General features: G+C 64.0%; 56 protein-coding genes (1 of these 56 running past the window's edge). 29 read left to right on the top strand and 27 right to left on the bottom strand.

The features are described 5' to 3' along the window. Positions 1-861, bottom strand: partial view of a sodium/glutamate symporter gene (gltS, locus tag ACK4OE_RS06205; RefSeq protein ID WP_409883778.1) — the 5' portion only. 363 nt of this gene lie to the left of the window's left edge; only the first 861 of its 1,224 coding nucleotides appear in the window; its start codon is at positions 859-861; its stop codon lies beyond the left edge, outside the window. Positions 862-988: 127 nt separating this feature from the next. Between gltS and ACK4OE_RS06200 the strand changes: the two genes are divergently transcribed. Further along, on the top strand, positions 989-1,651 hold the full coding sequence (locus tag ACK4OE_RS06200) for a pseudouridine synthase (RefSeq protein ID WP_409883776.1): 663 nt from the start codon (positions 989-991) through the stop codon (positions 1,649-1,651). A gap of 102 nt (positions 1,652-1,753) precedes the next feature. Here the strand turns inward: ACK4OE_RS06200 and ACK4OE_RS06195 are convergent, their stop codons facing one another. The 3 genes from ACK4OE_RS06195 to ACK4OE_RS06185 form a co-directional block, all read right to left on the bottom strand. Then, positions 1,754-2,107 carry a hypothetical protein gene (locus ACK4OE_RS06195; protein ID WP_409883774.1) on the bottom strand — a complete coding sequence of 118 codons (354 nt, stop codon included), beginning with the start codon at positions 2,105-2,107 and terminating at the stop codon, positions 1,754-1,756. Positions 2,108-2,173: 66 nt separating this feature from the next. Continuing rightward, complete coding sequence (locus ACK4OE_RS06190) at positions 2,174-2,557, bottom strand: hypothetical protein (RefSeq protein WP_409883772.1); 384 nt, start codon at positions 2,555-2,557, stop codon at positions 2,174-2,176. Positions 2,558-2,720: 163 nt separating this feature from the next. Then, the gene (locus tag ACK4OE_RS06185; RefSeq protein ID WP_409883805.1) at positions 2,721-3,245 is read right to left on the bottom strand and encodes a DUF2242 domain-containing protein; all 525 of its coding nucleotides are present in this window, start codon (positions 3,243-3,245) and stop codon (positions 2,721-2,723) included. 679 nt (positions 3,246-3,924) lie between these two features. On the opposite strand from ACK4OE_RS06185, the gene ACK4OE_RS06180 reads away from it, so the two are divergent. Together ACK4OE_RS06180 and ACK4OE_RS06175 are read left to right on the top strand one after the other, a co-directional pair. Continuing rightward, positions 3,925-4,362, top strand: a complete 438-nt coding sequence (locus ACK4OE_RS06180; RefSeq protein WP_409883770.1) for a thermonuclease family protein — start codon at positions 3,925-3,927, stop codon at positions 4,360-4,362. A 93-nt stretch (positions 4,363-4,455) separates the two neighbouring features. Beyond that, the gene (locus tag ACK4OE_RS06175) at positions 4,456-5,745 is read left to right on the top strand and encodes an MFS transporter (protein WP_409883768.1); all 1,290 of its coding nucleotides are present in this window, start codon (positions 4,456-4,458) and stop codon (positions 5,743-5,745) included. Positions 5,746-5,769: 24 nt separating this feature from the next. On the opposite strand, the gene ACK4OE_RS06170 is transcribed toward ACK4OE_RS06175, so the two are convergent. Next, positions 5,770-6,693, bottom strand: a complete 924-nt coding sequence (locus ACK4OE_RS06170) for a DHH family phosphoesterase (protein ID WP_409883766.1) — start codon at positions 6,691-6,693, stop codon at positions 5,770-5,772. 154 nt (positions 6,694-6,847) lie between these two features. Here ACK4OE_RS06170 and ACK4OE_RS06165 point away from each other — a divergent pair, with 154 nt between their 5' ends. Then, positions 6,848-7,312, top strand: a complete 465-nt coding sequence (locus ACK4OE_RS06165; RefSeq protein ID WP_409883764.1) for a TerB family tellurite resistance protein — start codon at positions 6,848-6,850, stop codon at positions 7,310-7,312. Positions 7,313-7,430: 118 nt separating this feature from the next. On the opposite strand, the gene ACK4OE_RS06160 is transcribed toward ACK4OE_RS06165, so the two are convergent. Beyond that, on the bottom strand, positions 7,431-7,742 hold the full coding sequence (locus ACK4OE_RS06160; protein ID WP_409883763.1) for an ankyrin repeat domain-containing protein: 312 nt from the start codon (positions 7,740-7,742) through the stop codon (positions 7,431-7,433). A gap of 114 nt (positions 7,743-7,856) precedes the next feature. Here ACK4OE_RS06160 and ACK4OE_RS06155 point away from each other — a divergent pair, with 114 nt between their 5' ends. Both ACK4OE_RS06155 and ACK4OE_RS06150 read left to right on the top strand, forming a co-directional pair. Then, positions 7,857-8,654 carry a pseudouridine synthase gene (locus tag ACK4OE_RS06155; protein ID WP_409883761.1) on the top strand — a complete coding sequence of 266 codons (798 nt, stop codon included), beginning with the start codon at positions 7,857-7,859 and terminating at the stop codon, positions 8,652-8,654. Positions 8,655-8,732: 78 nt separating this feature from the next. Next, positions 8,733-9,683, top strand: coding sequence for an NAD(P)H-dependent flavin oxidoreductase (locus tag ACK4OE_RS06150; protein WP_409883760.1), 951 nt, complete (start codon positions 8,733-8,735; stop codon positions 9,681-9,683). A gap of 60 nt (positions 9,684-9,743) precedes the next feature. On the opposite strand, the gene ACK4OE_RS06145 is transcribed toward ACK4OE_RS06150, so the two are convergent. Continuing rightward, on the bottom strand, positions 9,744-10,334 hold the full coding sequence (locus ACK4OE_RS06145; RefSeq protein ID WP_409883759.1) for an NAD(P)H-dependent oxidoreductase: 591 nt from the start codon (positions 10,332-10,334) through the stop codon (positions 9,744-9,746). A 418-nt stretch (positions 10,335-10,752) separates the two neighbouring features. Between ACK4OE_RS06145 and ACK4OE_RS06140 the strand changes: the two genes are divergently transcribed. Continuing rightward, positions 10,753-11,262 carry an MgtC/SapB family protein gene (locus tag ACK4OE_RS06140; protein ID WP_409883757.1) on the top strand — a complete coding sequence of 170 codons (510 nt, stop codon included), beginning with the start codon at positions 10,753-10,755 and terminating at the stop codon, positions 11,260-11,262. A gap of 45 nt (positions 11,263-11,307) precedes the next feature. Here ACK4OE_RS06140 and ACK4OE_RS06135 read toward each other — a convergent pair whose 3' ends face one another. The 4 genes from ACK4OE_RS06135 to ACK4OE_RS06120 all read right to left on the bottom strand — a co-directional run bounded on the left by ACK4OE_RS06135 (position 11,308) and on the right by ACK4OE_RS06120 (position 17,555). Next, positions 11,308-15,888 carry an IPTL-CTERM sorting domain-containing protein gene (locus tag ACK4OE_RS06135; protein ID WP_409883756.1) on the bottom strand — a complete coding sequence of 1,527 codons (4,581 nt, stop codon included), beginning with the start codon at positions 15,886-15,888 and terminating at the stop codon, positions 11,308-11,310. A gap of 116 nt (positions 15,889-16,004) precedes the next feature. Beyond that, a complete protein-coding gene (locus ACK4OE_RS06130) occupies positions 16,005-16,523 on the bottom strand; it encodes a phage tail protein (RefSeq protein ID WP_409883755.1) in 519 nt (172 codons plus the stop codon). 26 nt (positions 16,524-16,549) lie between these two features. Next, positions 16,550-17,044: a phage tail protein gene (locus ACK4OE_RS06125; RefSeq protein WP_409883754.1), complete on the bottom strand. Its 495-nt coding sequence runs from the start codon at positions 17,042-17,044 to the stop codon at positions 16,550-16,552. 4 nt (positions 17,045-17,048) lie between these two features. Then, on the bottom strand, positions 17,049-17,555 hold the full coding sequence (locus ACK4OE_RS06120; RefSeq protein ID WP_409883753.1) for a phage tail protein: 507 nt from the start codon (positions 17,553-17,555) through the stop codon (positions 17,049-17,051). 244 nt (positions 17,556-17,799) lie between these two features. On the opposite strand from ACK4OE_RS06120, the gene ACK4OE_RS06115 reads away from it, so the two are divergent. Beyond that, positions 17,800-18,192 carry a DUF6916 family protein gene (locus tag ACK4OE_RS06115; RefSeq protein ID WP_409883752.1) on the top strand — a complete coding sequence of 131 codons (393 nt, stop codon included), beginning with the start codon at positions 17,800-17,802 and terminating at the stop codon, positions 18,190-18,192. Here ACK4OE_RS06115 and ACK4OE_RS06110 read toward each other — a convergent pair. Further along, positions 18,176-18,712 carry a GNAT family N-acetyltransferase gene (locus ACK4OE_RS06110; protein WP_409883751.1) on the bottom strand — a complete coding sequence of 179 codons (537 nt, stop codon included), beginning with the start codon at positions 18,710-18,712 and terminating at the stop codon, positions 18,176-18,178. The two genes, ACK4OE_RS06115 and ACK4OE_RS06110, sit on opposite strands and share 17 nt — an antisense overlap. Next, complete coding sequence (locus ACK4OE_RS06105; RefSeq protein ID WP_409883750.1) at positions 18,684-19,007, bottom strand: DUF6916 family protein; 324 nt, start codon at positions 19,005-19,007, stop codon at positions 18,684-18,686. Before ACK4OE_RS06105 ends, ACK4OE_RS06110 begins: the two co-directional genes overlap by 29 nt. Positions 19,008-19,219: 212 nt before the next feature. Between ACK4OE_RS06105 and ACK4OE_RS06100 the strand changes: the two genes are divergently transcribed. The 3 genes from ACK4OE_RS06100 (at position 19,220) to ACK4OE_RS06090 (ending at position 21,137) form a co-directional block, all read left to right on the top strand. After that, positions 19,220-20,113, top strand: coding sequence for a DMT family transporter (locus ACK4OE_RS06100; protein WP_409883749.1), 894 nt, complete (start codon positions 19,220-19,222; stop codon positions 20,111-20,113). Positions 20,114-20,267: 154 nt separating this feature from the next. Continuing rightward, positions 20,268-20,510: a hypothetical protein gene (locus tag ACK4OE_RS06095; RefSeq protein ID WP_409883747.1), complete on the top strand. Its 243-nt coding sequence runs from the start codon at positions 20,268-20,270 to the stop codon at positions 20,508-20,510. Positions 20,511-20,597: 87 nt separating this feature from the next. Next, a complete protein-coding gene (locus ACK4OE_RS06090; RefSeq protein ID WP_409883745.1) occupies positions 20,598-21,137 on the top strand; it encodes a DUF924 family protein in 540 nt (179 codons plus the stop codon). 15 nt (positions 21,138-21,152) lie between these two features. Here ACK4OE_RS06090 and ACK4OE_RS06085 read toward each other — a convergent pair whose 3' ends face one another. Next, complete coding sequence (locus tag ACK4OE_RS06085; RefSeq protein WP_409883744.1) at positions 21,153-22,088, bottom strand: succinylglutamate desuccinylase/aspartoacylase family protein; 936 nt, start codon at positions 22,086-22,088, stop codon at positions 21,153-21,155. A 102-nt stretch (positions 22,089-22,190) separates the two neighbouring features. Here ACK4OE_RS06085 and ACK4OE_RS06080 point away from each other — a divergent pair, with 102 nt between their 5' ends. Both ACK4OE_RS06080 and ACK4OE_RS06075 read left to right on the top strand, forming a co-directional pair. Next, the gene (locus tag ACK4OE_RS06080; protein ID WP_409883743.1) at positions 22,191-25,397 is read left to right on the top strand and encodes a WD40 repeat domain-containing protein; all 3,207 of its coding nucleotides are present in this window, start codon (positions 22,191-22,193) and stop codon (positions 25,395-25,397) included. Positions 25,398-25,481: 84 nt separating this feature from the next. Next, positions 25,482-25,742: a helix-hairpin-helix domain-containing protein gene (locus tag ACK4OE_RS06075; RefSeq protein WP_409883742.1), complete on the top strand. Its 261-nt coding sequence runs from the start codon at positions 25,482-25,484 to the stop codon at positions 25,740-25,742. 143 nt (positions 25,743-25,885) lie between these two features. On the opposite strand, the gene ACK4OE_RS06070 is transcribed toward ACK4OE_RS06075, so the two are convergent. The 4 genes from ACK4OE_RS06070 to ACK4OE_RS06055 form a co-directional block, all read right to left on the bottom strand. Beyond that, on the bottom strand, positions 25,886-26,269 hold the full coding sequence (locus ACK4OE_RS06070) for a hypothetical protein (RefSeq protein WP_409883741.1): 384 nt from the start codon (positions 26,267-26,269) through the stop codon (positions 25,886-25,888). A 90-nt stretch (positions 26,270-26,359) separates the two neighbouring features. After that, a complete protein-coding gene (locus ACK4OE_RS06065; protein ID WP_409883740.1) occupies positions 26,360-26,863 on the bottom strand; it encodes a hypothetical protein in 504 nt (167 codons plus the stop codon). A gap of 287 nt (positions 26,864-27,150) precedes the next feature. Then, positions 27,151-27,612, bottom strand: a complete 462-nt coding sequence (locus tag ACK4OE_RS06060) for an OmpA family protein (RefSeq protein WP_409883739.1) — start codon at positions 27,610-27,612, stop codon at positions 27,151-27,153. Continuing rightward, on the bottom strand, positions 27,612-28,058 hold the full coding sequence (locus ACK4OE_RS06055) for a hypothetical protein (protein ID WP_409883737.1): 447 nt from the start codon (positions 28,056-28,058) through the stop codon (positions 27,612-27,614). Before ACK4OE_RS06055 ends, ACK4OE_RS06060 begins: the two co-directional genes overlap by 1 nt. Before the next feature lie 125 nt (positions 28,059-28,183). Between ACK4OE_RS06055 and ACK4OE_RS06050 the strand changes: the two genes are divergently transcribed. Then, positions 28,184-28,327, top strand: coding sequence for a hypothetical protein (locus tag ACK4OE_RS06050; protein ID WP_409883736.1), 144 nt, complete (start codon positions 28,184-28,186; stop codon positions 28,325-28,327). 140 nt (positions 28,328-28,467) lie between these two features. Here ACK4OE_RS06050 and ACK4OE_RS06045 read toward each other — a convergent pair whose 3' ends face one another. Then, positions 28,468-30,762 (bottom strand): putative bifunctional diguanylate cyclase/phosphodiesterase, encoded by a 2,295-nt coding sequence (locus tag ACK4OE_RS06045; protein ID WP_409883735.1) that lies wholly within the window; start codon positions 30,760-30,762, stop codon positions 28,468-28,470. Positions 30,763-30,934: 172 nt separating this feature from the next. Between ACK4OE_RS06045 and ACK4OE_RS06040 the strand changes: the two genes are divergently transcribed. Further along, the gene (locus tag ACK4OE_RS06040; protein ID WP_409883734.1) at positions 30,935-32,212 is read left to right on the top strand and encodes a hypothetical protein; all 1,278 of its coding nucleotides are present in this window, start codon (positions 30,935-30,937) and stop codon (positions 32,210-32,212) included. 56 nt (positions 32,213-32,268) lie between these two features. After that, positions 32,269-32,793 carry a Fur family transcriptional regulator gene (locus tag ACK4OE_RS06035; RefSeq protein ID WP_409883732.1) on the top strand — a complete coding sequence of 175 codons (525 nt, stop codon included), beginning with the start codon at positions 32,269-32,271 and terminating at the stop codon, positions 32,791-32,793. A 15-nt stretch (positions 32,794-32,808) separates the two neighbouring features. Here ACK4OE_RS06035 and ylqF read toward each other — a convergent pair whose 3' ends face one another. Next, positions 32,809-33,780, bottom strand: a complete 972-nt coding sequence (gene ylqF, locus ACK4OE_RS06030; RefSeq protein ID WP_409883731.1) for a ribosome biogenesis GTPase YlqF — start codon at positions 33,778-33,780, stop codon at positions 32,809-32,811. Positions 33,781-33,874: 94 nt separating this feature from the next. Between ylqF and ACK4OE_RS06025 the strand changes: the two genes are divergently transcribed. Both ACK4OE_RS06025 and ACK4OE_RS06020 read left to right on the top strand, forming a co-directional pair. Then, entirely contained in the window at positions 33,875-34,126 is a 252-nt protein-coding gene (locus tag ACK4OE_RS06025) for a hypothetical protein (protein ID WP_409883730.1), read from the top strand. Between the two features lie 56 nt (positions 34,127-34,182). Further along, positions 34,183-34,353 carry an oxidoreductase-like domain-containing protein gene (locus ACK4OE_RS06020; protein ID WP_409883804.1) on the top strand — a complete coding sequence of 57 codons (171 nt, stop codon included), beginning with the start codon at positions 34,183-34,185 and terminating at the stop codon, positions 34,351-34,353. A gap of 294 nt (positions 34,354-34,647) precedes the next feature. On the opposite strand, the gene gshA is transcribed toward ACK4OE_RS06020, so the two are convergent. Both gshA and ACK4OE_RS06010 read right to left on the bottom strand, forming a co-directional pair. Continuing rightward, on the bottom strand, positions 34,648-36,171 hold the full coding sequence (gene gshA, locus ACK4OE_RS06015) for a glutamate--cysteine ligase (protein WP_409883729.1): 1,524 nt from the start codon (positions 36,169-36,171) through the stop codon (positions 34,648-34,650). Between the two features lie 73 nt (positions 36,172-36,244). Then, on the bottom strand, positions 36,245-37,153 hold the full coding sequence (locus ACK4OE_RS06010) for an SDR family oxidoreductase (RefSeq protein ID WP_409883728.1): 909 nt from the start codon (positions 37,151-37,153) through the stop codon (positions 36,245-36,247). Between the two features lie 330 nt (positions 37,154-37,483). Here ACK4OE_RS06010 and ACK4OE_RS06005 point away from each other — a divergent pair, with 330 nt between their 5' ends. The 11 genes from ACK4OE_RS06005 (at position 37,484) to tolA (ending at position 45,584) form a co-directional block, all read left to right on the top strand. Next, a complete protein-coding gene (locus tag ACK4OE_RS06005) occupies positions 37,484-37,765 on the top strand; it encodes a DUF427 domain-containing protein (RefSeq protein WP_409883727.1) in 282 nt (93 codons plus the stop codon). 554 nt (positions 37,766-38,319) lie between these two features. Next, on the top strand, positions 38,320-38,958 hold the full coding sequence (locus ACK4OE_RS06000) for a DUF938 domain-containing protein (RefSeq protein ID WP_409883726.1): 639 nt from the start codon (positions 38,320-38,322) through the stop codon (positions 38,956-38,958). A gap of 13 nt (positions 38,959-38,971) precedes the next feature. Then, positions 38,972-39,268, top strand: a complete 297-nt coding sequence (locus ACK4OE_RS05995) for a 2Fe-2S iron-sulfur cluster-binding protein (protein WP_409883725.1) — start codon at positions 38,972-38,974, stop codon at positions 39,266-39,268. Positions 39,269-39,535: 267 nt separating this feature from the next. Then, positions 39,536-40,657, top strand: coding sequence for a bifunctional 3,4-dihydroxy-2-butanone-4-phosphate synthase/GTP cyclohydrolase II (gene ribBA / locus ACK4OE_RS05990; protein WP_409883724.1), 1,122 nt, complete (start codon positions 39,536-39,538; stop codon positions 40,655-40,657). A gap of 19 nt (positions 40,658-40,676) precedes the next feature. Next, positions 40,677-41,141 (top strand): 6,7-dimethyl-8-ribityllumazine synthase, encoded by a 465-nt coding sequence (gene ribH, locus ACK4OE_RS05985; RefSeq protein WP_409883723.1) that lies wholly within the window; start codon positions 40,677-40,679, stop codon positions 41,139-41,141. Continuing rightward, a complete protein-coding gene (gene nusB / locus ACK4OE_RS05980) occupies positions 41,138-41,701 on the top strand; it encodes a transcription antitermination factor NusB (RefSeq protein ID WP_409883722.1) in 564 nt (187 codons plus the stop codon). The genes ribH and nusB overlap by 4 nt, the downstream gene beginning before the upstream one ends. Before the next feature lie 106 nt (positions 41,702-41,807). Next, positions 41,808-42,992, top strand: coding sequence for a pyridoxal phosphate-dependent aminotransferase (locus ACK4OE_RS05975; RefSeq protein WP_409883721.1), 1,185 nt, complete (start codon positions 41,808-41,810; stop codon positions 42,990-42,992). Positions 42,993-42,998: 6 nt separating this feature from the next. Continuing rightward, positions 42,999-43,418, top strand: coding sequence for a tol-pal system-associated acyl-CoA thioesterase (gene ybgC, locus ACK4OE_RS05970; protein WP_409883720.1), 420 nt, complete (start codon positions 42,999-43,001; stop codon positions 43,416-43,418). After that, positions 43,415-44,128 carry a protein TolQ gene (gene tolQ, locus ACK4OE_RS05965; RefSeq protein WP_409883718.1) on the top strand — a complete coding sequence of 238 codons (714 nt, stop codon included), beginning with the start codon at positions 43,415-43,417 and terminating at the stop codon, positions 44,126-44,128. Before ybgC ends, tolQ begins: the two co-directional genes overlap by 4 nt. Positions 44,129-44,143: 15 nt before the next feature. Continuing rightward, complete coding sequence (locus ACK4OE_RS05960) at positions 44,144-44,569, top strand: ExbD/TolR family protein (RefSeq protein WP_409883715.1); 426 nt, start codon at positions 44,144-44,146, stop codon at positions 44,567-44,569. A 34-nt stretch (positions 44,570-44,603) separates the two neighbouring features. Then, complete coding sequence (gene tolA, locus ACK4OE_RS05955; protein ID WP_409883714.1) at positions 44,604-45,584, top strand: cell envelope integrity protein TolA; 981 nt, start codon at positions 44,604-44,606, stop codon at positions 45,582-45,584. Positions 45,585-45,845: 261 nt separating this feature from the next. Here tolA and ACK4OE_RS05950 read toward each other — a convergent pair whose 3' ends face one another. From ACK4OE_RS05950 to ACK4OE_RS05930, 5 genes are all read right to left on the bottom strand, one after another. Further along, positions 45,846-47,573, bottom strand: coding sequence for a diguanylate cyclase domain-containing protein (locus tag ACK4OE_RS05950; RefSeq protein WP_409883713.1), 1,728 nt, complete (start codon positions 47,571-47,573; stop codon positions 45,846-45,848). A gap of 267 nt (positions 47,574-47,840) precedes the next feature. Further along, positions 47,841-50,402, bottom strand: coding sequence for an ankyrin repeat domain-containing protein (locus tag ACK4OE_RS05945; protein ID WP_409883712.1), 2,562 nt, complete (start codon positions 50,400-50,402; stop codon positions 47,841-47,843). Positions 50,403-50,590: 188 nt separating this feature from the next. Beyond that, complete coding sequence (gene acnB, locus ACK4OE_RS05940; RefSeq protein WP_409883710.1) at positions 50,591-53,176, bottom strand: bifunctional aconitate hydratase 2/2-methylisocitrate dehydratase; 2,586 nt, start codon at positions 53,174-53,176, stop codon at positions 50,591-50,593. A 303-nt stretch (positions 53,177-53,479) separates the two neighbouring features. Next, the gene (locus tag ACK4OE_RS05935) at positions 53,480-54,109 is read right to left on the bottom strand and encodes a hypothetical protein (RefSeq protein WP_409883708.1); all 630 of its coding nucleotides are present in this window, start codon (positions 54,107-54,109) and stop codon (positions 53,480-53,482) included. A gap of 38 nt (positions 54,110-54,147) precedes the next feature. Further along, complete coding sequence (locus ACK4OE_RS05930) at positions 54,148-55,245, bottom strand: HpcH/HpaI aldolase/citrate lyase family protein (RefSeq protein WP_409883707.1); 1,098 nt, start codon at positions 55,243-55,245, stop codon at positions 54,148-54,150. Positions 55,246-55,316: the final 71 nt, after the last annotated feature.

Below are 55,316 nucleotides of genomic sequence, written 5' to 3'. Positions count from 1 at the left end.
TACCACCTCGAACTGGCCCAGGGGAAGCTCGCCATTGCGCCAGTCGATGATGTTGCGCACCAGCGCGGCCACCAGCATGGGGCCCAGGTACGACGGCAGCGTCACCCCCATGTCCTTGAGCCAGTTGACCAGCACGGTGCCCGCACCGATGGACACCGCGATCAGGATGCTGGCGTACATCACGGTGTCGTTGCTGCCCGAGCGTGCCAGGGGTGCAGTGCCGGGCATTTTGGCGGCCAGGGTGCCGGTGCCCACAGCGGTTTGCTTCGCGCCGTCCACACCGGACGCATGCAGGCCGTTGCGGCGCATCAGCAGCGTGCCCAGCGGGCCGCCGATCACGCAGCCAGCCACCAGCCCATACGTGGCCGCAGCAATGGCGGCGGGCAGTGCGCCCGCAGCGCCCGCCTGCTCCAGCAGCGGCCCGAATGCGGCCGATGTGCCGTGACCACCTGTTAGCGACACCGACCCCGCCGCCACCCCGATCAGCGGGTGCACGCCCAGCATGGTTGCCAGCCCGGCACCCAGCGCGTTTTGCAGCACCACCAGTCCCACGGCAGCCGCCAGAAACAGCGCCACGCCGACGCCGCCTTTTTTGAGCAGCTCAAAACTGGCCGAAAAACCGATGGTGGTAAAGAACACCAGCAGCAAAAACGCGCGCATGGTGTCGTAGAACTGAAAGGTGAACCAGTTGGCCTGGTGCCCCACCAAGGCGATGAGCGAGAACACCAGCCCGCCAATGATGGGCCCGGGGATGAAATAGCGCGACAGCACGCCCACGCGTTTTTTGATGAATTCGCCCACCACCAGCAAAACAGCGGCGATACCGATGGTCTGGGCAATGTCGAGCTGAATGGTGACCATGGCGGTGTCTCCTTGAGGCCTTGTTGAGAGGACCAGGCAACACTTGCCCAGATGAATTAGCTATTTATTAGATAGCTAATAGCGCTTGCTGGAGTAGCGCTGGGGGCCGATTTTATATCTAACGGCGATGCAGTTCCTTCGGCCAACGGCTGAACCGGGTGTCAGACACAGCCCCGCGCAGCGCGGCTATGCTCAGCAGCCGCCACCTGCCCCGTCAACCCCCGCCACCCGCCATGCAAAGCCCGTTTTCATGACCGTACGCCTGATCCGCTTCAACAAGCCCTTCGGCGTGCTCAGCCAGTTCACCGCCGAGGGCAAATGGCAGGGCCTGAAGGACTACATCGAACTGCCCGGCGTGTATGTGGCCGGGCGGCTGGATGCCGACAGCGAAGGCCTGCTGCTGCTGACCAGCGACGGCAAGCTGCAGGCGCAGATTGCCGACCCACGCTTCAAGATGGAGAAGACCTACTGGGTGCAGGTGGAGGGCATACCGGACGACGCTGCGTTGCAGGCGCTGCGCCACGGCGTGGTACTGAATGACGGCCCCACCCTGCCCGCCCGCGCGCGCCTGCTGGAACCGCCCCCTGCGGTATGGCCGCGCAACCCGCCCATCCGCGAGCGCAAGGCCATCCCCACGGCTTGGATCGAACTGGTCATCAAGGAAGGCCGCAACCGCCAGGTGCGGCGCATGACGGCCGCCGTGGGCCACCCCACGCTGCGGCTGGTGCGCGCGGCCGTGGGGCCGTATTCGCTGGAGGGGCTTGAACCGGGGACGTGGGAAGCCTGCTGAGGCATCGCGCTGCAGGTGTGCACTGCCGAGGTGCGCTGCAATGTTCTGGGGACCTACGGATGCGGTCGCAGCTAGCGCGTGGAGCGCCGCTGAACGCCGCCCTCACGCCACCGCGTTCAGCAACAGCCCCGTCGTCTGGCCCGAGGCATTCACAAACGGCACGCTGCGGACAGCAGGTGCGTTGTTGGAAATGGCATTGGCATTGGCATTGGTATCGGCGTTGCTGGCCGCCGACACCTTGCCGCGCGCCGTGGCAGAACGCTCGTTCGCATCTGACGCCTGGGCAGTGAGGTTGTCAGCCCGGGCTTGCTCCTGGTCGGCTACGCGCTGCGCTGACTGCGCCTGTGAGCCAAGCGCACGCGCTGTCTGCTCCGCCTGCTGGGCCTCGCGGCGGGCGGCCTGCAGCGCATACGATGCGCCGGATGCGCCAGACAGTACTGCGATGGAAGTGGCCATGGCAAAAATCGCTGGGGATGAAGATTAGGCGGCGTAGATGGCAAGACTGCGCACTACGCCCTACGCTCAGCGCGCTACCGAACCCTCTGAATCGGCATAGGCGCGGCGCAATTGCGAATCTGCCTGGGCGCGCACGCCGCTGGCGTCCGACTGCTGCGCCGTCTGCTCCGTCGCCTGTGCAGTCTGTGTACGCCGGGCTTCCTGCGCCGCATCGGCTGCGCTGGCGGACTGCTGGGTTGCGGTAGCGGAGCGGGCGTCGTCAGTAGACTGCCGTGCCGCCAGCTCCTGCGCGCGGCGGCTGAGCGTGACCGTGGTGGCCTGGGGCTGCTGCGCCGCATTGCCTGCAGCCGCAGCCGTGCGCTGGGTGTTTTCGTCGCCTGCCGCAGGGGTGCGGGTCACGCCCTGGTAGCGGTTGGTGGCGGACGATGCGAGCGAGGTGACTGAATCCATGGAAGGTCTCCTTCAAGGTGGTGCGCGGGCACCTGCGGCAAAACGGCGCGGTTCGATGGCATAACTGAATGGCGTGTCTCAGCCGCAGATGGTGTTCCAAGCCACTGCAAAAGTAAAGTGCATCGTCGGATACCCCCAGTGCGGAAGTCTCTCAGGCCCCAAATCAGTCCGCCTGCGCCTGGTCAATCACCAGATAGCGTTTGACCAGATCAAAGAAGCTTTCATAAAACCCGTCTTTGGAGATCGTCTCGCTGCCCACCTTGACCAGCGATTCGCTGCTGGACGAGAACGGCAGCGACACCGACCCGATGGCGCCCACGCCCAGGCTGGCGGAGTTGTTGGTCTTGCGCAGTGCGTAGGTGTCTTGCAGCGCGGTCACAAAACCCAGGCTGACCTTGCCGTCGTTGGCCTCGGGCACGCAGACCACGCGCACCACCATTTGCAGGTGCGACTCAGCTTCGGGCTGGAAGCTCTTTTTTCCCTCCACCAGGTCGGCCGTGGACGACGTGATGATATAGCCCTGGCTGAGCAGCGCCCGCCGTGACGCCTCGCAGGTCTGGCCCGGTGTGGCGTCAAACAGGCGCGAATAGGTGGCAACCGAACCGAAGCTTTCTTGCACCCCAAAGGTCTTGGTGCCCCCGGTGGCCGAGCAGCCCGCCAGCCACAGGGCCGCGGCGCTGGTTGCCATGACGGCGAGCGCCCGTGCAATGCTGCGGGGGGCGCTGGCTGTCAGCGATTGGGCGGGCTGGCGTGACGTTGTAAGAAGGCTCAAGACCGGGGACTCCTGGTGCTGTGTTGTCTGCATCGGTTATTGACGGTACGCCCGCCGACAGGTGTCGTGCGGGGCAAAAAAACTGTCTGAATGAGTTCGGCGGAACGAGGGCTGTGATGACGAGCGCCAGAACCGGGTTCCGGGGATTTTAAAAAAGCACCTGCGTCGGCGGCATGACTGCTCCAAGGTGCCCACGCGCCCACAAACACTCACTATGAGGCCAAGGCGGTGCAACTGAGACTGAGTCGCGCCGAGTCAACGTATCAAATTGCTGCGGGGTGTTCGGGTCTGAAAATCAGGTTGCTCAGATATTTATAGCTGCCACCGCTTACCCATCAATCGCTAGAGGGCATTTTGATTCATATCTTGTCCACAACACGCTCAACTCAACCCGCCCAGCCTGTGGGACGTGTTGAGCACCCGCGTGCGGGTAGCCCACGGCCGGGAGCTACACTATTGATAGCTGCTAGCGCTTATGAATAAAGCGCCAGAGGCCAAAAACACTTGATTTTTTGGCCCCACAAGCGGCAGGTGCCGCCACCGCACCACCTGCCACACCCGTACCCCGCCCTCCCTTCTCCCCCCTCTTTTGACCGTGCCCCTCGCCGCCTCCCTGCTCTGCCTGGTCGTCGCCATCAGCGACGGCGATACCCTGACCGTGCGCTGCGGCGCGCCCGGCGCCTACCAGCCATTGAAGGTGCGCATTGCCGCCATCGACGCGCCTGAGTCGCGCCAGGCGTTTGGCCAGAAGTCGCGGCAGAACCTGGCGCGCCTGTGCTTCAAGCAGCGCGCGACGCTCCAGCCGATAGACCGCGACAGCTATGGCCGCACGGTGGCCAACGTGCGCTGCGGCGGCACCGACGTTGCGACGGCCCAAGTGCGCGCGGGGCTGGCCTGGGTGTACACGCCCTATGCCAGCGACCACCCCCAGCTGGCGCCGCTGCAGCGCAAGGCGCGGGCCGGCGGCACGGGGCTGTGGTCGCAAAAGCGGCCGCTGGCGCCGTGGGACTACCGCCACCGGCATGCACGCTGAGCCCCGCCGCACGGGCACCCAGCAGACATCTTGTTAAGCCGATAGCATCGCCCGCTCGCTCCATCCGTTGCCATTGCCCCAGCGACCCGCTCAGTGACCGAACCCTCCACCCCCTCCACCCCCTCCACGCCCTCCACGCCCCCACCCGACGCCGCGCCTGAAAGCGTCTACCGCCACGCCGGCTTCGTCTCCTTCCTGATCGCCCGCGTGGTCGCCGTGGTGGCCACGCAGGTGCAAGCCGTGGTGGTGGCCTGGCAGGTGTACGATCTGACGCGCGAGCCGCTGGCGCTGGCCTATGTGGGCCTGGCGCAGTTTCTGCCCATGCTGTGCCTGCTGCTACCCGCAGGTGATTTGATCGACCGCTTTGACCGCAGGCGCATTCTGGCCATCAGCTGGTCGGTGGGCGCGGTGTGCAGCGCCTTGCTGTGGTGGCTGGCAGGCCACGGGGCCAGCGGCGTGGCGGGCATCTATGCGGTGCTGGTGCTGTACGGCTGCTCGCGTGCGTTCTCGGGCCCGGCCATGCAAAGCCTGTTGCCGCAGATCGTGCCGCGTGCCCAGCTGGCGCAAGCCATTGCCGCCAACAGCATGCTCATGCGCACCGCCAGCATTGGCGGGCCGCTGCTGGGCGGCTTCTTGTATGCGCTGGGCGGTGGCGAGCTGACGTATGCCGTGTGCTGCGCGTGTTTTGTGCTTGGCGTGATGCTGCTTTTGAGAGTGGAGGTGGCGTATGCCACGGCGCCCGGCCCGGCGCAGGGCACGATGCTTGAGCGCTTTGGCGCGGGCATCGCGTTCATCCGCTCGCGGCCCATCATTTTGGGCACCATTTCACTCGACCTGTTTGCCGTGTTGCTGGGTGGCGTGGTGGCGCTGCTGCCCATCTACGCACACGAGGTGCTGCACGTGGGCCCTGCCGGCCTGGGCGCACTGCGCAGCGCCATGGCCGTGGGCGAGGTGGGCGCGGGCCTGTACCTGAGCATGCGGCCGTTCAACCGCAAGGTGGGGCGCACCATGTTCATCGCCGTGGCGGTATTTGGCGTGGCCAACCTGGTGTTTGCGCTGTCTACACTGTTTTGGCTGTCGTTTGCAGCGCTGCTGGTGGCGGGCGCGGCGGACATGGTCAGCGTGTACATCCGCGGCGCGCTGGTGCAGTTCTCCACGCCCGACACCATGCGAGGACGGGTGAACGCAGTGAACATGCTTTTCATCGGCTCATCGAACGAGTTGGGCGAGTTTCGCGCGGGCACCAGTGCGGCGTGGCTGGGCGTGGTGCCAGCGGCCATTGTGGGCGGCCTGTGCACGCTGGGCGTGGTGGCGACCTGGGCCACCGTGTTCAAGCCCTTGCGCAAAGTGGACCGGTTTGAAGAAGCGGCCAACGCACACTGACGTTGACCGAATTCCCCGCAACGGCTACGGCGTTGTTGCGTTAAAGGTGCCGGTCAGCAGCTCGGGCAGGCGCTCCACACCCATCTTGAACCCGCAGGCCTGCGCATGGCCCCCACCGCCCATGCTTTCGGCCAACGCGATGCAGTCAAAGTTGCGCTGCGAGCGCAGGCCCGCTTTCACGCCCTTGGCACCTGCGCTCCACATCAGCGCAAAGGTGCCGGTCTTGGCAGACAGGATGTCGCCCACCAGGCTGTGGAACATGCCAGGCGCATTGACCATGAGGCCTTCGATGCCGTTGAACACCAGGGGTTGTGCGCCCTCGGCAATGTCAGTGGCGAGCTTGCGGTATTTCTCGTCCATGGCCGCGCCGCGCGCCATGAAGCTGGTGAGCTGCTCGGGGGTGAAACCTGCGATCTCCTGCCAGCGTGCAAAGCCCTGCTCTTCCATGTCGAGGGCCGAGAGGAATGCAGCGCTTTCGTCGAACTCCCACTTCCAGATGTCGCGGTCTTCCACGTACTGCAGCAAAGGGGGCACGGGGAGGTGCGGGTGAAAAAACTCCCACGCCAGCCGCGCGCCCGATTTGTCCATGTCAAAGTGCACCACGCCACAGCGGCAGGCAAAGCCGGTGAGCTTTTCGGCGGCGCTCTTGTGGTGGTCTAGCATCACGAGCTTGGCTGCGCGCTCGTCAATGGCGTAAAGAATGTCGGCAGAAAACGAAAAATCGAGGATGTAGACCGTGCGGCCCGTCACCGGGGGGAGGTCCTCCACCGTCTTGATGTCGCCGTGGTCCAGCCCCAGATATTCAGCGCTGTCGCCGTAATACAGCCAGGCGGCCAGCGCGGCGCCAAAGCCATCGGGGCAATTGCGCCCGTGGTACAGCACCAGAGGGGAAGGGTCGTTTTTATTGGGGGCAACCAGCAGTTGCAGGGGGAGAATGGATTTCTTCATGGCCGCCAATTGTCGCGTGCTGCCCGTAAAGAGGCGAGCAAACGATGGCAACCGCCGCCGTAATCAGCGCTGAACGGTTCGCGCAGCACGTACCCCGGGGAACCATCCTTGTGCCGCGCCCCTCCACCTTTTTCCGATTTTTTTCACGCCGCCCATGCTCAAGACACTCAAAGACCTGTTTGACAGCTTCACCCAACCCAACGCCAGCCAATCCCCCGCAGAGCGCGAGCACGCCGTGCAACTGGCCGCGGCCGTACTGCTGGTGGAGGTGGTGCGGTCCGAAACGTCGATGGACGAGGCTGAGCGCACCGCCATGGTCACCGCCCTGCGCAGCAAGTTTGCGCTGAGCGACGACGAGCTGGAGCGCCTGCTGGAGCTGGCGGTGACCACATCCAAGACCGCCTACGACTACCAGCGCTTTACTGGCAGCCTGAACGACCACTTCACACAAGACCAGAAGATCCGCCTGGTGGAAGCGATGTGGCAAGTGGCCTATGCGGATGCACACATCGACGCCAACGAGAACCACACCATCAGCAAGGTGGCGGGTTTGCTGCATGTGACGCATGGGGAATACATCGCGGCCAAGATGCGGGCGAAGGAAGAAAGCCCCCCCTGAGTCGCCTGCGGCGCCTTCCCCCCCGAGGGGGACGCCGCCCGTACGGCGGGGCGGCCCTTGCACGGCGGCCGCTGGTGGGGGCCGCGCGGGCTCGACCGACTGTGGACTGGCTTCGCCCTTACACCGGAAGCCAGCGCCACCAGAACGGTTTGCGCTCTTCCTTGGCGCCCCGCGCCCGCAACAGCGCCACAAAGGCTGTGCGTCCATGACGGCGCGCTGCCTCCAGCGGGGTCATGTCGTCAAAATCAGACCGCAACTGCGGGTCGGCGCCGTGGTCCAGCAGATAGTGTGCAATGTCGCTGTGGCCATGGATGAGGCTGGCCACCAGGGGCGTGCACAAAATCTCGGGATGCTGGTAGTTGGGGTTGACACCCGCGTTGATGTGGTAGCGCACCAGCGCCAAGTCGCCTTCCACTGCGGCGGCGTACATGTCTTTCCAGTCTCCACCTGACATAACGTGAACCCTCTGCACAAACTCAATGGGATGCAGTGTAGGCAGGTGGGCGTGCGGCACAATGCGCGCCTTCCCTAACCCCCTTCATTGATGTATTCATCGCACCCCCTGCACATCCTCTGGCGCGACGAGCACCTGGTGGCCGTCTACAAGCCTGCGGGCTGGCTGGTGCACCGCACGGGGCTGGACGCGGGCGAGACGCGGTTTGTAATGCAGACCCTGCGCGACCAGCTGGGGCAGCATGTGTTTCCGGTGCACCGGCTGGACAAGGGCACCTGCGGCGTGCTGGTGATGGCGCTTCACAGCGATGCTGCGCGGGCACTGTCACAGGGGTTTGAAAACCACGCTACGCACAAGCGCTACCTGTCCATGGTGCGCGGCTGGGCGCCCGAGGCCATCGAGGTGGACCATGCATTGAGGCCCGACGATGCCCCACCCGATGCGGCGGTGCAGGACGCACACACCCGTTTTAGGCGCCTTGCGCAGCTCACCCTGCCCGAGGCCAGCGATGCGCGTTTTGCCAGCACGCGCGCGTCGCTCGTCGAGGCGGTGCCCACCACCGGGCGGCGCCATCAGATCCGCCGTCACCTGAAGCACCTGGCGCACCCCATCCTTGGCGATGCTACGCACGGCAAGGGCCCCATCAACCGCTGGTGGGCAGAACGGCTGGGGCAGCAAAGGCTGTGGTTGCATGCGTGGCAACTGACGGTGCCTCACCCGGTGACAGGCGTTGCGATGACGTTTGACAGCGGGCTGCAATGGCCTGCTTTTGGTGGCTGCGACACGGCGCAAAACACCCAAGACCCAACCGCCAGCCCCACGTCTGACTGGCAGCAGCTGTTTGCGCGGTTGCCGTGGGACAACGCAAATGAGACACCAAGCGCCTGAAGCACCGTAACGCGGGCGACACGACGACGGCGCACCCGTCGAAATAATGGGCACTCCAAAAATCAGGAGACTGCGTCCATGACCCCACCCGCCACCAACCGCGTCCTCGCCCACACCGGCGCGCGCTACCCCATCATCCAGGCGCCCATGGGCTGGATCGCGCGCACGCAACTGGCGTCGGCCGTGTCCCGCGCGGGCGGGCTGGGCATCATCGAGACGTCATCCGGCGAGACCGCCAACTGCCAGGCCGAGATCACCCAAATGAGCGCGCTGGGCCTACCGTTTGGCGTGAACCTGCCCATCCGCTTTTTGAAGGACGACGCCATGCTGCGCTTTGTATGCGCGTCGGGCGTGAAGTTTGTGACCACCTCGGCCGGCAGTCCTGCCAAGTTCATTGCTCCGCTCAAAGACGCCGGCATCACCGTGTACCACGCGGTGCCCACGGTGGACACCGCACTCAAATGCGTGGACGCAGGCATCGACGGCCTGGTGGTCGAAGGCGGCGAAGGCGGCGGCTTCAAGAACCCCGAAGAGGTCTCCACGCTGGTGCTACTGCAGGCCATCCGCGCGCGCGTGGATGTGCCTTTGGTGGCGGCAGGCGGCATCTGCGACGGGCGCGGCATGGCAGCGGCGTTTGCGCTCGGGGCCGAGGCTGTGCAGATGGGCACGCGGTTTGTCAGCTGCGCCGAAAGCCCGGTGCACGCAAACTACAAGAACGCCATCGTCGATGCGGGCGTGACCGGCACCTGGATGCTCAACACCAAGGCCAGCCCCTGCATCCGCGCGCTCAAGTCCGAGCGCACCCTGGCCATCCATGAGGCGGGCCTGATGCCCGCCGACAGCTTTGAAGGCATCCAGCGCGTGTACTTTGACGGCGACATGGAGGCCGCGCCTGCGCTGGCGGGGCAAACCGTTGGGCTGATTGACTCTGTCAAAACCGCGCAGCAGATCATTGACGACACGGTGGCAGAGTTTTTTGCCATCAGCCAGCGGATGGGTGCGATGGCGGCTGCGCGGGCGTTTGGCTGAGATGAACGGGAGTGTCGGGTATCAACGCCCTTCCATGCGCCTACCCCGCCGTACCCTGCACTAACCCGCTTTTGCACCCAAAGCGTGCATCCGACGCTTCCACTTGGCCACGCCCTCCTCGCCCAGTTGCTCCACGCTGCCCACCAGCGTTTCGTTCACCGGGGCAATGCCCACAAAGCCCAGGATGTTGCGCTCCAGCGACTTCACGCTGTGTGCGCGAAAGTACCAGCGGTACACCAGCGCAGGCATGCCCATGGTGACCACAACGCGTGCGCTGCGGCCTGTGAGTCCTTTGTGGCCAAAGGGGTTGCTGCCCTCTGCGGCAAACGCAAACCCGGGTCGAGCGACCTGCTCCAAAAACGCTTTGAGCAACGCGGGCATGTCACCCAGCCACAGCGGAAAAAACAGCACGATGTGCTGCGCCCAGCCGATGTCGGCCTGCGCTGGTTTGAGCGATGCGGGCAGCAGGCCCAGTTCCCATTCGTGCTGGCTGCGCAGCCAGGGGAAGTCAATGGCGGCAATGTCGATCTGCCGCACCTCGTGCCCCGCGGCGGTGGCGCCGTCTGCATAGGCCTGCGCCAACGCGTGGCACAGGTGGGGGGCGGTGGCATCTGGGTGGCCCTGGATGAGCACGATGCGTTGGGGGTCCATTCAAGCTCCTTGTGGGCGTGCCAAGTCCCAAACCGATTCAGACTCTGCGCCGCTCTGACAGGTTCAACCCGTATTTTTCGGAGACATATTGCAGCCGCCACAAACTATTAAATTGATAGCTGATAGCGCTTTACAGATAAGCGCTAGAGGCCAATTTGACCAGATATTTACAGTATCAAACGGCAAGAACTGTAGGGCTGTGCGTCGGCTGCGTCCTACCCACGCCCGCGCGCCACGCCGGTAGACGGCCGCCCGGCGCTGCGCGACAGTGCCCCAGCAAAGCGCTTTGACACGAACCACGCGCCCGGCGCGGCGCATCCTCCCCAAGACACTGTCCGCCCAAAGATCCCATGACCCCAAACATCTCTCATCCCCATCAGCGCGCCATCGCCCGCACATCGCACCGGGGTTTTGCATCATGAGCAGTTGGTGGCAACAGATTGCGACCACGGTGGCATCAGAATTTTCTGATGTACCCGACGTGGCACAGGCGACCCGCATCGTGGTGCGCCTGGGCATGGCAGGGCTGCTGGGCGGTCTGCTGGGATGGGAGCGTGAGCACGCAGGCAAGGCGGCCGGGGTGCGCACCCACATGCTGGTCGCCATGGGCGCCGCACTGTTCGTGCTGGTGTCCCAGCAGGCAGGCATCGGCCCTGCAGACAACAGCCGCGTGCTGCAGGGCATCATCGCAGGCGTGGGGTTTCTGGGCGCGGGCACTATCCTGAAGGGCGACGGAGAAAACCAGGTCAAGGGCCTCACCACCGCCGCAGGCATCTGGCTGACCGCCGCCATTGGCGTGGCGGCCGGGCTGGGGCAAGAGGCTACGGCGGTCCTCACCACGGTGCTGGCGCTGGTGGTGTTGTGGGCCATCCCCGTGATCCATTTGGCGGTGGAAAACCGCTCCCAGAAAACAGGCCCGCGCCGCTAACTCACCTCAACCGAAGCGCGGCCCATCCTCACTCATACAAGGACTTCAGCGGATGGCACGCCGACGCATGACCCCCCAGGCTGCGGCGGCCATCAGGAACATGAGCAGCAGGCGCCCCCATTCCGAAAGTGTCGGGATGGCGGCGGCTCCGCCCGGCCCGGCAGCCAGTACCGCAGGGCCTCCGGGGTCAAGGATCACGGCGTTCGCAAGCAGATCGTCATCACCCTGCTGACCGTCTACCACGGTGAGCGTGATGGTGTTGCCGGAAATCACAGCACCTGGATACGCATACCAATGAGGCGTCTGGTTGGAGGGTGTGGCTCCGTACTTCCAGTATTGCGTTCCCCGGGGCAATGCCGTGGGATAGGTGAGCTTGACGGTAAAAGAGGAACCTGGAACGCCGCTGATCACCACCAGATCGAACAAGCCCATGGGGAAAGACATCCCGCTGGGTGGCGCCTCCGAAGGCGACTTGGGATGCCCAGTGAGGGGAATGAAGCCTGCGTTCTGAAACTTGCCTGTGCCAGGCTCTGCAAACACCCAAGCGGGGGTCGATATGTCTGCCGCAGCAGGGCCTGCAGGCGTTGTACCCGTTACACCAGGACCTGCCGTGGGCGGTGGCGCCACCGTGAATGTTTGCTGCACATCCGGCGCGGCGTTATAGCTCGCATCTCCGGCTTGCGATGCGATCACACGGCACGTACCAATGCCCAGCAAGCGCACCGTGGTGCCCGTGACGGTACAGACCAGGGGCGTATCGATTGCAAACCTGACGGTCAGCCCTGAACTGGACGACGCAGTCAAAGTGAACTCGGGATTGCCAAGTACCTTGTTGCTCAGCGCTGCAAAGGTGATCGTCTGCAACGCTTTGCCCACCGAGATGGCAACGGTGTCAGAAATTGCCTCGTATGTCGCGTCGCCGCCCTTGGTTGCGGTGATTTCGCAGACACCGATAGCGGTCCCCGTCACTGTAGTGCCCGCTAGAGAACATGCCGCAGCCCCCGAGGTCACGGCGTAGGCCACCGCACCGCCGCCTGCACCTCCGGTGGCAGAGAGGGTCGATGTGCCATTGAGAGCCAGTGACGACGGTGTCGCAACCGCTGTCAGCGTCGGCTGTGCCGCCTTGACCACCAGCACCGCCACTGTGGCGGTGGCAGCTCCGTAGTTGATGTCTGCAGCCTTGGTGGCCGTCACAGTGCAGCCGCCAACACCAATGCCGGTCAAAGTGTTGCCCGAAACCTGGCACTGCCCACCTCCGGCCGTTACAGCAAATGCCACCGCACCCGTACCGGACCCGCCGGAGGCCCCCAGCGTAGCAGTCCCGAGGTAGGGAATCGCGGAGGGACTGGCGGTGGCAACCAGAGGCGCCTGGGCGGCCTGGTCCACCTGGATGTCCACGGTGGCGGAAGCCGGCTCATACTGGGCATCGCCAGCATTGGTGGCGGTTACTGTGCAGGTGCCGGGCGTCACCCCAGTGACCACGTTGCCCGACAGTGAACATGACGCCGCGCCCGCCGTGATGGCCAAACTGACAGCCCCAGCACCCGACCCTCCGGATGTCACCAGCGTGGATGTGCCATTGACCGTGATCACTGCTGAAGGTGTCGCGCCGACGGACCAGCCCACTTGCAGAGCCCGTGTGACAGTGATGACTACCTGACCCGAAACCTCGTTATAAAAAGCATCGGCCGCGCGCGTGGCTGTGACGGTGCACGATCCCACGCCCACCCCGGTGACGACATTGCCTGCAACGGAGCAAGAGCTCGCGCCTGCGGTGACAGCAAAACTGATGCCACCGGACCCGGACCCACCGGAAGCGCCCAGTGTGGCCGTGCCATTCAGCGCAATGGTGCTTGCCGACGCGGTCGCCGTCAGCGCGGCCTGGTTGGCCTTGCTTACGGTGAGATCGACAGTGGTTGTAGCCTGCAAGTAGTTGTCGTCAGACGCTTTGGTGGCGGTGATGGTGCAGTTGCCAATGCCTGTGCCGGTGACCGTTGAGCCCGCCAGCGCACAATTTGCAGCTCCGTCCGTGACGGCGTAGCCCACCGTGCCCGTGCCCGTTCCACCCACCACCGACAGGGTCGACGTGCCGTTGTAAACCACGCTGACGGGGCTGGCCGAAGCGGTCAGCACTGCTTGCTGACCCTTGGCGTTGGTCAGTGCCAGCGTGGTCTGCAAAGCTCCAGCCGTAGCCGTGATGTTGTAGGCTCCAGCCAGCATGTTGGCAGTTGCGTTCAGCGTAGCGATGCCGCTCGCATTGGTAGTGGCGGTGCCGCCAGAATCCAGCGCGGCAGACGCACCCGCTCCGGGCGCGGTGAAGTTGACCACCACGTTCGGCAGCGCGCGGGAATCCACATCAAACACCTGCACCTGCAGCGGCGTGACGAACGCCTGGCCGATGGGTGTCGACTGAGGGGCGCCGGCCACCACATCCATACGGTGTGGCGGGCCAAAGGGGTCGATACGCAACACCAGTCCATTGGCGGCCGCAACGCTGGCAGAAGCACCTGTGGTGGGGTTCGTCAAACCCGCAGCGCCAGAGGTGGTCACCCCGCCGACCGACAGGATCGTGTCTGCATCAACGAGCGTGGCAGAAAGGGCGTGCATGGCATCTGCCCCGCTGGTGCCCAGAAAACCCGAGTACACCAACGACGCAGGTGTGGAGCGAGCAATCTTGGTTAAAAATCCGTCTTGCTGGCCGGGGCGCGTGGTGGTGATTCCGCTCTGAGCCACCACCGGAAACCCCGTGCCGACGCTAGTGGATCCCGTGGCATAGAGGGCTTCACCATCATCCGCAAGTGCCGCAACATAGTCATAGCCCGCGCCACCCAGGTAGGTCGCAAACGGCGTGGTGGGGTGCAAACGGACGACAAATCCGTCCATGTTGCCACCTCCAGTGTTCTGCGCCCCTCCAGCAATGAACCGGGCCCCAGCGTCGTTCGCCGGAAAATTGGGGGCATTGGTTTCACCCGCCACAATGACAACCCCCTCGGAATCGACCACTACGGCGAGCGCTCGGTCCATGCCCACCTCTCCGTTTTGCGGCAGAGATCCTGTCAGGATCTGCATCTGTGCGCTGCTCCCGTTCGCCGCGACGAAGGCAACGAATGCATCCGCCGCGTCGAGAGAACGGGAAGCCAATGCCGTGCGAGAGCCGGTCAGACTGGGCAGGCCTGCCGTGGAATCGGTGGCGCCCGCCACGGCCACGCTGCCGTCCGGCAAGAGCGCGAGAGCGTTACCCATCTCATCCCCACCGTTGCCGCCGATAAAGCCCGCATAGTCCAGGCTGGTGCCACCGGCAGCAACCCGTGCCACAAATGCGTCCATGCCGCCGGTGCCCAGCTGATCGCCACCATGGCTCAGGTTCGGACCGCCAAAGACAGGGAACGCCGGGGCTGCAGTGGTGCAGCCGGCCACAGCACTGGTGGTACAGACAGAAAAACCCGTCACATAGGCACGGCCCAGGCCGTCCACCGCAATGGCATTGGCTTGGTCGTCTTCGGCTCCGCCAATGAAGCCCGAATAGGTCACCGAAGCGCCATTGCTGCCCAGTTGCATCACAAACGCGTCACGATCGCCTTGAGTCTTTGTGCGGCGAAACCGGTTGTCGGCATCGGCGCCTGCGGTCGGGAAATTGGTGGAATGCGTTGCACCCGCCAGATAGATGCCGCCGATGGAGTCAAGCGCCAGTCCATGGCAAGCGTCGTTGGCACTTCCGCCCACATACGTCACAAACTGGGCTACCCCTTTGGGGTCGAACTTGACTACAAAGGCGTCATCACCGCCGCGATCTCCCAGGCCACCGGTGGTTGGCAGGTTCAGCGACTGTGTGGAACCACAAGCAAAGGTGTTGCCATCATCGTCACGGGCTACCGAAAACACCTGGTCATCGGCGTTGCCGCCAACCAGCCCCGAATACCCGGTCCAGGCGGGGTCGATGATCAATGGCTTGTTGACATCGTGGGCAGCCAAGGTGAAACCGATACGCCAGCTGCGTTCGCCAGCTTGCTCGACCCGGTAGCGTGCAGCCACCGGTATGCGACGCTGGCCATCTGGCTGGAACACCACCGGAGCGGCATCCACCAGCACCTCGTCGCCCAAGCGCCATTGCAGCGAACCATCCGCCTGCAGGCTTACACCATCAGCCCCGTCCACACGCCAGACCACGCGCTGCGGATCGGCACCTGCAACCAACTCAAACTGGTATTTGAAGCCCCCGGCGTCGCCCGCAAAGACGGCATCCACGCCGGGCCACACGCCGCGATAGACAACAGAACCGTAGCTCTTGAGACCTGTCTGCCACTGCGTCCGATCTCCCACAAGCCAGTGATACACCGTGGGTGAAGCCTGGGCGCCTTGTGGTGTAGCCCCGGCCGTGTCCTCAAAGCTGTACCGCAGACCGCCATCATTGATGGTTTTCGCGCCAAAGGTGTGCGACTTGGCCGACGCAACTTGCGCGCGTCGCGACTGCAACAGGACACCTGTGGAATCAAAAGCGATTTGACGCCCGCCTGCGGCCGCACGAAAGCGTGCTGCAGCATCGCTGGCGGGCATAGCGACAAAGCGGTTGTCGCGCCCTGCGAACTCGCGCTGCACGACGGGCTTGGTTTGCGACCAAGAAGGCATTGCGCAAGCGACTAGCGCCAGTGCAAGAACGGTACAACGCATGGTGGAGGTCACTACAGGACTGATCGAAAAGGGGCAGGTCGAGAACAATCGCAAGAAGGGTCGCAAGCAACAGATCAGGGTCGCGGTGGAAAAACACCTTGCAACGCAATGATGAAATAAGCCGTGAGATACGGAGGCATGTTGTTGTGCGGCTGGTTGCCGCCCGCCGAGGTGACCATCTCCGACCCCATGGGCTCGCTCGGCACTGTGTTGGCATACGCGCGCGCTGGCGACTGCCCCAGGCTTGCACCAGAGGGGTCGGCCACCGCCGGCCCGGCTGCATTGCCGCCGTACACCATATGGGTGTGCACCGGCATTTCCGAGGCCGTCAGGGTCACCGTTTCCAAACCGCCCGACTGCCCGAGGTCGTAGAGGGACAAGCCTGGCCCCTGCCCGGGCATCATGGGGGCACGCCCTTGCAAATCGGGCAAGGCGAAGTTGCTCGTGCCGTTCCCACCGTATGTGGTACCCAACAGCGAAAACAGGGCGGTGTTCTGCGAGAGAGGCAGCAGTTGCCCGTCGCACCAGGCCCATCCCTTGGGTGCGAAGTTGAAGGGGACAATGCGGATTTCCGCAACAAAAGGGTCGGCCATGGCGCGTATTCGTTAGTCTTGAACGATCAGGTGGGCGAAGGAAAAATGCCTTGTAGAGCTATCACAAAGCTCAGCGTGAGGAAGGGGGGCCAATTGAGATGCGCCTGTGCCCCACCGACGGTCGTAATGGAATCTGTCCGGGTAATCGCTGTCGCCGACGTTGCATAGCTGCCACGCGATGCGGCAAATGCGTTGCCTGCAGGGCCCGTAGCGCGTCCGACCGCAGAGGTTGCCAGGGGGGTGTGGGTGTGCATCGGCAACTCAACCACCGACAAGGTGTGGGCCTGCTCTCCGCCGCGCTCTCCGAGAATGTGCGACCCGCCGACATGGATGGGCATGCGCGCGCGAAAATCCGGTAATGCAAAATTGACTCGCCCATCCCCTCCAAACGCTATCCCCAACAGGGAAAAAAGCGCCTGATTCTGGTTGATGGGCAAAAGCTGACCGTTACAAAGCGCCCATCCCTTGGGCGGATAGGCAAAAGAGACGATGCGGATCTCGGAGAGAAAAGGTTCTGCCATGGCGTCAGGTGGGAGACGGATAAATGCCGAAGAGCGAGATGATGAAATGCACGCACAGGAACGGTGGCCGGTTCTCATGCGGCTGGTTTCCCCCCGCTGGGGAAAGTGTGCCTGCATGCATGGCCTGCGCGGCGCGGCCTGCGTTTACAAAAGTCTTGTAGTCACGGTGCCGGGCGGGTAGCGACCCACCGGGCGATGCCACATAACCGGTTCCCGCAGAAGCAAGCAGCAGATGTATATGGTTCGGGATCTGGTTTACGGTCAACCTTATTTCCTCTTCCCCGCCCGTTTCCCCAAGAAGGAATGCATTGCCTTGGTGAATGGGGATACGACCACGCAAATCCGGCAATGCAAATGTGGATTCACCGTCGCCGCCGTACGTTGTGCCGATCAACTGGAAGAGCGTTTCATATTCAGATATCTGCAGTCGCTGCCCTTCGCACAGGGCCCAGCCGACAGGAGCAAAATTTCCAGCGAACATACGAACTTCGCCAACATAAGGTTGTGCCATGAGCGCTGCAGGCAATTCAGCCTGCGAATTTTGAGGGATAGATCAGACAGGAGAAAGGAATGCCGATGGCATCAAGCCACGCGAGGCATGCCTATCTCCAAAAGCGAACGCGAATATATGTGGAGCAGGGCCGTGGTGCAAGACAAATATGGCGCTGCAACAAAATCTGAGGCAAGATCGCCCCGCCCAATTCCAAGCCTTGTCCGGCCCGCGATTGAGGCCGAAACCTTGATTCAATTCGACGATGAACCACCAAAGACGCTCTCTTCTCAAAGCTGCCGGCATCGCGCCCGCTGCTGCTTCGACGGGACTTGTTCATGCAGCACTCCGCCCCACCGCACCAGCGCTGACAGGGACATTGTTGCGGAGTCATTTCGTTCCATTGGAGGGTGAAGCTTTCGCATTCAGCATGAGCGGTGTGCAAGCCAAGGCTGTGCTAAAGCGCGCAATCGCGTTGCAAGAAGCCACAGATGAAGACCGCAGCTTCCGTCTGCTATTCGCGCCTTCGCAACCTCACTCGTTGGCTCAAGGCACTTGGGACGTTACGCATCCAAAGTTGGGAACACACGCCATCTTTGTCAGCCCTAACGACGCCAATGGTCAAGAGATCGAGGCAATCTTCAATCGGCAGACCTGACCGGCACGGGCCGCCGTCGCATGCGTCTGTAGACGCCCTCAACACCTTCGTCGGCAAAGCCCTCGCGCCCGTACAGCCGGTATGCCGGGTTGTTAGATTCCACGAACAACAACGTATCACGAGCTTCGCGGTAGGCACGTCCAACCACTGCACGCACCAGCGCCGTGCCCCAGCCCCGCCCCCGCCAAGAAGGCATGAAAGCCAGATCCATCAAACGCAATGGGCCAGGGGCCGTACCAAGATACAGACGTCCCACGGGAACGCCTTGGTGTTCAATCACAAGAAGCAGTGCGCCAGGGTAGTGCGCGCGGTAGTGGCGATCTTGCAGCGCAAATTGCGAATCTGAAAAGGCTTGGCGTTCAGTTTCGGCCCAAGGCGTCAACATCAATTCCGGATCGCGTACTGTGCGATACAGCGCGCGCAAAAAAACGAGATCGGCCGCATCCGCTTCGCGCAGTTGCAGTTCGGCCGGAATGCCTGACAAGCCAGTCTCACACGACATGGGAGAAGCAGGCTTCATAAAAAAAGCCCTCTGTCTTCTTTGCAGTGGGGGTCATGAACACTGCGAAGTCCCCGAGGGAGGAATGCCGCAGTTGGTAGGTCCCTTGCTCGATGGGGGCATTCAACGGCCCTTTAAACCAAATGGCGAACTGGTGTGTTCCTGGAGCGGAAGGCGATTCGGTGACACTCTGCACATCCAGCGGTATTTCCGCTACGCCCGATGCGGCCGACACGTATACCACCACCTGCTGATTCACAAAACCCAACGCGTCGGCCCAGGTTAACTGACGAGAAAAAAGAGCAGGATCCAGCATGCGCACTCCACTAGTCGACCAGAAACAGACACTGCAACGCCACACACGACCCAAGGGCCAAGCCGTTGCCAAAAGCACCTTAAAAGGCCCGATGAGTATAGCGATGCAGCATGCGCAGAATGCCTTCGAGGCACGGTGAAGGGCAGCGGATTTCGATCTCGACTCATCTACACTTTTGCGGCTTTTCCAGCACCCTGCACTTCTCCCATTCCATGTTCCCTGCTCAATCTTCAGCCAGTTCTGAGAACCTGCGCGGCATCGTTGCCATGGTGGTGGCGGTCGGGTTTTTCTCGGTGATGGACGCTCTGCTCAAAACCCTGTCGGCCCACTACCCCGCCATGCAGGTGGCGGCGCTGCGGGGGTGGGCGGCGCTGCCGCTGGTCGTGCTGTATGTGCTGTGGCGGCGCGAAGTGCCGGGCTTGCTGAAGGTGCGCTGGCCGCTGCACCTGCTGCGTGGCGTGCTCAATGTGTCGATGCTGGCGCTGTTTGCGTATGCGCTCAAGGAACTGGCGCTGGCGGAGGCGTACACGCTGTTTTTCATCGCGCCGTTGCTGATCACGGCGCTGTCGACCGTTGTGTTGGGAGAGAAGGTGCGAGGCGAGCACTGGGTGGCGATTGCGCTGGGCATGGTCGGCGTGGTGGTGGCACTGCGGCCCAGCCAGGACGCTCTTTTTACCGTGGGCGCGCTGGCCGTGCTCGGCGCTGCAATAGGCTACGCGGTGTCGGCCATCACCGGGCGGGTTCTGACACGCACAGACTCCAGCGCCAGTCTGGTCTTTTGGGCCACGGCCTTCCTGGCACTGGGTGCCGGGGCTCTGGCCTGGCCAAACTGGGTGGGTGTGGAGCAGGCGCACTGGCCGCTGGTCGCGGGCCTGGCGGTGACGGGGTTTGCGGGCCAGTTGGCGATCACCCAAGCTTTCAAACATGGGCAGGCCGCGGTGGTGGCGCCGTTCGAATACACGGCACTGGCCTGGGGCTTGGGGCTGGACTGGGTGCTGTGGCACACGGTACCGGGGGCGTCGACCTTGTTGGGAGGCGCCATCATCATTGGCAGCGGGTTGTATCTGGTGCGCCAGGAGCGCAAACGACCGGTGGCGCCGAGCTGAATGACACACCGCACTCACTCACTGACTCACTCACCCATTCAGTGATTGGCGGCCCCGCCCGTCTGCCGTGCGAGGCTCGGTCTTACATGCCACTGCCCTGCACGCCGTTGTAATGGTGCGATGACCACAGCGGCAACGCCGCAAGGAGATCGCAATGACACAAACAACACACCCCACCTACAAAACCCAACAAGCCACCATCCATGGGCACGTGACTTACACACCCGGCGACGGCGCACCGATTGCGATTCCCGAAGGCGCCGCGGAAGTCATCAACAGTGGCGACAGCGCAACCCTGAGCTGGACGGTAGAAGAAGACATCGTAGGCTCGGCATCGTTGCCCCGCGACCAATTCAACCAGTATGTGAAGGACGGAAAAATCCGCCTGAAGAACTAGAAGAAGCCCCGCTTCGAATGCTATGAATTTGATAGCCTATCGCGCTCTATGATCAAGCGCTAGACCCCAATTTCATTCAAAGAACACATGCAAGCCGAAGACATTCTTCATTTCTGGTTCGAAGAACTCTCCCCCGCCCAGCACTTTGCACAAGAAGACGCCATCGACGCCATGATCCGCGTGCGGTTTGGGGCCGCGTGGCAGGCTGCGCAGCGGTGCGAGCTGTGGGCTTGGCGGGCATCGCCAGAGGGGCGGCTGGCAGAGATCCTGGTGCTGGACCAGTTCTCGCGCAACATCCACCGTGGCTCACCCGTTGCGTTTGCGCAGGACGCGCAGGCCCTGACACTGGCGCAAGAACTGGTGGCCGGGCGACATGACAGCGCACTGACGCCTGCACAGCGTGCATTTGCCTACATGCCCTACATGCACAGCGAGTCTGCCGCCATCCACACCCAGGCCGTGGCGCTGTTTGACCAGCCAGGGCTAGAGAACAACCTGAAGTTTGAAGTGCAGCACCGCGACATCATTGCGCGGTTTGGGCGCTACCCCCACCGCAACGCAGTGCTGGGCCGCACGTCCACCGCGCAAGAGCTGGCGTTTTTGCAGCAGCCTGGCTCGTCGTTCTGAACCAGGCAGCGCGGCTTACAAGGGCCGCGTCAGGTACACCGCTTCGCGGCCCACGATGGGTTCACGCGTGGGCATCATCACGGTGCAGTCGTCGCACAGGGCGCGTATCTCCAGCGTGCCATCGGTGGCAATCAGCTCGTCCTTGGCAAACACCTCAAAGCCTTCAATCGGCCGGGTAAAGGCAAAGTCCGGCGTGCGCACCATGCAGGTTTCCAGCAGTTCATAGCGGCGCTGTGCGCCCGGTGCAGGGCGGCCGGCAACGGCATCCACCAGACCAAAGTGCGCCAGGAAGTCCAGTGCAGCCGCAGTGGCCACATCGGCCGCCGACTGACGGAAATGCTGTCCGCATTCCACCACCAGGGCCACACCGTCTCCCGTCGCCTGGCCGTGGCGGCCATGCTGAATCAGCGGCGTGCCCGACCCCAACCCGCTGGGCATGACCAGATGCACCGGCGGGTTGCCAATGGCCAGCGCCACTTCAGCATTGCGCGGGTAGGCCGGGTATACCCAGAAAGGCTGCACGTCCTGGCTGGTGGAGTGGATGTCCAGAATGTGATCGGCCGCAGCCACCACGGGGCGCAGCACGCGCGCACGGTCCAGCTCGGGGCTTGCTGCCGTGCCGTCCAGCTCGCCCGCAGACCACACGCGGTTGAGGTTGTGCACCAGCTGGCGGCTTTCAAACGGACGGCTTTGGTCAAACGACTCGTAGGCAGCCACGTTGGCAAAACTGATGGTCAGCGTGCCGATGAGCGGGCGCACGCCCGTGTCCAGCAGGTGCGTGGCAGCCACCATGCCGCAGATCTCGTTGCCATGCGTCAGCGCGTTGATCAGCACGTGGGGGCCAGGCTTGCCGGACTCGAAGCGGTGCACGTAGTCGATGCCGACATTGCCTTGTCGATACGCGGACAGGTCGCGCGGCAGGACTTCAAACACAGGAGGATTCTGGGACATGGCAGTGAATTAGTAAGACAACACATCATTGTCAGCCCAAAGCCAGAAGCCTGCAGGCCGGGGTGTAGGATGCCCGCCGGTTGTTCATCGCCCTGCTGCACCATGCCCATTGCCCGACTCTGCCCGCTGACCGATGTTGCCGCCCTGGTCCCCGCCGACTGCTGGATCGCCAATCACCTGGCCAGCAACCCCGACGAACTCGGTGGCGAGACGGTGTTGCACATTACCGGCGATGTGCAATTGCCGGAGTTGCACCTGGACGCGCCGCTGGCCACAGGCAGTGCACTGCGCACATGGTTGCAAACCCATGCGGGCAGCATCATTGGGGCAAGCGCGCCCGGCACACCGTTTCTCATCCTCATCGAAGGCAACCTGCACATCGACGGTGCGCTGACCTGTGACGACACCGACGGCACCACGCACCTTGTCGTGACGGGTAATGCACACATGCACAACGCGGTGTTGGGCGGCCAGCTGCTCAGTGTGGGCGGCGCGCTCAGTGTGGCGGACCTGCTGTGGGGCCACTACAACCACGGCGAGCTGCGGGTGCACGGCGGGCTGACGGCCCGTGTCGCCGTATTCACCGACGAATACCACCTCGATATCAACGGGCCCGAGCAGGTGGAGTTTTTGATGGACGAAGTGCGCAGCATTGCGCACCTGGCAGAGTTCTCGTGCGAGGTGGTGGCTACGGTGTTTGGCCCCGAGTTTCTGGACGCTGCTGCCCCTGGCGCGGACGGCATCAGCGCCCTGCTGGACCGCGATGCCGTGGTGGCTGCCGTGCGCGGGGGCGACAGCGCAACACGCAGCAGCGACGATATCCAAGCTCTGTTCCCCATCGCCCACGACCTCTGCGCCGACAACGCCATCAGTATCGACAACATTTTGGCCGTGCTGCGCACCCCGGTGATCGCGTATAAGCAACACGAGGCCTACGGCTGGTTTCAGCAAACCGACTTTTCGCTGTGCAGGCGCCATGTGGACGAAGACAAAGACCAGCGCGAGGACAACGTGTTCATCACGGTGTGGAAGACCTGGGACTTTTATCTGTCGGTTGAACAAGTGCCCGATCACCAGGGGCTGCTGCAGCGCTTGGCCGCCTTGTTACTGCGACGCACCGTGCCCACCCCGCGCCAGCTCACGCTGATCTACCGCGGCTACACCGACGGCATGCCCGGCGAGTGGAAGGCCCTGGCCCCCGACACCGCCCCTGCCGCATGGGCCGCATGCCAGCACGCCTGGCGAGGCGTGCTCGACTACGTGCGCAAGGCCGTGGGCCAGCACCGCGCGCGCCACCCGCTGCACCAGCGCCTCAAGGCAGAGCTGACCGCCGCGCGCATTGAGTCCCTCACGTCATTGCCGGTGTTCACCGACCGCTACAACGACTGGTGGGACAGCGATAAAAACGGCTATTGGGAAGGCAGCATCTGGGTGGGCGCGCGCCAGCCCTGCATGCACGACGGAGAGCCCTGGGGCCGCGCACTGAAGCTCAGCTGGAACAACGGTAGCGACGCGCCGGGCGATGAGGAGTTCAACGCACACAGCGCCTACCAGATCGATGTGAACGAAGCGCGCGATGGGCCTGCCGTGGTGGAGTTCAGCTATTCGCAGCGGCAAAACGACAGCCGCGCCACCCTGCCCACCTGCGCAGCCGACCACATAGCGCGCCTGCTGCGGTTTTACTCGGCGGTCGAAACACGCATCCGCACCCAGCACGAACAAGACCAAGCCCGCCGTGCCCAAGCGCTGCGCATAGAAGCCGCCGTGCACCTGCTGGCCACACCGCCACTGGCGCCAGATCTGCCCGATGCGGCGGTATTTCCTGTCGAGCTGATGATGCTGTCCGACCGATGGCAGGCAGACGGCCAAGGCTACGTGGCCGCCATCCGCTCGCATGTGATGGGCGCAGATGCAGCGGCCAGAAGGGTCACTCATACCCCTGCAGACAGCGAGAACGCCGATGAAGAATGGGCAGAGAGGGACGATGAGAAAGTAGCCAATGGCGACACGGAAGAAGCAGCGCTACCCGAAGACCCGCGCGCGGCCGCCGCCCCCACGGTGCTGCAACTGGCCCGCGTGGTCAGCGCCTGGGCCGACGAGGACTTGTCCCAACGCTTTCGCCAACGGTTTGCTTTCGCCCCCGATGCCTATGCGAACCTTGCGTCCACAGCGGGCACCTTCATTGGCCCCGTGTTTGCGCTGGACGACGGCCGCGTGGTTGCACGCATCGGGCCGGTGTACGAAGACACCGCGCACTGGGTAGCGCTGCAGGGCCCGCAGCACACGCCGCTGCCCGCACTCAAAGGCGCGGGCCGCTCGCCCGACCGGCGGTGTTTTGCACAGAGTGATGGCCAGTACGTCACCACGCATGACGGTTTCGGCGGCCCGGTCATCGCACGGTTTGCGCTGCCCCGAGGCAACGAAGGTTTACCCACGAACGGGCAGCATACGCAGCACGTGCGGCATGTGCAGGCCGTTGCAGACCCCACGGCACAGCGATGCGACGAACTGATCCCCTTCAGCGACGGCCAGCGCGTGCTGCTGGCCAACCCTACGGGCATCTATCTGCTACACGCCCTGGGCGCCCAAAGCGCTCAGGAATCTGAGAATGCCCAGGGCCACATCCAGCGCATTCACCCGCAGACCTTTGACGAAGATGGCCCCTACACCTGGCCCAAGAACCAGTCCGACGAAGACCAAAGCGCAGTGCTGTCCCTCAACATGCTGCACATGGCCTTGTCCCCCGACGAGCGGTACATCGCCGTGGGCGACCAGGACAGTGTGCACATCCTGCTGAGCGCTGACGGCGAAGTGCTACGCCGCTACGAACCCCTGTCGTCCTACCCGCACCACGCCGCTTTCTCGTATGACGGCACACAGCTGTTTGCCAACTCCTGCCACCTGTACGGCGGTTGCACGCTGGCCGCGCCGCTGGATGAGGCATTGCCCGCCCTCGCCGCAGGCGCTGAAGATACGACGCAAGAAGCCCCCGCCATCAACACCCAGTGGCGCATCTACGCATCTGCCACATTGCCAGGCACGCTGATCGTGGGGCACGCCCACGGCTACCTGCACGCGGTGGACGACACCGGCCAAACCCTGTGGCGCCACCACATCGGCAGCTCCCTCAGCGCCATCGACGTGTCGCCAGACGGCAGCACCATCGTAGCCGCCAGCTACGGCGGCTACCTGGTCACGCTGGCACGCGTGGAGACAGGCATGGACCCGTATTCGATGGGCACGTCGCCGTACGTGGAGACGCGGCGGTGGATCTTTTGGGGCGATGAGGCGAGGCCGTTGTGCTGGTAGCTATGTGGGAAATTGCCTGCTCAGACGCCCACCTGCGGCATGGTCAGCAAGGTATGCAGACCTTCGCCAAGCACCAACATTGCATTGAAGCGCCAGTTCAACGTGCCATTTCCAATTTCTGAACGGCAGGCCTTGCTTGCCCTCAAGGGCGTCGGCCCTACCGTCGTGTTTCGCCTGGAGCAACTTGGATTCGAGTCCTTCGCTCATCTTGCAAAGGCCAACGCGCTGGATATCGTGTCGAATGCGGCTTCGCTTATCGGCTCAAGTTGCTGGAAAAACAGTCCGCAGGCACGAGCGGCGATTTCGTCAGCGATTGCGCTGGCCCAGCAGCGCGAAATGAAGTAGCGGAGTGATGGCTATCGGCCAGGAGCGGCCGGTGGTGGCAGATGAAAGCGGACGCTCAACTTAGAGCTAACCGGTACGGCGCGGCTCTGTCGAGCAACGTTCAGCGACCAAGCGAGCGAGGTTGAGGGCCGGGTTGGGGATCTTCACAGTCCATCTGGAATTCCAGATTTGCCGTCGATCTTGGTGATTCGCCATTTTGAGATGTCTTCTCTCTCGAACTTGATCTCATAGTCAAAGGAGTTCTCGATGCCGAGGAGGCAAACACAAAATCGCTTCTTTGGTTCTGGCTCACAGTCCCAAAGCTGCCGACCCAACGCGTTCAGGGCGTCGTACATCGCACTTTCTTTCATTGCAGATACGAGGAAAACGCCATCAGGCGTTACGTATGACGCATTTGAACCGAAACGGAATTCCTCCGACTCGAAACGCCAGAATGCGCGGTTCCACGTGGGAGCGATGCGACAGACGGCAGACATGAATTCCTTAGCTAGCGCGATGACTACAGGGGATGACTTATCGAAATCCACGGTTTCTCCTAAGTGCCCAACGTTTGAGATGAGAGGCACTTGGAGGCCGTAGCCGGAAGCGTCCTCTCGATTGATGGGCTCGGCGCCGGCTCACTCCCAGGAAGCCGCCGTCTTTTCAAGTCTGTTCCAGCGATACACATGAACGCGCCATCCATCTTTTCGACCCATTTGGTGCCTGAAGTCTCTTGCCGACATTCCATCTTGAAATTCTGAGCGATAGGCTGGAACGACCAGGTGCATTCTTGCGCGGAGGTCTTCAGGCAGATGATCAAAGAGCGCAATCTCCGGTGGTGCGATTGCTAGGACTTCGAATTCACTTGCTGGCTGAAAACGTGCGTCCGCAACGGTGATTTTTCCTGGCTGCAATTGGGACAAATCAATCGCATTGAAGCAATCGAGAAGTCTTTCAGCAATGACTTCGGAATAGCTATTTGATGCCGACGTCTGAAAGAGGCGCCCCTCGCCAGAAAACCAAACCAAGCATTTGACGGCCTCTCTCGGAGTCTCTATATCGAATGCCAACACGTTGTGCCGACCAATGGTGATTTCGACTGCATCCCATTGCTCTTGTTTGAATACTTCCAGCAGTTCCATACCGACACCTGACGTAATTTTGACCGCAAAACCTGCGGGATAAGCTGGACACTGATTACTCCTGGAAGTGGCTTGCAACGACCGCTTAGGGACAGCCACCCCACAGTCGGCTCAGGGCCCAAAGCGCTCCGTCATAACGTATCTGCAGCTGCAAACCAAGAGCTGAAGTATCCGCCAGCCACGCCGCCCAAATACCTACTGCAGCACAAGCTCCACCCGCCAGTTCTTGGCGCGCCCCTCATCACTGCTGTTGTTTGCCACAGGGGCGAGTGACGCAACGCCGTTGCTCAGACTCGACTGGCAGCAATGCCGTTGTCTTTGGACAAGGCAGCCGCCAGCGCATCGGCGCGCCGTTTAGACAACGCCAGGTTGCTGTCAAAGCCGCCCACGCTGTCGGTGTGGCCCACCACGAGCAGTTTGACGGTGGGCTCGGCTTTCAGGAAGGCGGCGATCTGGTCCAGTGATGGCTTGGATTCGGGTTTGACGTCGGCCTTACCGGTGTCAAAAAGGATGCCGTAGATGGCAACCTTGCCGTTGGCGGTCATGGACTTGCTGATGTCCGATGCAGCTACCACCACCATGTTCTGCTCCATGGCCTTGGTTTCCAACACATCGACGGCGATGTAGGCGCCTTGTTTGGACCTGTAGTCGCGGTCGTCACGCGTCCATTCGATGGACACCAGGCGCGCGGTGGTGTTGCCCTTCTGGAAGGTGCCGGTGCGAGTGCCCCCGGCCTCGGCGGCGTACATCACGTATTCGCTTCGGTTGTTCCTGATGAAGTCGCGGCCGGTGCTGCTGAAGCTGGCGAGAAAGTTGGTCCACTGCCCTGCCGCTCGGTGCGTGATGAGTCGTACAGCACCGCAAACCCGTTGGCCGCCAGTTCGTTGGCGTAGTTGCGGTACAGCTCCAGTGCCCGCGTGTTGCCGGGTGCCTCGTACCAGATACGGGTGAGTTTGCCCTCCTGCTGCAGCGGCGGCTTGATGTAGCGCCGGGTGTCGCGGCCTGCCAGGTCGTATTCCTTGAACGTGGAGGTCTGGAACTCCACCTCATCAAAGTTGCGTACCTCGTACCCCACGATGGCGCTGCCGGCAAAACGCTTGAGCGCCGGATGGTCCTTGGCGCCCGCAAGGTCTTGCGCCGTGGCTGCGCCCCAGCGTTGACGCGCTGACGACCTGCGCGGGTGATGGGGAGCCAAGACTGGAACTGAACTCCCTCGCCCGAAAGCCACTGAAAAGCACGTTGCACCACTGCTGTGGCGCCCCCGTTGTGGCGTACCATCCTGCGCTGCGGTCCCATTCCGAGACCTTTACAGGAGGCACCATGGCCAAAGGCGAACAACGCAGTAACAAGATGGCGAAGAAACCCAAGAAGGACACTTCGCTCCCCAAAGAAGGCAGCGGGTCTGACCGCCCCATGCCCCCCATGACCGCCGTCATCCCGCGCGGCAAAGACAAGAACAAGTAGGGTCCGCGGCGCTGTGGCGCCACCGTCTCTATTGCTCCTGAATCAATAGCTGCTAGCGCTTACCCATAAAGCGCTAGCAGCTATTTTTATATGTATTCCTTCGCATCCCTCGATCTGCGAGCCTGCATGGGGCCGACCGCCTACCCGTGGGCCTGTTCAGCGGCAACCGGTGCAAGGCGGGCCAGCCAGTCCGTGTCAGGCTCGGGGCGGCCAAACAGGTAGCCCTGGTAGACGATGTCGGGTGCGCGCTGGCTCAAGAAATCGGCCTGTGCACGGGTCTCCACGCCTTCGGCCACCACGCGCAGTCCAAAGTGGCGGGCCACTGACAAAATGCCTTCCACCAGCACGCCGTCGTCGGCGTTGGTGGGCGCGTCGTGCACAAACGACCGGTCGATCTTGAGCTCCTGAATCGGCAGGCGCTTGAGGTAGGCCAGCGACGAGTAGCCCGTGCCAAAGTCGTCCAGCGACATTTCCACACCCAGCGTGGCCAGCTCGCGCATCTTGGCCACCACGTCGTCAAAGTCGTCAATCACCAGGCCTTCGGTCACCTCCAGCGTCAGCAGGCGCGGATCGGCGCCGCTGGCTGTCAGCAGCGCCCGCAGTTGCGGCACGAACCGCGCCTGCCGAAACTGCCGCGCACTGAGGTTGACCGACAGCCGCAGCCGCCGCGCCTGGAACGCGGGCTGGGCCAGCAGCGCGCAGGCCTCGGCCAGCACCCAGCCGCCCACGCTGACGATGAGGTCCGATTCTTCGGCGATGGGGATGAACACCCCCGGCGCCACCAGCCCGTCGCGCGGGTGTCGCCAGCGCACCAGCACTTCGGCGCCGGTGAGCTGGCCGTGTACGTCCACCTGCGACTGCAGGTACAGCCGCAGCTCGCCCGCGCCGATGGCCTGGCGCAGCTCACGCTCCACCCGAAACCGCTGCTCGGCCGCCTCGCCCATGCCCTGCTCAAAAAACTCGGCGCGCCCGCCGCCCGCCTGCTTGGCGCGGTGTAGCGCGGTGCCAGCGCGGCGCAGGGCATCGTGTGCACCGTCATCGGCCGTTTGCGGGTACAGGGTGATGCCCACGCTGGCACCCAGCTGGGCCTCTTCAGTATCGCCATCCAGCCGCAAGGGGCGCAGCAGCGCGGCCTGCAATTTTTCGGCAAACATCAGGGCCTGGCTGCCGGCCACCGGCACGTCGGCGCCCAGCCCGTGCAGCACCACCGCAAACTCGTCTCCGGCCACGCGCACCAGCAGGCCCTGCGCCGGCAATATCTCAGACAGGCGCAGCGCCACCGCACACAGCAGGCGGTCGCCCATCTCGCTGCCGCGCGCGTCGTTGAAGGTGGTGAAGCGGTCCAGGTCCAGCAGCAACAGTGCGTGTTGTGCCCCCGGTGCGCGCCCCGCGCTCGCCTGCAGCACCGACAGCCGCTCCATCAGCGTGAAGCGGTTGGGCAGGCTGGTGAGGCTGTCGAAATGCGCGAGGCGGTGGATTTCATCGGCCGCACGCCTGCGCTCGGTGATGTCCTGTTTCAACTCTACATAGTGGCTCACATGGCCGTCGGGCTGGCGGATGGGAGCCACCACCACCGATTCGATCAGCGCCTGCCCGTCCTTGCGGTAGTTGACCTGCTCGCCCGCCCACGAGTCGCCGCGCGCCAGTGTGGAGCGCAGACCTTCGCGCTGCGCAGGCGCCATGCCATTGCTTGAATAGTTGGCCGATGCCCCACCCACCACTTCATCGCGCGCATAACCGGTGCGGCGGACAAAGGCATCGTTCACATATTCGATGTCTTCCTGCAGGTTGGTGATGACGATGCTCTCGGGGCTTTGCTCCACGGCGCGCAGCAGCTTGCGCAGCTCGGCCTCGCTGGCGGCCAGGTTGGCGGCGGTCTGCTGCGCTTCTTGCACGCGGTGCATGTAGTTGCGGCGCGACAGCAGCGTGGCCGCCGCCGTCAGCACCAGAATGCCCGCCAGGTAAATCGCCCCCGCCACGCGGTTGGCAACCTGCACCGGCTTGAGCACGCCTTGAACATCGGCCCAGATGAAGCCCATAAACAGCAAGGCGGTCAACCCTACCAGCGTGAGAGTGGCTCGCACACCCAGCAACCAGCCTGCCAGCACGATGATCACGGGGTAATTGAGCAGGTTGGGGCCGTTGACCCCGCCGTTGCGCGCTGCCACCAGCGACACCGACACCCACACGCCCCACACCAGCAGGTGGGCCGCCTGCGTCCAGCGGCCCTGGCGCGCCAGCAGCAACGCGGTGCCACCCACTGCGCTCGCCACCAGATTGAGCGCCACCCGAGCAGGCTGCACCGATTCGTCCAGCAGCAGCAGCAAGCCAATCATCACCCCCAGCAACATCACCGCCCAGCCCGTAACGCTGACCAGATGGCGGGTGGTGGCATCGGGTTGATGCAGCAGCGGGGTCACAGAGGCTTCGGCCATGGCGAATGGGGTTGCTGGGCGGGAGACCATCGTAACCGCGGCTTTCTGAATCAGCTACCGGCAAAAACACCACGCGCGTCCAATGCGAACCTCAACCGGGCCGATGTCGATCCTTCAAAAAATGTAATAGTGTTACAGTAATGTTGTAACATCAACTTTGAGGGATTTCACTATGAATCGACACGCTTTCTTGCGCCTGGGCGCACTCACCGTGGCCTGCGCTGCTTTGCTGGCCGGTTGCGGCGGAGGGGGCGGCGGCGCAACCGACACCGACGACCATGCGGGCGAGCGCATCGACTCCGCAGGCCGCCTGGCCGTGTTGCAGGCCGACAGCGCCAACGTGCGCATCTGGGACCTGGACGAGGGCAAGCTGGCCCAGTCGTTCGCGCTGGACCACCCGCCGGCCGCCGTGTACGCCAGCCCGGGCGGCCGCTACGCCATTGCCCTGCAGCGCACGCAAGACCAGGCCCAGTTCATCGACGGCGGCCTGTGGCAAGAAGACCATGGCGACCACCTGCACGACTACCGCCAGGCACCCCGCCTGCTGAGCCTGCGCCTGCCCGCCGTGCGCCCCACCCATTTCGAAACGCACGGCAGCCAGGCCGCGCTGTTCAACGACGGCCTGGTGGCCGACAACAAGAACGCCGAAGTGGTGTTGCTCAGCGATGCGGGCATTGGCAAGGGCACGGCAGACGCGCGCCTGCCGCTGCCCCTGCCCATGCATGGCACAGCAGAGCCGTTGGGCGAGCACCTGCTAACCACCTACCGCGACCCTGCCAACACCAGCACCCTGCCCGTGCAGGTGGATCTGTACCGCCGCACCACCACCGGGTTCACGTTTGCGCAGCGTTTTGCGGAAGCCTGCCCCGACCTGCATGGCAGCTTCACCAATGCAAAACACACGGCGTTTGGCTGTAGCGATGGCGTGCTGGTGGTGAGCCGCTCTGGCACGGGCGCCAGCGCCACCTTCACCGCACGCAAGCTGCCCAACCCTGCCGACATGCCCACGGGCGTGCGCATTGGCACCATCAAGGGCCACGACAAGGTGGCGCAACTGGTGGGCCTGGCATCGCCGGGGCATTTGTTCGTCATCGACGCCGACGCAGGCCGCATCACGCGCCTGAACTGGGCAGAGGGCCGCACCGTGCGCGCCCAGGGCTTTGACCGCGCAGGCAGCAACTACGCGGTGCTGGACGACCAGGGCGCGCTGCACATCACCAGCCCCGCCAACGCTTTTGCCACGCGTGCCAAGGTGAACGTGGTGGCGCAGATGCCCACGGCCGCGCCCTTCCCCAGCATGGTGAGCAGCCTCACACGCGATGAGTTGTTGGTGTCAGACCCAGCGGCCCGCCAGGTGGCAGTGGTGGACGTGCCCGGCGCTAAGGTGGGCAAGCGGCTGGACATGGGCTTTGCGCCCACGGGTCTTGCCTGGCTGGGTATTGCGCCCTGATGCCCTGGCGGCGCCCACGGCCCTCACCGGCCGCGCGCGCCGCTAAACTGCCGCGCATGCCTGCCAAGAAAAAGTCCATAGCCTCCCACAGCCACGCCCCCCATGCCATGCCCGATGCGACAGACCCGCAGGCCCTGGGCCAGTGGCTGGACGCGGCCCGCGCGCACTGCAGCCACAACGGCACGCAGTTGACCGAGCAGCGCCGCGAGGTGCTGGAGCTGCTACTGCACCGCGGGGGCAGCGCCAAGGCCTATGACCTGCAGGCCGACATGCAGACCCGCCACGGCCGCGTGGCCCCCACCACGGTGTACCGGGCGCTGGACTTCTTGATGGAGCAGCGCTTGGTGCACAAGGTGGACGCCACCAACACCTACGTGGTGTGCACCGACGCTGAACACGACCACCCCAGCATGATGCTGGTATGCACCCAGTGCGGCGAGATCACCGAATGGCACGACGACCCGCAGTTCAACGCGTTGAGCGCACAGGTGGCCGCCTACCTGCCCGGGTTTGAGGCCCGGGGCCTGGAGATCAAGGGGCTGTGCCAGCGCTGTGGCGACAAGGCACGCGCCGCAGGCTGAGCGTCTTTACAGCGATCAATCCTCTTCGCTGCCCGGCGCAGGCTCGCGCACACCAGACCCTTTTCCTTTGGACTTGGCACGCGCATCCTTCTTGGCCTGGCGCTTGGCGTCTTCGGCCAGGCCTGCAGCGCGCCAGGCTTCAAACTCGGTGGGCGTCTCCAGCGTCACGCGGCCCAGGATGGCGGTGCGAAAGTCGGTCATCACAATCTCGGCAGTCTTTTGCAGGTTGACCTTGCCGCCGCCCAGCATGGCGCCGCGTTTGCGGCCAATGGCTTCGAGCAGTTCTTCGTCGTGCATCTCGGCCACAGCGCCTGCAGGCAGGCCCAGCTTGTAGCGCGCCTCCAGCAAGGGCGCATAGTTTTTCTGCAGGCGGCGCAGCAGCTCCAGCGCCACCAGTTCCTCGTCATACGCGTTGCGGCCCACCGCGCCGCTGGCGGCCAGGTTGTAGCCACTCTCTGGCACCACAATGCGCGGCCACAGCATGCCGGGCGTGTCCCACAGGTAGAAGTCGTCGGCCAGCGTGATGCGCTGTTCCAGCTTGGTGATGCCCGCCTCGTCGCCGGTCTTGGCCTGGCGCTTGTTGCTGAGCGTGTTGATCAGCGTGGACTTGCCCACGTTGGGCACGCCGCAGATCAGCACGCGCATGGGCTTGGCCATGCCGCCCCGGTTGGGCGACAGCAGGTGGCAGGCGTCAATGAGCTTGCGCGTGGGGGCCGGGTCCGACGCATCCAGCGGCAATGCCCGCGTATCGCTCTGGGCGTTGTACCAGTCCACCCACAGCGGCGTGCGGTCGGCATCGGCCACGTCCTGCTTGTTGAGCACCTTGAGGGTGGGCTTGTGGCCCGTGATCTCGGCCAACAGCGGGTTGGCGCTGGAGCCGGGCAGGCGCGCGTCCAGCACCTCGATCACCACATCAATGTCCTTGATGCGTTCGGTGATGGCTTTACGGGTCAGGTGCATGTGACCGGGGAACCACTGGATGGCCATGCGGGGGTACTTTCTTATTGATTCAAAACGATCTAAGGGTGGCAAGGATAATCGCGGTCCCAACTTGCCCCGCGCCACGGCGTATTTGACCTCCATGCCAGCACCTCTCGACACCCCGCGCAAAGCCGCCGCCAGCAAGGCCGACAAGGAAGTGCTGTTCAAGAGCGTGACCTTGGCCCTCATCGGCCTGGTCATCTTGCTGGCGCCCTACGTCGCCCGCTCCACCAGCGTGCGCGATCTCATGAGCCAGGCGGCCCTGGTGGGCTGGTTCGCACTGGTGCTGGGCATTGCGTTTGGGGTGCAATACGGCATGCGCCGCGCCAAGGCCGGGCGCCCCAAGCCGTGACTTCCCTCACCATCACAGCCCCAGCCCGCGCTGTGGACGGCGCGACCGCGCAGCAGATGTTCCAGTCGCTGCAGCAACGCGCTGCAGACAGGGGCATTACGCTGCGCAACCCGCCGCCCGAGCCCACGACCTGCTGTGGGCGCGGATGCAATGGCTGCGTGTGGGAAGGTTTTCTGGACGCCGCCGAATATTGGCGGCAAGAGGCGCTGCTGCAGCTGCAGGGCTGAAATGAGCGCCTGAATACCTGACGGGATACCTATCTCAGATGGTTTTCACACCCTCTCCCCTGGTGGGAGAGGGCCGGGGAGAGGGGGTGAAACGGGTGCGGCGCAGGTGCAGCCCCCTCTCCCCAACCCTCTCCCGCAAGGGGAGAGGGGGTTCACCCCCAGCGCCGCAACTGTGCTCAGGCTGGCGTTCCCATCTGAGACGGGTACCTAACCAGGTCAAAATAGCCTCTAGCGCTTGATGGGCAAGCGCAAGCAGCTATCAAATCAGGAGTTTTCTGACGCCCGCGCGCCCCATCACCCAAGCTCTTTCACCGACATGTACTGCTCACGCCATTCTTCAAACGGCAGCGTGTCCGCCGCCTCAATCGCCTTTTGCGCGGCAATCGATTCGTCCGCCATGGCCAGGTAACGCGCCTGTTGCTCAGGCGTCCAAGGCAGACCCAGCAACGCGTCACGCGCATCGATGGACTGCTGGCGGGCAAACGACTCAAAGCCGCAGCCGTGTTGGCGGGTGATGCTATCGAGCACGCGGGCCGATGGTGTGCGATCAGGCGCGGCCATCAGCGCGCGGGCGTCGCGCAGTGCGGCGCTGTAGTCGTCGGTGCCATGGGTAGCATCCAGCGCAGCGGCCAAGGGCTCGCAGGCGGCCAGCACCTCGGCGCCCCATTCGGTCAGCAGCACGCTCTGGCCGTTGCGCGACAGGTGCAAACCGGGTTCGCGGCCCCGCTCAGCAGTGAGGTGCTGGTTCTGCTTGAGTTCATCAATCTCGGCCGGTGTGTCGGGCGGGCTGTCGGACAGCAGGCAGTGCAGCAAGAACACATCCAGCAGGCGCATGGTGGGCGCGGTGATGCCCACCGGCACGAACGGGTCCAGGTCCATCAGGCGCACTTCGACGTATTCGACACCACGCTCGCGCAGCGCGTGCAATGGGCGCTCGCCGGTGCGCACCGTGCGCTTGGGGCGGATGGTGCCGTAGAACTCGTTTTCGATCTGTAGCAGGCTGGTGCCCAGCTGGTTGTAGTCGCCGCCCGGGTTGCGCACGCCCACGGTTTCGTAGGCTGCGTACGGCTTGGTCAGCGCCTCGTGCAGCGAATTGGCGTAGCCCGTCAGGCCGTTGTAGCTCACGGCCAGCGTGGCCTGCGCGTCGCTCTGGTAGCCTAGGCGCCCCATGCGCAGCGACGTGGCGTGGGGCAGGTACAGCGCGCTGCCGCCTTCCATGGGCTGCAAGCGGTGCTCGCGGCCTTCTACAAAACAGGGGCACAGCGCGGGTGACGCGCCAAACAAGTACAGCAGCACAAACGCATGGCGGCGGAAGTTGCGGATCAACGAAAAATACTGCTCGCTGTCCACGCCCGGCAACGACCAGTTGTAGTGAATGCCCGAGATAGTCTGCATGCGGCGGCCGTAGCGGTGGCCCAGGCCCATGCGGTACACGCTCTTGGCGCGGCCGATGTTGGAGCCGCCATAGCGGCCAATCGGGATCGTCTCGTCGGTGGGCAGGCCGCATGGCATGCTGGATGCCCACAGCAGCTCGCCGCTGTCCTTCAGGGTGTGGTGCACGAACTGGTGCACCTCGGTCAGTTCATCGAGGCACTGCTGCACGCCCTTATGGGCGCCGGTGATCAGTTCCAGCTGCGACTCGCTGTAGTCGGTGGTGACCAGCGGGTGCGTAAGCGCCGAGCCCAGCGCCAGCGGATGGGGCGTAAGGGCCAGGCCGCCGGTGGGCAGCACGCGCAGCCCTTCCTTTTCGATGCCGCGGCGAATCCCTCCCAGGGCTTCCGCCGGGTAGGCGGCCAGTCTCTCGTGCAATTTGCTCATATCTTTGTACCGATCCATCTCTTCTGTCGGCCCGGAACTTAGCACGTAGCAGGCTGGCGCGCCCAGACGGGCGTCAAGCCCTTGCGGCCAAAGCGCGTCCAACCTCGTTGGTTCCTTGTGCGGCACCGCTTTGTGGTACCTGCTCGCCCGCGCGCTCCGTCACCTCGGCCAGGCGCGCTGCCAGCTGCTCGGGCACGTCAGCGCCAATGCCCAGATGAACACCCTGGGTCAGGGTGATATGGGCCGCTTCAAACGTGCCCGCACCTGCACACAGGATGGTGCGCGTGGGCGCGCTTTCGTGCGCCAGCACCAGCATGGCAGGCACCACGGCCTCGGGCTTCAGGGCATCGAGCACCTCTTGCGGCATCAGGCCTTCGGTCATGCGCGTGGCGGCCGTGGGGGCCAAGGCGTTGACGTGGATGTTGTACTTGGCGCCTTCAATCGCCAGGGTCTGCATCAGCCCCACCTGGGCCAGCTTGGCCGCGCCGTAGTTGCTTTGGCCGAAGTTGCCGTACAGGCCGGTGGACGACGTGGTCATCACGATGCGGCCGTATTGCTGCGCCACCATGTGCGGCCACACGGCCTTGCAGCAGTTGGCAGCGCCCATCAGGTGCACGTCCACCACCAGGCGGAAATCGTCCATGCTCATCTTGGCGAACGACTTGTCGCGCAGGATGCCCGCGTTGTTGACCAGCACATCCACCCGGCCCCAGGCATCGATGGCCTGCTGCACCATGGCCTCGACTGCGGCAAAGTCGGTGACGGATGCGCCGTTGGCCAGCGCCTCGCCGCCCGCAGCACGGATCTCATCGACCACGGCCTGCGCAGCACTCACGGTACCGCCGCTGCCGTCCACCGCGCCGCCCAGATCGTTGACAAGTACCTTGGCACCGCGTGCGGCCAAAGCCAGCGCATGCTGGCGGCCCAGACCACCGCCTGCGCCCGTCACGATGGCCACACGGCCTTTGAAATCAATACCCATGGTGAAGGTTCTCCTGTTGTCTGAATGACGAAGTGAAATGAAGCGAAAAAAGCCTGGCAATTGCTCAAAGGCATTGGCGCCGCGCGCTGCACTGTAAGCCACGCACCGGGGGACAGCCGGTTGCGCAGGCGACTGGATGCAGGGAGCCCAAGCCTGCCAAGCCCCACAGGTCACCACGTCCGCGTGCACACGCACAGCACATTGGGAATAATCTGCCTCGCGACACCTTTCCCGGGCACCGCCCCGCTGCGGCAGCCCATTACTCACAATTTCATAGCTATCAGCGGTTGTTCAACAAGCGCTAGCGGCCATTTTTACCAAGGATTTCCCATGAAAGCAGTCTGGAACGGCGTAGTGGTTGCGGAGAGCGATGACACCGTGGTGGTGGAAGGCAACCACTATTTCCCCGAAAGCGCACTCCACCGCGACTACTTCACCTTCAGCAACCACAAGACCACCTGCGCCTGGAAGGGCCAGGCCAGCTACCTGTCGCTGCTGGTCAACGGCGAGATGAACACCGACGCCGCCTGGTTTTATGCCGACCCCAAGCCCTCGGCCGAAGAAATCAAGGGCCGCGTCGCGTTCTGGAAGGGTGTGAAAGTCACGGCTTGAATGTCCGCCTACGGGTTATCCCTGCCAGCACTGGACAATCATGTGGATAAGTTTTGACAAGCCCTGTATGACGACTCCAAGTGCTTGATTTGTAAGGGAACACCCTGCACCGCCTATTTTTTAGGCAACACAGGAAACATTGGCGTCTGTTATCCCAGCTGGCACTGGACAAAGGTGTGGACAACCTTGGATAAGCCTTGTATGACATGTTTAAGTGATTGATTTACAAGGACTATCCTTGTGATGCACAAAAAACAGGCAGACTCGAAATCCAATTGAACTTTGCTGGCAGCCGCCTTCAGAAGGCCTCAAAACCGCTGGTTGTCCCTGCCCGCACTGGACAATCTTGTGGATAACTCTGAACAAGCCTTGTATGACAGTTTTAAGTCATTGATTTACAAGGAAACTTCTTGTACCGCCTAAAAAACAGGCAGTTCCACCGGATGGAGCGTCTGCGGTACAGTCCACGGCAGCGCACTTTGGATTGCTATAAACTTCATAGCTTATAGCGCTTATCAAACATGCGCTAGACGCCAAAAACACCCCAATTTTCCGTGTCCACTGCCTCACTCCAGCACAGCCCCGCCGCCGAACGCAACCAAGGCCCCATCCTGGCGCACCTTCTGGCCCTGCTGCCACGCATTGGCGCCGCGCTGGAGATTGCTAGTGGCACCGGCCAGCACGCCGCGCACTTTGCGGCCGCCCTGCCCGGCTGGACCTGGCAACCCACCGACCAGCACGCCACCCACTTTGGCTCGATCACCGGCTGGGTGGCACAGACCGGCGCCCGCAACGTGCGGGCGCCACAGCGGCTGGACGTGCTGCATGACCGCTGGCCCAGCGAGGGCACGGCGTTCGGCGCCGCGTCGTTTGACCTGATCTACTGCGCCAACATGCTGCACATCGCGCCCTGGGCCTGCTGCACGGGGCTGATGCAAGGCGCTGCGCAGCACCTGGCACCCGGCGGCTACCTCGTCACCTACGGCCCGTACCTGGAAGACGGCGTGCCCACCGCGCCCGGCAACCTGTCTTTCGACGCCAGTCTGCGCGCGCAGGACGCCAGCTGGGGCATCCGCCGCATCGAAGACGTGGCCGCCGTCGCTGCCCAGGCAGGTCTGCAACTGGCTGCGCGCCATGCAATGCCCGCCAACAACCTGCTGCTGGTGTGGACGCACGCAGCCCGCAACCCCTGACGAAACAAGCCCCATGAATACACCCACGGCCGCCCCCTTCTTCATCGCCAAGATCGAGCCTGATGGCCAGCAGTGCGACGCCTGGCCCGAGCAGCCCCTGCTGCTGTCGCTGGAGCAAGGCGGCATCGACTGGCCCAGCTCGTGCCGCAACGGCACCTGCCGCACCTGCATCGGCATGCTTGCCGAAGGCGAGGTGCGCTACGCCATCGAATGGCCAGGCCTCACCGCCGAAGAAAAGGCCGAGGGCTGCGTGCTGCCCTGCGTGGCCTACCCGACGTCGGATGTGGTGCTGCAGGGCGCGGCCATCTGAGCGGCGGCAAGCGCTGAGCACGTGTTTGCGGTCTCTGCAGGGCAAGACCTGCCGCGCTGGGCGTGCGTGAACTAAAATCGCGCCTTTGTTTCTGCAGTGGCTTGCTGACCAGCGGGCCCCTGTAACGCTGCGGCAGCGCCGCATCGCATGTTCTTTGGGCGGTTCTGGGGGTTCTTCGCTGGCAACACAGCCGGGGCCCCGACCACAGGGACCTGCGCTGCGCCGCACCGCTGACACGCAAGCGGCCCCAACGAAAGCCTTCATTTCATGACACCCCCCCTCACCCCCGTGCCGATCTCGCCTGTCGAGGACATCGTGGCCGAGATGCGCGCCGGGCGCATCGTCATCCTGGTGGATGAAGAAGACCGCGAAAACGAAGGCGATCTCGTCCTGGCCGCCGACCATGTAACGCCCGAGGCCATCAACTTCATGGCCCGCTTCGGCCGGGGGCTGATCTGCCTGACGCTCACCCGGGAGCGCTGCGAGTTCTTGAAGCTGCCCCCCATGGCGGCGCGCAACGGCACGGTGTACAGCACGGCTTTCACCGTGTCCATCGAGGCGGCTGAAGGCGTGACCACCGGTATCTCGGCCGCCGACCGTGCCCGCACCGTGCAGGTGGCGGTGGACCGTGGCAGCAAGCCCACCGACTTGGTGCAGCCCGGCCACATCTTTCCGCTGCAAGCGGTCGATGGTGGCGTGCTGATGCGTGCAGGCCATACGGAAGCCGGTTGCGACCTGGCCGCCATGGCGGGCTGCAGCCCCGCATCGGTGATCTGCGAGATCATGAAGGACGACGGCACCATGGCCCGCCTGCCTGATCTGCAGCTGTTTGCGGCAGAGCACGGCCTCAAGATCGGCACCATTGCCGACCTGATCGAGCACCGCAGCCGCAATGAGTCGCTGGTAGAGAAAGTCGGCCAGCGCACGATGCAGACCGCCTATGGCGAATTCACCGCCCACGCGTTCCGCGACAAGCCCAGCCAGGCCGTGCACCTGGCGCTGGTCAAGGGCCAGTGGAACGCCGACGACGTGGTGCCCGTGCGCGTGCACGAGCCGCTGTCGGTGTTCGACGCACTTGAAGTCAACCGCTCCATGCACTCGTGGGGCCTGGACACCAGCCTGCAGTACCTGACCAAACAGGGCAAGGGCGTGGCCGTGCTGCTGAATTGCGGCGAAACGGCAACGCAGTTGCTGGCCCAGTTTGAAGGCACGGCCCGCTCTGCCCAGGCGCCCGAACGTGGGCGTATGGACCTGCGCACCTACGGCGTCGGCGCACAAATTTTGCGTGAATGTGGCGTGCAGAAAATGGCCCTCATGGGCCAGCCGCGCCGCATGCCCAGCATGGCGGGCTACGGCCTCGAAATCACCGGTTTCATCCCCAAAGAATAAAGAGCAGGATCACATCACTATGTTTGGCGCAGACAAAGGCACCGCAGACCGCCTGGACGGCAAGAAACTGCACATTGGCATCGTACAGGCCCGCTTCAACGAGAGCATCACCAACACGCTAGCGGCTGCCTGCCGCGCAGAGCTGCTGGCGCTGGGCGTGCAAGAAAAAAACATCCAGCACGTGCTGGTGCCCGGTGCGCTGGAGGTGCCCGTGGCCCTGCAGGCCATGGCCGAAAGCGATGAGTTCGACGCGCTGATTGCGCTGGGCTGCATCATCCGTGGAGAGACCTACCACTTCGAGCTGGTGGCCAACGAATCCGGCGCGGGCGTCACGCGCCTGTCGCTGGACTACCAGATCCCTATTGCCAACGCCATCATCACCACCGAAAACGTCGAGCAGGCCATCGCCCGCCAGACCGAAAAAGGCACTGATGCCGCCCGCGTTGCGGTGGAAATGGCCAACCTGCTGGACGATCTGTCATGAGCGAAAACACCCCCACGCCGTCGTCCGCACGGCCTCCCAAGCAAGTGCGCACCGGACTCAAGAGCACGGGCGTGCGCAAGGCGGCGTCCAAGTCCAACCGCAGCCGCGCGCGCGAATTCGCGCTGCAGGCGCTGTACCAGCACCTGGTGGGCGGGAACGATGCGCACGCCATCGACGCGTTCACGCGCGACCTGGCGGGCTTTCACAAGGCCGACTCGGTGCACTACGACGCGCTCCTGCACGGCTGCATCAACACCGCCGCTGACCTGGATGCGCTGATCACCCCGCTGCTGGACCGCAAGATGGCCGAGATCTCGCCCATCGAGCACGCGGTGATGTGGATCGGCGTATACGAGTTCCTGCACTGCCTGGACGTGCCTTGGCGCGTGGTGCTCAACGAGTGCATCGAACTGGCCAAGGAGTTTGGCGGTACCGACGGCCACAAGTACGTGAACGCCGTGCTCAACGGCTTGGCCCCAAAGCTGCGCGCGGTCGAAGTAGCCGCCGACAAGGCCTCTGGCGTGTCGCCATCTACACCAGCGCCCACCGACGACGCCTGAGCGCACCGCCGAACGACCTCTGCGCGTGCAACCCGCCGCCACGCACCTAGCCTTCTCCCTTTTGGTTTTGAACCAACGCCCGACCCGCAACGGGCAGGACCTTCCCATGAAGTTTTCCACGCGCGCCAAGCGCATCGAACCGTTCTACGTGATGGAAGTGGCCAAGGCCGCGCAGGCCCTGGCCCGCGAGGTGGCGGGCACGCGTGAGCCGATGATCTTCTTGAACATCGGCGAGCCGGATTTCACGGCCCCGCCGCTGGTGCAGGAGGCCGCAGCCCGCGCCGTGCACAGCGGCACCACGCAATACACCAACGCGCTGGGCCTGGACGCCTTGCGCGAACGCATCAGCGGCTGGTACCAGAGCCGCTTTGGCGTGAACGTGCCTGCGCGCCGCATCGTGGTGACGGCGGGCGCATCGGCCGCGCTGCAGCTCGCGTGCTTGGCGCTCATTGAATCAGGCGACGAGATCCTGATGCCCGACCCGAGCTACCCCTGCAACCGCCACTTTGTGAGCGCCGCCGAGGGCAAGGCCGTGCTGCTGCCCACCACGGCGGCCGAGCGCTACCAGCTGAGCGCCGACAAGGTGCGCGCCGCCTGGGGCGAGAAGACGCGGGGCGTGTTGCTGGCATCGCCATCCAACCCCACGGGTACTTCGATTGCGCCCGATGAGCTGCGCCGCATCCACGACGTGGTGCGCGCGAAGGGCGGCATCACGATGATCGACGAGATCTACCTGGGCCTGTCGTACGAGGAAGAGTTTGGCCACACGGCGCTGGCCATCGACGACAACATCATCAGCATCAACAGCTTCAGCAAGTACTTCAACATGACCGGCTGGCGCCTGGGCTGGATGGTGGTGCCCGACGCCATGGTGCCGGTGGTCGAGCGCCTGGCGCAGAACCTGTTCATCTGTGCAAGCACCGTGTCGCAGCACGCGGCGCTGGCCTGCTTCGAACCCGAGAGCATTGCCGAGTACGAACGCCGCCGTGCAGAGTTCAAAGCGCGGCGCGACTTCTTCATCCCAGCGCTGCAGTCCATGGGCCTCACGGTGCCGGTGATGCCCGACGGCGCCTTCTACGCCTGGGCGGACTGCACGCAGGCCGCCGAGCGCCTGGGTGTCAGCGGTAGCTGGGACTTTGCGTTTGAGCTGATGCGCCGCGCGCACATCGCGGTGACGCCAGGGCGTGACTTTGGTACGGCGGAGCCCGAACGCTTCGTACGTTTTTCCACCGCCAACTCCATGGCGCAGCTGCAGGAGTCGGTGGCGCGGCTGCGCGGCGTGCTGGGGTAACGCGCGATGGCGTTCGAGTTCCCCATCCGCGTGTATTGGGAAGACACCGATGCGGGCGGCATCGTGTTTTATGCCAATTACCTCAAGTTCTTTGAACGGGCCCGCACCGAGTGGCTGCGGTCGCTGGGCGTGGGCCAGCAGCGATTGCGGGAACAAACCGGGGGCATGTTTGTCGTAACCGATGCCCAGTTGAGCTACCACCGCCCTGCACGGCTGGACGATGAACTGATTGTTACCGCCGCCCTGCAGGCCACGGGCCGCGCATCGTTGACAATAGTGCAGAGCGCGCTCCTGAAACCAGAGCAGATGAACGAACAAGCCCCGTTGTTGCTGAGCGAAGGCACCATCCGCATTGGATGGGTGGACGCTGCCACCCTGCGACCCGCAAGAATTCCGAACACCCTTCTGGAACAACTCACACCATGAACTCCCAAGACATGTCCATCATCAACCTGGTGCTGCAAGCCAGCTGGGTGGTGCAACTCGTCATGCTGTTGCTGCTGATCGTCTCGGTCGCCAGCTGGGCCGCCATCTTTCGCAAGCTGTTTGCCTTAAAGCGCGTGAAGACCCTGAACGACGACTTCGAGCGCGATTTCTGGTCGGGCACCAGCCTGAATGACCTGTTTGCCAGCGCGGCCCAGAACGCCAAGCAGGCAGGCCCCATGGAGCGCATTTTTGCCAGCGGCATGCGCGAGTACCAAAAGCTGCGCGAGCGCCGCATTGTGGACCCGGGCACTTTGCTCGACGGCGCACGCCGCGCCATGCGCGCCAGCTTTCAGCGCGAGATGGATGTGGTGGAGTCCAGCCTGTCGTTCCTGGCCTCGGTCGGTTCTGTATCGCCGTATGTGGGCCTGTTCGGCACGGTGTGGGGCATCATGCATGCGTTCACCGGCTTCGCAGGCATGGAGCAGGTGACCCTGGCCACCGTGGCCCCCGGCATTGCCGAGGCGCTGGTGGCCACCGCCCTGGGCCTGTTTGCCGCCATCCCGGCCGTGATTGCCTACAACCGCTTTGCCCGCGACATTGACCGCGTAGCAACTCACCAAGAGACCTTCATCGAAGAGTTCTCCAACATTCTGCAGCGCAACCTGGGCGCCCAGCCCGCACCCGCAGGCCCGTCGGCCTCCGGCCACTGAGCACGGAGGCGCCACATGCCCGCCATGGCATCCCGCGGCCGAGGCCGCCGCACCATCAACGAGATCAACATGGTGCCGTTCATCGACGTCATGCTGGTGCTGCTCATCATCTTCATGGTGACGGCGCCCATGCTGACGCCCGGCGTGATTGACGTGCCCAGCGTGGGCAAGGGCAAGAACATGCCCAAGGTGGTGGCGCAGGTGATCGTCAACAAGGACGGCTCGCTGCAGTTCAAAACGCCTGAAGCTACGCGCAGCGTGACCCAGCGGGAGATTGGCGATGCCGCCAGCCGCTGGCAGAAAAGCCAGGGCGATGCCAATAGCGCGGTGGTCATCAGCGCCGACAAGGGCGTGCAGTATGAAAACGTGGTGAAGGCCATGGACGCCCTGCAAAAGGCCGGCGTGCAGCGCGTAGGCCTGTCTGTCAAACAAGGCGGCTGATCCGCTCCGCTCACCTCGCCTTTTTTCACACTCCATGCACGCCCAAGACGACCGCGACCAGTTTGCTCCGCCCAGCCCCCCGGCACGCCTGCGCGCCATCGCGCTGGCGGTGCTGGTGCATGGGGTGCTGATCGGCGCGCTGACGTGGGGCGTGAACTGGAAGAGCAGTTCCGACCAACCCGCCGTAGAGGCAGAACTGTGGGCCGCCGTGCCCCAGCAAGCTGCGCCGCGTGCGGTGGAGCCTCCACCACCTCCACCGCCGCCGCCCACACCGGAGGTCAAAACACCCACACCGCCGCCCCCACCGCCACCCCGCGCGGTAGAACCGCCCGACACGCGCGAAGCCGACATCGCCATCGAGCGCGAAAAGAAGCGCCTGGAGCAGGAGAAAAAAGCGCGCGAACAGCAGGCAGAGCGTGACAAGCGTGATCGCGAACGCAAGGAAGACGAGCGCCGGGACCGCTTGGAGCAGGAAAAGAAGGAACGCCTGCAAAAGGACAAAGAGCGGGAAAAAGAAAAGGAACTGCGCGATAAACAGCTGGCTGAACAGAAAAAAGCCGAGCAGGAAAAGCAAAAGAAGCTGGCAGAAGACAAACGCAAGGCGGAGGAAGCCGCCAAGCGCAAGGCCGAGGCCGAAGAAAAACAGCTCGCAAAGCAGCGTGAAGAAAACATTCGCCGCAACCTCGGCTTGGCAAGTGCCACCGGCGGCGAGACAGCCACGGGTACGGCCCTGCGCAGTGCGGGCCCGTCGGGCACCTACGGCGGCAAGGTGGCAGCCAAGGTCAAGCCCAACATCGTGTATCCCGACATGCTGTCGGGCAACCCGCGCGCCGAGGTGGAGGTGCGCCTGTCGCCAGACGGCACCATTGTGGGCAAGCGCCTGGTGCAGTCGAGCGGCAACAAGGCCTGGGACGATGCCGTGCTGCGCGCGCTGGACAAGACCGAGACCCTGCCCCGCGATACGGATGGACGCGTGCCGTCATCGCTGACCATTGGATTCCGTCCGCAGGACTGAGCAAGGCCAAGGCTGGCGGCGTCGGCCTCATCACTCGGAATTTTTAAGCCCAAATGACCTCTAGCGCTTATCCAATAAGCGCTAGCAGCTATCATTTTTATACTAATTGGCTGTGATTTGGCTGTAAGCGCCACTGCGTCTTGTGCCAAAGCGCTAACGCTCCAAGGCCCTGCGCGCTTTTCGGCACTTTTCAGTGCTGCAAGTTGCTATCAAGCGCTGTCAGGTGGTGTAGTGAGCCGATCAGCGCGCATGGGAACACGCTCAGGATGCGCCCCCCAGGCCCTGCACAAATTCCGCCGGGTTCATCACCCGGTCGGGGTACAGACACACACGGTTGCTGCCGGCTTCCTTGGCCACATACATGGCCGAATCCGCATTGCGCCGCAGCTCGGCGTCGCCGCTGCCATGCATTGGGTACAGTGCGACGCCCACGCTGGCTGACACTTGCACCACCCGCCCGTCCAGATCAAAAGGCCGTGACAACGCCTCTCGGATCTTCTCTGCCACCAGCAGCGCATCGTGTTCCGCGCCCACAGTCGGCAACAACACCACGAACTCGTCGCCACCGATTCGGGCCACGGTATCGGACGCGCGCATGACACCGAGCAGGCGTTCAGCCACGGCCTTGAGCAGGGTGTCGCCCACCGTGTGGCCATGTTGATCGTTCACAGGCTTGAACTGGTCGAGATCCAGAAACATCACGGCCAGCATGCGGGCTTCGCGGTGAGCAGCCGCCATGGCCAGGCGCAAGCGGTCTTCCAGCAGGGTGCGGTTGGGCAGATCGGTGAGGGGGTCGTGCTGCGCCATGTGTTCAATGCGCTGTTCGGTGCGGCGCCGGTCGCTGATGTCACGCGACACCCCCAGGATGCCCACAAACTCCCCATTGGCGCCATAGATGCCCGCGGTGGACACCTCGGTCCAGACCGATCCGCCGTTTTTGCAGGGATGTTCCAGCTCGTTTCGCTGCTCGGGGAACCGCTCTCCACGCTTGACTGCGCCGATCCCTGCCCGGAGCAGGTTGCTCGCCAATGCTGCCGAGCTGGGGGCAAGGGCTTCACCCATCGTCTGTGCCATCACCTCTGCCACGGTGTAGCCCCGCAGCTTTTCGACCGAGGGGCTGACATAGGTGCAACGGCCTTGCAGGTCGATGGTCCAGATCACATCGCTGGCATGGTCGGCCAGCAGGCGGTGGCGCTCCTCGCTCACGCGCAGCGCGTCCTGGGCCCGTGCCCGCTCGATGGCAATGGCCGCGAGCTTGGACATCTCCTCGATCAGCACGATGTCCGACTCCCCCGGTGCCTGCGGCCAGCGGTGGTAAATGGCAAACGTCCCCAGCACCTGGCCGGAAGGGGAACGGATGGGTTCTGACCAGCACGAAGCCAGCCCCGCCTGCGCCGCGAGATCCCGAAAGTCCACCCAGTAGGGGTGAGTCTGAATGTCCTGCACCACGACCCGCTCGCCCGTGCTGGCCGCTGTGCCGCATGACCCGCGCGCCGGGCCAATGGCCGCGCCGTGGATGGCGGCGTTGAAGGAGTCAGGCAGGCTGGGCGCCGCGCCTGTCAGCAGGCACTGCTGCTGGGAGTCGAGCAGCAAAATGCTGCAAAGCATCTCGGGGTTGCCCGCCTCCACGCCGCGCACCATTTCGTGCAGCAGAGTCGGCAGCGGCGAGTCCTGCGCCAACAGCCCCAGAATGCGGCTACGCACCTGCTCGCGCTGCGCACGCCGGTCACTATCAGCCAGCACCCGCACGAGGCGCCGATTGGTGCGAACGGCATACCACGCGATGCCCGCACCCAAAAGCGCCAGTACTACGACGATGACAAGACTGCTGAGGCTGACCAACGCATCGTTCTGATGGCTCCACAGGCCTGCGGGAGGCACTGTCTGCGCCTGCGCCTGCGCCGACAGCAACAGCGCAAGGGCAAGCCCGAAGGGCCGTACCCGCACGGCCATTAGCACCAGCTTTGCACAGCGGAGCATTGACTGCATGTTTTGCACAACACCTACACAGACACCATGAGCGATTACTCCAGGTCAGGGGGCGCAGCGGGCGAACAGCCCCAGACACCCTTTGTTACCGATTCACCTTATCACGCCACCGGGCAAGGCGCCATTCGAAAATGACAAGGATGCCGCAGGCGGTTACCAGCAGAACTTCCGAGGATTGGTGAATGTGTCGGCTATGGGCAGTGCGATTGGCAGCGGCGTGAGATGCCGAGACTGGCGGAGCGCTGTCGCCGACCATGGATGGACGCTTCAGCGCGCCCGTTCCCCAAGCCAGCGTTCCGCATTGAGCTGTTGCTTGAATCGCGCCCAGTCCAGCGCGGTGTTGCCGTGGGCGTCCTTGCGCGCGAGGTCAACGCCACGGGCCTCGAACCATTGCAGCGCCTCCACCCTGCCCCTGCCAGCCGCCAGCATGGCGGGCGTCTCGCCACGGCTGGCGAGGGCCGGCTCGTCAACGGCCTGGCCTTGCGCGGCCAGCCAGTCAAGGCACGGAACACAGCCGCTTTGCGCAGCCATGTGCAGGGGGCCCCAGTCCCAGCGGTTGCGCGCTGACAGGCTGGCCCCGGCCTGCACCAGGCGCCGGGCTGCTTCCAGGTTGCCGCCATAGAAGGCACGCAGCAGCGCGGTGTCGCCCCGCTCGCTGTCCTTCTGGGTCTGGCGCAGGTCGGGCTTGGCGCCAGCGGCCAACAAGGCCTCGATGTGCTCCAACTGGCCCCGGTGCGCCGCCAGCATGAGCACGCTGGAGCCGTTGGGCGCGAGCAGGTTGGGGTTGGCGCCGGCGGCCAGCGCGGCGCGCAGGGCTGCGGCGTCGCCGGCGTTCTGGGCATCGAGCAGGCGGCCATCCACGGCGGAATACGACACGGCGGGAGCAGCCGTCTCGCCCGCCGAAGTGCGGTGCCTGGTGCCAGCCACCTCGGGCCCCACGACCCACCAGACCACCAGGGCCAGCACCAGCAGCGCGCCCCAGGCGGGGCGGGAGTGCTGGACCCGCTTGGGCCGCTGCATGCCGGCGGCACAGCGGCCGCGCCGGTGCCCCCAGGCCTGCGCGAGTGATTGGCCCAGGGCCGTGGCCGCCGCCTCGCCGCCCAGACCGGGGGTCAGCCGCACCAGCGTATCGCCTGCCCCGCGTGCGTAGACGGCGTGGTAGCGGTGTTCGCTGGCACCGCTGCCCGCGGTGTAGAGCAGCTTGTGGGCCAGATTGCGGCTGGCATCGCCGGGCACGGTGTCGGCGCGCGACCAGAGCCAGGAGTGGCGGCGTGCGGTGATGCCCCCGTCCTGCACGGTCAAGGTCCAGCGGCGGGTGGCGGCATGCAGGGCAAAGGCAGCCAGGCCGATCCAGGCGCCAGCCGGGAACAATCCACGGGGCAGCACCAGCCCCTGTGCGCCCAGGCGCCCGTTGATGGCTGCCTCCAGCACCAGCCCGGCCAGCACCAGGGCGGCGGCCCAGCGCCAGCCGCTCTGGCTGAATCCGTAGTACCAGGCCTCTGGGGTCTCCTGCAGCGTGACCGCAGGGGACAAAGGCAGGGGGGCATCATTTGCTTCTTCGGCCTCGCTCAGCGGCGCGATGGGCACCACCTGGCTCCAGGCGGCGCGCCGGTCAAAGCGGTCGGGCAGTTCATCGTCGCCACCACCACCGAAGCTGCGCGGCGCGGCCTGCACGGGCAGGTCGTAAGCCAGCTCCACCGAGCCGTCTGGCCCGTGCAGCAGCTCCAGCCGCCAGTCCACGCGCTCGCCAGAGCGCTGGCTGCCGTGGGGTGGCGCGTCGGCTGGCAGATCGAAGCGCGCGACCAGCCGCAGCCCGCCATCGGCCGTGCGCTGCATGCGCGCCGCTTCGGTGAAGGACTCCACACAGCGCTCGGGCGAGCCCGAGCTTGACTCGTCCACCCGGTACTGGGCCAGGCGCAGTTGCGGGCGGTTCTCTTGCTGGTGGGCGGCAGCGCGCTCGGTCAGCAGCAGTGTCAGTTCCACCGGGTGGCCTGCGCGTGGCTGGGCTGGCAGCGCCGTGAGCGCCGCGCCCGCATAGCGCCAGGCCCGGCGCGTCTGGTGCAGAGACAGGCCGATCAGGCCCACCCCCACCATGACGAAGATGGAGATGAAGGCCTTGGCAAACCAGGGCGCGCCGTTGCTGGTCCACAGCATGGCGGCCATGGGGAAGGCAATGCCGCACCAAAAGACCGTGAAGAACCAGGTGGCACCCGCCGACTGGCTGGCGGAGGCCTTTTGCAGGGGCTTGGGCGAAGCGCCCAGCTTGGCCTCCTCCTTCGTGCTACCCCCGCCCAACAGGATGTGCAGGAAGAACCAGGCCGCCACCAGCCCCACGCCGGTGAAGACCAAGGCAAAGGGCACGCGGAACATCTGCAGCCCCCAGCGGATGGAGGGGTCGATGAGGGCCTGCGAGGGCGCCTGCGGGTTGACCATGATGGTGATGGACTGCCCACGGGACTGTGCGCTTTGCAGCAGCCCGTGCCAGTGCTGATGCCAGTCGCCGATGTTGTCTGCACCGGCACCGGGGTCGAGCCCCACCCGCGTGCCCTCGTACTGCCGGCCCGCGAATTCGTAGCGGTAGCGGGCGTGCACCCGGTAGGTGGTGCTGTCGCTGGAGGTGTGGCGCTTGAGCTCGGTGCCCAGCACCTCGGCCGCCACGGGCTGCCAACTGCGCACCTGCAGCGCCGCCTGGAGCGTCTGCGCCAGGGGCTGGAGCCCCGCAAAATAGCCGCCCAGACCAAAGGCCGCTGCGAAGAGCCCGCTGAACAACAGCATCCCCAGGCGCTTGCCCAGGGTGTCTATCTTTTCGGGTTTGTTTTCTCTTGCCATGGATGTCCCTCCATTTCTTTTTGTTGTTATGGGCGTAGCGTGCAACCCAACAATGACATTTGCATGACAAAAAAATGGCTCATGCATTGCGAATACGTGACATGCAGAATACGCAAGGCCATGAAAAAAGCGGCTCCGAGGAGCCGCTTTTTAGTGGGGGACCGATCAACGATCCTCCAGAAAGCCTATCAGGCTGTGACGCCGTCTGCCACTTCCTTGAACTCGGCGATCTGGTCAAAGTTCATGTACTTGTAGATCTTGTCGCCGTTCTGGTTGATGACACCGATGTCCGCCAGATACTCTTCCTTGGAAGGAATGCGGCCCAGCTTGGAGCAGATGGCCGACAGCTCGGCCGAGCCCAGGTACACGTTGGTGTTCTTGCCCAGGCGGTTGGGGAAGTTGCGCGTGCTGGTAGACATCACGGTTGCGCCTTCCTTGACCTGCGCCTGGTTGCCCATGCACAGCGAGCAGCCCGGCATTTCCATGCGGGCGCCGGCCGCGCCGAACACACCATAGTGGCCTTCTTCGGTGAGCTGCTGGGCGTCCATCTTGGTGGGTGGGGCCATCCACAGCTTGACCGGGATGTCCTTTTTGCCTTCGAGCAGCTTGGACGCCGCGCGGAAGTGGCCGATGTTGGTCATGCACGAGCCGATGAACACTTCGTCGATCGCAGCGCCGGCCACGTCCGACAGCGTCTTGGCGTCATCAGGGTCGTTGGGGCAGCAGACGATGGGTTCGGTGATCTCGGACAGATCGATCTCAATCACGGCGGCGTACTCGGCGTCTTCATCCGGTGCCAGCAGCTGGGGGTTGGCCAGCCAGGCTTCCATGGCCTTGATACGGCGGCCAATGGTGCGGGGGTCGGCATAGCCCTGGGCGATCATGTTCTTGAGCAGCACGATGTTCGAGTTGATGTACTCGATCACGGGTTCCTTGTTCAGGCGCACCGTGCAGCCAGCGGCTGAACGCTCGGCCGACGCGTCGGACAGCTCGAACGCCTGTTCGACCTTCATGTCCGGCAAACCTTCAATCTCAAGGATGCGGCCCGAGAAGATGTTGACCTTGCCTTGCTTGGCCACGGTGAGGTGGCCCGCCTTGATGGCGTACAGCGGAATCGCGTGCACCAGGTCGCGCAGGGTGACGCCAGGCTGCATCTGGCCCTTGAAACGCACCAGCACCGATTCAGGCATGTCCAGGGGCATCACGCCCGTGGCGGCAGCAAACGCCACCAGGCCGGAGCCCGCGGGGAAGCTGATGCCGATGGGGAAGCGGGTGTGCGAGTCGCCGCCGGTACCCACGGTGTCGGGCAGCAGCATGCGGTTGAGCCAGCTGTGGATGATGCCGTCGCCGGGCTTGAGCGAAATGCCGCCGCGCGTGCTGATGAAGTCGGGCAGCTCGTGGTGCATCTTCACGTCCACGGGCTTGGGGTAAGCCGCCGTGTGGCAGAAGGACTGCATCACCAAGTCGGAGCTGAAGCCCAGGCAGGCCAGGTCCTTGAGTTCGTCGCGGGTCATGGGGCCGGTGGTGTCCTGCGAGCCGACCGAGGTCATGCGGGGTTCGCAGTACGTGCCAGGCACCACGCCTGTGCCCTCTGGCAGGCCGCAGGCGCGGCCCACCATCTTTTGCGCCAGCGTGAAACCCTTGCCAGTGGCAGCGGGTACCTGGGGCAGGCGGAACAGTGTGGATGGGGGCAGCCCCAGTGCTTCGCGGGCCTTGGTCGTCAGGCCGCGGCCGATGATCAGCGGAATGCGGCCGCCGGCGCGCACTTCGTCAAACAGCACTTCGCTCTTGACTTCGAATTCGGCAATCACATTGCCATCCTTGAGCGCCTTGCCCGCGTACGGCAGCAGTTCAATCTCGTCGCCCATGTTCATCTGGCTCACGTCCAGTTCGATAGGCAGTGCACCAGCGTCTTCCATGGTGTTGTAGAAGATGGGAGCAATCTTGCTGCCCAGGCAGACACCGCCGAAGCGCTTGTTGGGCACGAACGGGATGTCTTCGCCCGTGAACCACAGCACGCTGTTGGTGGCCGACTTGCGGCTCGAACCCGTGCCCACCACGTCGCCCACGTAGGCCACGAGGTTGCCACGCGCACGCAGGTCTTCGATGAACTTCACCGGGCCACGCTTGCCGTCTTCTTCAGGGGTAATGCCGTCGCGCTTGTTCTTGAGCATGGCCAGCGCGTGCAGCGGGATGTCGGGGCGACTCCAGGCGTCTGGGGCGGGCGACAGGTCATCGGTGTTGGTCTCACCAGTGACCTTGAGCACCGTGAGCTTGATGCTCTGCGGCACTTCGGGACGGCTGGTAAACCACTCGGCATCGGCCCAGCTTTGCAGCACGGCCTTGGCGAAGGTGTTGCCCTTGTCGGCCTTTTCCTTGACGTCATGGAACTGGTCGAACATCAGCAGCGTCTTCTTGAGCGCTTCGGCGGCGACGGAGGCCACAGCCGCGTCGTCCAGCAAGTCGATCAGGGGCGTCAGGTTGTAGCCACCCAGCATGGTGCCGAGCAACTGCGTGGCGCGCTCGCGGCCGATCAGTGTGCAGACCTCGGTACCGTGCGCCACGGCGGCCAGGTAGCTGGCCTTGACCTTGGCAGCGTCGTCCACACCAGCGGGCACGCGGTGCGTGATCAGGTCCACCAGCATGGCTTCTTCGCCGGCAGGGGGATTCTTGAGCAGCTCGATGAGCTCGCCCGTTTGCTTAGCGCTCAAAGGCAGGGGTGGGATGCCCAGAGCGGCACGCTCTGCCACATGGTCACGGTAGGCTTTCAACATCATTTTTCTCCGGTTGCGTTCTAAAGTGGGGCGGTGTGCAGTGGCACCTTTGGCACAAAGGCCTTAGGGCCTAGTGTCCCGAGTTGGAAGTTCGTTGAGTAAAGAAATCTGCCGAAATCGCTGTCAAGCTAGGCGCAAAGCGGAGACATGCCGGGCGGCATGGCGAGTATTTGCAACGACGCATGGCGGGGATTGTCGGTAGATTTATTCAGCGAATTTCCAACTTGGGGCACTAGCAGCACAGGGCATTTATTCGTTGTTCCTGGGGCAGGGCTTGTGTTTCTGAACCCGCCGCAGTGGCGACTACTTGAGGGGTTCCAGCACGCTCACAGGTGGGTTCTTCTTGATGGCTTCAGCCACCAGCATTTGCTGCGGGCTCATGCACTCGTCAGCCAGCCGCTGACCGAGCTTCTGGTTCATCAGCATGGATTTATTGCCGATCTGCAGCCAGACGGCGCCGCCCTTTTGGTCTTCCAGGCGCACCGTGCCGGTCGTGGTGGCCACGGGCGACATGTGGTACTTGAAACCCTTGCCCTCAATGTGGAAGAGCCCTGGGGTCGCAGTGTCCGCCGTCACCGTCACGAAAGCGCCCAGCTCGCAGGGGATTCGGCCGACGTGCACACGTTCGGCAATCTCCAGCTCGGCGGGCGAGAGTGCGGCCTCGGCAGCAATGATGCCCGCAGCGACCTGACCGGTTGCGCTTTTGAGCTGGGTGCGGCTGCTGGTGGGGTCAGCCTTGGCTGTCTCGGCCTTTTTGGTGGTTTTAGTGGTTTTAGTGGTTGTTTTGGCTGCAGCGGCCTTGTCGGTGGACTTGGCTGCGGGCTTGGGTGCCGCTTTGGCGGCGGGCTTGGTCTCAGCCTTGGATGCAGGCGCTTGCGCCAGGACGAGGGCTGGGGCCAGCAGCATCAGGGCAGAGGCGATGAAGGATTTCATGAAAAAAGAGTCCTGCGTGGCGAAGTACTGAGAAAGGTTCAGGAACAAAGAACCCCGGAAGACGGTGCGTCAAACCAATGGCGCGCCGGCAAAGGAAGTGCGCGCCCGGTGCTGTGGGCGCGCTCCAGCACCTGCCAATAAAAGCGGTAGCTGGCTCGGTCATGCAGCTTGCCCCCAAAACTGATTGGAGCCCAATCAGCGTTTGCGGCAGCAGCTATTATTTTTGAAGCAATATCAATGTCATCCTGCCGCGGCGCAAACGCCTGCAGGATGGGGCGAATCTGTGCAGGATGGATGCTCCACATGCGTGTGTAGCCCAGTTCCTGCGATGCGCGGGTAGCCGCAGCCTGCATGGCAGTTGTGTCATTGAACTCGGTGACCACGCAGTGCGATGGCACCTTGCCATGGGCATGACAGGCGGCGGCGATCTCCAACTTGGCGCGCACGACCAGCGGGTGTTCGAACTGGCCACGTGAACTCATGCCATGCACGGGAATGGCACCGCCGTGCGCCGACACGAAGTCCATCAGGCCAAAGCTCAGGCTTTGCACGCGGGGGTGCGCAGCAATCTCGAATGAACGGTGCACCGCTGCTGGGGATTCGATCAATACATGGATGGGCAACTGGGCGGCAGAGGCGAGTTCCAGTGCACGCTCTGCCTGCAGCACATCGTCCACCGACTCCACCTTGGGCACCATGAGGTGACACAGCCTGTGGCCAGCCTCGCCCGCAATCGTGGCGACATCGTTGGCGAACGACGGGTGGCCTACCGCATGAACGCGCGCAGCGACACGGGCATCGGGCGCTGCGTTCAAGGCCAGGGCCGCCACCAAAAGGGCGTGGTTTTTTTCGAGCCCCACGGGCGCGCCGTCTTCACAGTCGAGGGTGACATCAAAAACGCAAGTGCCGAACTCTTGCGTCATTTCGGCCTGCAACTGCAGGCTCTTGCGCATGCGTGCTTCCACGCCGCTGTAGTGGTCGCAGACTGGCAGAAAGCCGGTCTGCGCCTGGGCACCCAGCAGCACATCGCGGGGATGCGGTGCTGGAGCCGACGATGAATGGGGTGGCGCAGCGCCCTGCCCCTGTGCGGGGACCCGGGCGGCCCGAAGGCCCGATGCCTGTGGCGTCGGCTGCATGGCGCTCACCTGGTTTACAGCAGGTGCTTGACGCCGTCTTGCTCGCCTTGCAGCTCAGCCAGCGTGATGTT

Source organism: Acidovorax sp. (assembly GCF_046314175.1).
Classification (GTDB): domain Bacteria; phylum Pseudomonadota; class Gammaproteobacteria; order Burkholderiales; family Burkholderiaceae_C; genus Acidovorax.
The sequence above is the reverse complement of the archived record's forward strand: the minus strand, read 5'-3'. Positions and strand labels throughout refer to the sequence as shown.

Bases quoted from the DNA above. Each gene is read 5' to 3' on its own strand.
- ACK4OE_RS05945 (WP_409883712.1), bottom strand. From the start codon at position 50,402: ATGGCAAGAGAAAACAAACCCGAAAAGATAGACACCCTGGGCAAGCGC.
- ribBA (WP_409883724.1), top strand. From the start codon at position 39,536: ATGACACCCCCCCTCACCCCCGTGCCGATCTCGCCTGTCGAGGACATC.
- ACK4OE_RS06125 (WP_409883754.1), bottom strand. From the start codon at position 17,044: ATGGCAGAACCTTTTCTCTCCGAGATCCGCATCGTCTCTTTTGCCTAT.
- tolA (WP_409883714.1), top strand. From the start codon at position 44,604: ATGCACGCCCAAGACGACCGCGACCAGTTTGCTCCGCCCAGCCCCCCG.
- ACK4OE_RS06140 (WP_409883757.1), top strand. From the start codon at position 10,753: ATGAGCAGTTGGTGGCAACAGATTGCGACCACGGTGGCATCAGAATTT.
- ACK4OE_RS05975 (WP_409883721.1), top strand. From the start codon at position 41,808: ATGAAGTTTTCCACGCGCGCCAAGCGCATCGAACCGTTCTACGTGATG.
- ACK4OE_RS05960 (WP_409883715.1), top strand. From the start codon at position 44,144: ATGCCCGCCATGGCATCCCGCGGCCGAGGCCGCCGCACCATCAACGAG.
- ACK4OE_RS06050 (WP_409883736.1), top strand. From the start codon at position 28,184: ATGGCCAAAGGCGAACAACGCAGTAACAAGATGGCGAAGAAACCCAAG.
- ribH (WP_409883723.1), top strand. From the start codon at position 40,677: ATGTTTGGCGCAGACAAAGGCACCGCAGACCGCCTGGACGGCAAGAAA.
- ACK4OE_RS06145 (WP_409883759.1), bottom strand. From the start codon at position 10,334: ATGGACCCCCAACGCATCGTGCTCATCCAGGGCCACCCAGATGCCACC.
- ACK4OE_RS06105 (WP_409883750.1), bottom strand. From the start codon at position 19,007: ATGCTGGATCCTGCTCTTTTTTCTCGTCAGTTAACCTGGGCCGACGCG.
- ACK4OE_RS06150 (WP_409883760.1), top strand. From the start codon at position 8,733: ATGACCCCACCCGCCACCAACCGCGTCCTCGCCCACACCGGCGCGCGC.
- ACK4OE_RS06130 (WP_409883755.1), bottom strand. From the start codon at position 16,523: ATGGCCGACCCTTTTGTTGCGGAAATCCGCATTGTCCCCTTCAACTTC.
- ACK4OE_RS06195 (WP_409883774.1), bottom strand. From the start codon at position 2,107: ATGGCCACTTCCATCGCAGTACTGTCTGGCGCATCCGGCGCATCGTAT.
- ACK4OE_RS06120 (WP_409883753.1), bottom strand. From the start codon at position 17,555: ATGGCACAACCTTATGTTGGCGAAGTTCGTATGTTCGCTGGAAATTTT.
- ACK4OE_RS06080 (WP_409883743.1), top strand. From the start codon at position 22,191: ATGCCCATTGCCCGACTCTGCCCGCTGACCGATGTTGCCGCCCTGGTC.
- ACK4OE_RS06160 (WP_409883763.1), bottom strand. From the start codon at position 7,742: ATGTACGCCGCCGCAGTGGAAGGCGACTTGGCGCTGGTGCGCTACCAC.
- ACK4OE_RS06010 (WP_409883728.1), bottom strand. From the start codon at position 37,153: ATGGGTATTGATTTCAAAGGCCGTGTGGCCATCGTGACGGGCGCAGGC.
- ACK4OE_RS05950 (WP_409883713.1), bottom strand. From the start codon at position 47,573: ATGCAGTCAATGCTCCGCTGTGCAAAGCTGGTGCTAATGGCCGTGCGG.
- ACK4OE_RS06115 (WP_409883752.1), top strand. From the start codon at position 17,800: ATGAACCACCAAAGACGCTCTCTTCTCAAAGCTGCCGGCATCGCGCCC.
- ACK4OE_RS05935 (WP_409883708.1), bottom strand. From the start codon at position 54,109: ATGAAATCCTTCATCGCCTCTGCCCTGATGCTGCTGGCCCCAGCCCTC.
- gshA (WP_409883729.1), bottom strand. From the start codon at position 36,171: ATGAGCAAATTGCACGAGAGACTGGCCGCCTACCCGGCGGAAGCCCTG.
- ACK4OE_RS06085 (WP_409883744.1), bottom strand. From the start codon at position 22,088: ATGTCCCAGAATCCTCCTGTGTTTGAAGTCCTGCCGCGCGACCTGTCC.
- ybgC (WP_409883720.1), top strand. From the start codon at position 42,999: ATGGCGTTCGAGTTCCCCATCCGCGTGTATTGGGAAGACACCGATGCG.
- ACK4OE_RS06155 (WP_409883761.1), top strand. From the start codon at position 7,857: ATGTATTCATCGCACCCCCTGCACATCCTCTGGCGCGACGAGCACCTG.
- ylqF (WP_409883731.1), bottom strand. From the start codon at position 33,780: ATGGCCATCCAGTGGTTCCCCGGTCACATGCACCTGACCCGTAAAGCC.
- ACK4OE_RS06060 (WP_409883739.1), bottom strand. From the start codon at position 27,612: ATGTACGCCGCCGAGGCCGGGGGCACTCGCACCGGCACCTTCCAGAAG.
- ACK4OE_RS06095 (WP_409883747.1), top strand. From the start codon at position 20,268: ATGACACAAACAACACACCCCACCTACAAAACCCAACAAGCCACCATC.
- ACK4OE_RS05995 (WP_409883725.1), top strand. From the start codon at position 38,972: ATGAATACACCCACGGCCGCCCCCTTCTTCATCGCCAAGATCGAGCCT.
- ACK4OE_RS06005 (WP_409883727.1), top strand. From the start codon at position 37,484: ATGAAAGCAGTCTGGAACGGCGTAGTGGTTGCGGAGAGCGATGACACC.
- ACK4OE_RS05930 (WP_409883707.1), bottom strand. From the start codon at position 55,245: ATGCAGCCGACGCCACAGGCATCGGGCCTTCGGGCCGCCCGGGTCCCC.
- ACK4OE_RS06065 (WP_409883740.1), bottom strand. From the start codon at position 26,863: ATGGAACTGCTGGAAGTATTCAAACAAGAGCAATGGGATGCAGTCGAA.
- ACK4OE_RS06110 (WP_409883751.1), bottom strand. From the start codon at position 18,712: ATGAAGCCTGCTTCTCCCATGTCGTGTGAGACTGGCTTGTCAGGCATT.
- nusB (WP_409883722.1), top strand. From the start codon at position 41,138: ATGAGCGAAAACACCCCCACGCCGTCGTCCGCACGGCCTCCCAAGCAA.
- tolQ (WP_409883718.1), top strand. From the start codon at position 43,415: ATGAACTCCCAAGACATGTCCATCATCAACCTGGTGCTGCAAGCCAGC.
- ACK4OE_RS06100 (WP_409883749.1), top strand. From the start codon at position 19,220: ATGTTCCCTGCTCAATCTTCAGCCAGTTCTGAGAACCTGCGCGGCATC.
- ACK4OE_RS06040 (WP_409883734.1), top strand. From the start codon at position 30,935: ATGAATCGACACGCTTTCTTGCGCCTGGGCGCACTCACCGTGGCCTGC.
- ACK4OE_RS06045 (WP_409883735.1), bottom strand. From the start codon at position 30,762: ATGGCCGAAGCCTCTGTGACCCCGCTGCTGCATCAACCCGATGCCACC.
- ACK4OE_RS06135 (WP_409883756.1), bottom strand. From the start codon at position 15,888: ATGCCTTCTTGGTCGCAAACCAAGCCCGTCGTGCAGCGCGAGTTCGCA.
- ACK4OE_RS06200 (WP_409883776.1), top strand. From the start codon at position 989: ATGCAGTTCCTTCGGCCAACGGCTGAACCGGGTGTCAGACACAGCCCC.
- ACK4OE_RS06165 (WP_409883764.1), top strand. From the start codon at position 6,848: ATGCTCAAGACACTCAAAGACCTGTTTGACAGCTTCACCCAACCCAAC.
- ACK4OE_RS06025 (WP_409883730.1), top strand. From the start codon at position 33,875: ATGCCAGCACCTCTCGACACCCCGCGCAAAGCCGCCGCCAGCAAGGCC.
- ACK4OE_RS06170 (WP_409883766.1), bottom strand. From the start codon at position 6,693: ATGAAGAAATCCATTCTCCCCCTGCAACTGCTGGTTGCCCCCAATAAA.
- ACK4OE_RS06020 (WP_409883804.1), top strand. From the start codon at position 34,183: ATGTTCCAGTCGCTGCAGCAACGCGCTGCAGACAGGGGCATTACGCTG.
- ACK4OE_RS06190 (WP_409883772.1), bottom strand. From the start codon at position 2,557: ATGGATTCAGTCACCTCGCTCGCATCGTCCGCCACCAACCGCTACCAG.
- ACK4OE_RS06090 (WP_409883745.1), top strand. From the start codon at position 20,598: ATGCAAGCCGAAGACATTCTTCATTTCTGGTTCGAAGAACTCTCCCCC.
- acnB (WP_409883710.1), bottom strand. From the start codon at position 53,176: ATGTTGAAAGCCTACCGTGACCATGTGGCAGAGCGTGCCGCTCTGGGC.
- ACK4OE_RS06035 (WP_409883732.1), top strand. From the start codon at position 32,269: ATGCCTGCCAAGAAAAAGTCCATAGCCTCCCACAGCCACGCCCCCCAT.
- ACK4OE_RS06185 (WP_409883805.1), bottom strand. From the start codon at position 3,245: ATGGCAACCAGCGCCGCGGCCCTGTGGCTGGCGGGCTGCTCGGCCACC.